General features: G+C 42.5%; 48 protein-coding genes and 1 pseudogene (1 of these 49 running past the window's edge). 18 read left to right on the top strand and 31 right to left on the bottom strand.

Features of this window, described 5'->3' with window-relative positions:
* The 9 genes from JK635_RS15825 to JK635_RS15785 all read right to left on the bottom strand — a co-directional run.
* On the bottom strand, positions 1 to 645 hold the 5' portion of the coding sequence (locus JK635_RS15825; protein ID WP_202654930.1) for a DEAD/DEAH box helicase. It extends 489 nt beyond the left edge of the window; 645 of the gene's 1,134 nt are visible here — the first part of the coding sequence; it begins with the start codon at positions 643 to 645; its stop codon lies off the left edge, out of view.
* Between the two features lie 70 nt (positions 646 to 715).
* The gene (locus tag JK635_RS15820; protein WP_202654929.1) at positions 716 to 1,009 is read right to left on the bottom strand and encodes a DUF5658 family protein; all 294 of its coding nucleotides are present in this window, start codon (positions 1,007 to 1,009) and stop codon (positions 716 to 718) included.
* 134 nt (positions 1,010 to 1,143) lie between these two features.
* Entirely contained in the window at positions 1,144 to 1,605 is a 462-nt protein-coding gene (locus JK635_RS15815) for a flavodoxin (RefSeq protein WP_202654928.1), read from the bottom strand.
* Between the two features lie 198 nt (positions 1,606 to 1,803).
* Positions 1,804 to 3,855, bottom strand: a complete 2,052-nt coding sequence (locus JK635_RS15810; RefSeq protein WP_202654927.1) for a CocE/NonD family hydrolase — start codon at positions 3,853 to 3,855, stop codon at positions 1,804 to 1,806.
* A 308-nt stretch (positions 3,856 to 4,163) separates the two neighbouring features.
* Entirely contained in the window at positions 4,164 to 4,421 is a 258-nt protein-coding gene (locus JK635_RS15805; protein ID WP_202654926.1) for a DUF2249 domain-containing protein, read from the bottom strand.
* A 164-nt stretch (positions 4,422 to 4,585) separates the two neighbouring features.
* Positions 4,586 to 5,212: an arylformamidase gene (gene kynB / locus JK635_RS15800; protein ID WP_202654925.1), complete on the bottom strand. Its 627-nt coding sequence runs from the start codon at positions 5,210 to 5,212 to the stop codon at positions 4,586 to 4,588.
* A 67-nt stretch (positions 5,213 to 5,279) separates the two neighbouring features.
* Positions 5,280 to 5,885, bottom strand: a complete 606-nt coding sequence (locus tag JK635_RS15795) for a TetR/AcrR family transcriptional regulator (RefSeq protein ID WP_202654924.1) — start codon at positions 5,883 to 5,885, stop codon at positions 5,280 to 5,282.
* A gap of 184 nt (positions 5,886 to 6,069) precedes the next feature.
* The gene (locus JK635_RS15790; protein WP_202654923.1) at positions 6,070 to 6,300 is read right to left on the bottom strand and encodes a hypothetical protein; all 231 of its coding nucleotides are present in this window, start codon (positions 6,298 to 6,300) and stop codon (positions 6,070 to 6,072) included.
* Positions 6,281 to 6,592: a hypothetical protein gene (locus JK635_RS15785; protein ID WP_202654922.1), complete on the bottom strand. Its 312-nt coding sequence runs from the start codon at positions 6,590 to 6,592 to the stop codon at positions 6,281 to 6,283. Before JK635_RS15785 ends, JK635_RS15790 begins: the two co-directional genes overlap by 20 nt.
* Positions 6,593 to 7,054: 462 nt before the next feature.
* Here JK635_RS15785 and JK635_RS15780 point away from each other — a divergent pair, with 462 nt between their 5' ends.
* Positions 7,055 to 8,704 (top strand): glutamine--tRNA ligase/YqeY domain fusion protein, encoded by a 1,650-nt coding sequence (locus JK635_RS15780; RefSeq protein ID WP_202654921.1) that lies wholly within the window; start codon positions 7,055 to 7,057, stop codon positions 8,702 to 8,704.
* A 97-nt stretch (positions 8,705 to 8,801) separates the two neighbouring features.
* Here JK635_RS15780 and JK635_RS15775 read toward each other — a convergent pair whose 3' ends face one another.
* From JK635_RS15775 to JK635_RS15750, 6 genes are all read right to left on the bottom strand, one after another.
* Positions 8,802 to 9,989: a hypothetical protein gene (locus JK635_RS15775; RefSeq protein ID WP_202654920.1), complete on the bottom strand. Its 1,188-nt coding sequence runs from the start codon at positions 9,987 to 9,989 to the stop codon at positions 8,802 to 8,804.
* A gap of 167 nt (positions 9,990 to 10,156) precedes the next feature.
* On the bottom strand, positions 10,157 to 11,287 hold the full coding sequence (locus JK635_RS15770) for an HD-GYP domain-containing protein (RefSeq protein WP_202654919.1): 1,131 nt from the start codon (positions 11,285 to 11,287) through the stop codon (positions 10,157 to 10,159).
* 116 nt (positions 11,288 to 11,403) lie between these two features.
* On the bottom strand, positions 11,404 to 12,651 hold the full coding sequence (locus JK635_RS15765) for an ATP-binding protein (RefSeq protein WP_202654918.1): 1,248 nt from the start codon (positions 12,649 to 12,651) through the stop codon (positions 11,404 to 11,406).
* A 627-nt stretch (positions 12,652 to 13,278) separates the two neighbouring features.
* On the bottom strand, positions 13,279 to 14,025 hold the full coding sequence (locus JK635_RS15760; protein ID WP_202654917.1) for a C39 family peptidase: 747 nt from the start codon (positions 14,023 to 14,025) through the stop codon (positions 13,279 to 13,281).
* Positions 14,026 to 14,182: 157 nt separating this feature from the next.
* Positions 14,183 to 14,629: a threonine/serine exporter family protein gene (locus JK635_RS15755; RefSeq protein ID WP_202654916.1), complete on the bottom strand. Its 447-nt coding sequence runs from the start codon at positions 14,627 to 14,629 to the stop codon at positions 14,183 to 14,185.
* A 16-nt stretch (positions 14,630 to 14,645) separates the two neighbouring features.
* A complete protein-coding gene (locus tag JK635_RS15750) occupies positions 14,646 to 15,407 on the bottom strand; it encodes a threonine/serine exporter family protein (protein ID WP_202654915.1) in 762 nt (253 codons plus the stop codon).
* Between the two features lie 192 nt (positions 15,408 to 15,599).
* Here JK635_RS15750 and JK635_RS15745 point away from each other — a divergent pair, with 192 nt between their 5' ends.
* Positions 15,600 to 17,678 carry a carbon starvation CstA family protein gene (locus JK635_RS15745; RefSeq protein WP_202654914.1) on the top strand — a complete coding sequence of 693 codons (2,079 nt, stop codon included), beginning with the start codon at positions 15,600 to 15,602 and terminating at the stop codon, positions 17,676 to 17,678.
* A complete protein-coding gene (locus JK635_RS15740) occupies positions 17,668 to 17,871 on the top strand; it encodes a YbdD/YjiX family protein (protein ID WP_202654913.1) in 204 nt (67 codons plus the stop codon). The genes JK635_RS15745 and JK635_RS15740 overlap by 11 nt, the downstream gene beginning before the upstream one ends.
* Positions 17,872 to 17,965: 94 nt before the next feature.
* Here JK635_RS15740 and JK635_RS15735 read toward each other — a convergent pair whose 3' ends face one another.
* From JK635_RS15735 to JK635_RS15715, 5 genes and pseudogenes are all read right to left on the bottom strand, one after another.
* Positions 17,966 to 19,378, bottom strand: coding sequence for a glycoside hydrolase family 18 protein (locus JK635_RS15735; RefSeq protein WP_202654912.1), 1,413 nt, complete (start codon positions 19,376 to 19,378; stop codon positions 17,966 to 17,968).
* 106 nt (positions 19,379 to 19,484) lie between these two features.
* Positions 19,485 to 21,274 (bottom strand): annotated as a pseudogene (recQ, locus tag JK635_RS15730) (DNA helicase RecQ); the annotation flags it as partial.
* A 209-nt stretch (positions 21,275 to 21,483) separates the two neighbouring features.
* The gene (locus JK635_RS15725; protein ID WP_202654911.1) at positions 21,484 to 23,049 is read right to left on the bottom strand and encodes a fatty acid--CoA ligase; all 1,566 of its coding nucleotides are present in this window, start codon (positions 23,047 to 23,049) and stop codon (positions 21,484 to 21,486) included.
* A 207-nt stretch (positions 23,050 to 23,256) separates the two neighbouring features.
* Positions 23,257 to 24,411 (bottom strand): thiolase family protein, encoded by a 1,155-nt coding sequence (locus JK635_RS15720; RefSeq protein ID WP_202654910.1) that lies wholly within the window; start codon positions 24,409 to 24,411, stop codon positions 23,257 to 23,259.
* Positions 24,412 to 24,430: 19 nt separating this feature from the next.
* Complete coding sequence (locus tag JK635_RS15715; RefSeq protein ID WP_202654909.1) at positions 24,431 to 25,576, bottom strand: acyl-CoA dehydrogenase family protein; 1,146 nt, start codon at positions 25,574 to 25,576, stop codon at positions 24,431 to 24,433.
* A gap of 364 nt (positions 25,577 to 25,940) precedes the next feature.
* Here JK635_RS15715 and JK635_RS15710 point away from each other — a divergent pair, with 364 nt between their 5' ends.
* Positions 25,941 to 26,903, top strand: a complete 963-nt coding sequence (locus JK635_RS15710; RefSeq protein WP_202654908.1) for a D-2-hydroxyacid dehydrogenase — start codon at positions 25,941 to 25,943, stop codon at positions 26,901 to 26,903.
* A gap of 1,128 nt (positions 26,904 to 28,031) precedes the next feature.
* Here JK635_RS15710 and JK635_RS15705 read toward each other — a convergent pair.
* From JK635_RS15705 to JK635_RS15690, 4 genes are all read right to left on the bottom strand, one after another.
* Entirely contained in the window at positions 28,032 to 30,785 is a 2,754-nt protein-coding gene (locus JK635_RS15705) for a dynamin family protein (RefSeq protein ID WP_202654907.1), read from the bottom strand.
* A 227-nt stretch (positions 30,786 to 31,012) separates the two neighbouring features.
* Positions 31,013 to 31,735: an amino acid ABC transporter ATP-binding protein gene (locus JK635_RS15700; RefSeq protein ID WP_202654906.1), complete on the bottom strand. Its 723-nt coding sequence runs from the start codon at positions 31,733 to 31,735 to the stop codon at positions 31,013 to 31,015.
* Positions 31,732 to 32,388, bottom strand: coding sequence for an amino acid ABC transporter permease (locus JK635_RS15695; protein WP_202654905.1), 657 nt, complete (start codon positions 32,386 to 32,388; stop codon positions 31,732 to 31,734). Before JK635_RS15695 ends, JK635_RS15700 begins: the two co-directional genes overlap by 4 nt.
* A 79-nt stretch (positions 32,389 to 32,467) precedes the next feature.
* Complete coding sequence (locus JK635_RS15690; protein ID WP_202654904.1) at positions 32,468 to 33,301, bottom strand: basic amino acid ABC transporter substrate-binding protein; 834 nt, start codon at positions 33,299 to 33,301, stop codon at positions 32,468 to 32,470.
* Between the two features lie 347 nt (positions 33,302 to 33,648).
* On the opposite strand from JK635_RS15690, the gene JK635_RS15685 reads away from it, so the two are divergent.
* The 11 genes from JK635_RS15685 to leuD all read left to right on the top strand — a co-directional run bounded on the left by JK635_RS15685 (position 33,649) and on the right by leuD (position 49,032).
* Positions 33,649 to 35,910 (top strand): nitric-oxide reductase large subunit, encoded by a 2,262-nt coding sequence (locus tag JK635_RS15685; protein WP_202654903.1) that lies wholly within the window; start codon positions 33,649 to 33,651, stop codon positions 35,908 to 35,910.
* A 287-nt stretch (positions 35,911 to 36,197) separates the two neighbouring features.
* A complete protein-coding gene (locus JK635_RS15680; RefSeq protein WP_202654902.1) occupies positions 36,198 to 36,533 on the top strand; it encodes a MerR family transcriptional regulator in 336 nt (111 codons plus the stop codon).
* Positions 36,534 to 36,680: 147 nt separating this feature from the next.
* Positions 36,681 to 37,940 (top strand): ammonium transporter, encoded by a 1,260-nt coding sequence (locus JK635_RS15675; protein WP_202654901.1) that lies wholly within the window; start codon positions 36,681 to 36,683, stop codon positions 37,938 to 37,940.
* 564 nt (positions 37,941 to 38,504) lie between these two features.
* Entirely contained in the window at positions 38,505 to 40,172 is a 1,668-nt protein-coding gene (gene ilvD / locus JK635_RS15670) for a dihydroxy-acid dehydratase (protein ID WP_202654900.1), read from the top strand.
* 559 nt (positions 40,173 to 40,731) lie between these two features.
* Positions 40,732 to 42,459, top strand: a complete 1,728-nt coding sequence (gene ilvB / locus JK635_RS15665) for an acetolactate synthase large subunit (RefSeq protein WP_202654899.1) — start codon at positions 40,732 to 40,734, stop codon at positions 42,457 to 42,459.
* Entirely contained in the window at positions 42,456 to 42,980 is a 525-nt protein-coding gene (gene ilvN, locus JK635_RS15660; protein ID WP_202654898.1) for an acetolactate synthase small subunit, read from the top strand. The genes ilvB and ilvN overlap by 4 nt, the downstream gene beginning before the upstream one ends.
* A 45-nt stretch (positions 42,981 to 43,025) precedes the next feature.
* Positions 43,026 to 44,057 carry a ketol-acid reductoisomerase gene (ilvC, locus tag JK635_RS15655; RefSeq protein ID WP_202654897.1) on the top strand — a complete coding sequence of 344 codons (1,032 nt, stop codon included), beginning with the start codon at positions 43,026 to 43,028 and terminating at the stop codon, positions 44,055 to 44,057.
* The gene (locus tag JK635_RS15650; RefSeq protein ID WP_202654896.1) at positions 44,044 to 45,585 is read left to right on the top strand and encodes a 2-isopropylmalate synthase; all 1,542 of its coding nucleotides are present in this window, start codon (positions 44,044 to 44,046) and stop codon (positions 45,583 to 45,585) included. Before ilvC ends, JK635_RS15650 begins: the two co-directional genes overlap by 14 nt.
* A gap of 146 nt (positions 45,586 to 45,731) precedes the next feature.
* Complete coding sequence (leuB, locus tag JK635_RS15645; protein WP_202654895.1) at positions 45,732 to 46,838, top strand: 3-isopropylmalate dehydrogenase; 1,107 nt, start codon at positions 45,732 to 45,734, stop codon at positions 46,836 to 46,838.
* Positions 46,839 to 47,026: 188 nt separating this feature from the next.
* A complete protein-coding gene (gene leuC, locus JK635_RS15640; RefSeq protein WP_202654894.1) occupies positions 47,027 to 48,445 on the top strand; it encodes a 3-isopropylmalate dehydratase large subunit in 1,419 nt (472 codons plus the stop codon).
* A gap of 2 nt (positions 48,446 to 48,447) precedes the next feature.
* Complete coding sequence (leuD, locus tag JK635_RS15635; RefSeq protein ID WP_202654893.1) at positions 48,448 to 49,032, top strand: 3-isopropylmalate dehydratase small subunit; 585 nt, start codon at positions 48,448 to 48,450, stop codon at positions 49,030 to 49,032.
* Between the two features lie 145 nt (positions 49,033 to 49,177).
* On the opposite strand, the gene JK635_RS15630 is transcribed toward leuD, so the two are convergent.
* From JK635_RS15630 to JK635_RS15620, 3 genes are all read right to left on the bottom strand, one after another.
* Positions 49,178 to 49,492: a DUF3892 domain-containing protein gene (locus JK635_RS15630; RefSeq protein ID WP_202655028.1), complete on the bottom strand. Its 315-nt coding sequence runs from the start codon at positions 49,490 to 49,492 to the stop codon at positions 49,178 to 49,180.
* Between the two features lie 123 nt (positions 49,493 to 49,615).
* Positions 49,616 to 50,719: a DUF4030 domain-containing protein gene (locus JK635_RS15625; RefSeq protein WP_202654892.1), complete on the bottom strand. Its 1,104-nt coding sequence runs from the start codon at positions 50,717 to 50,719 to the stop codon at positions 49,616 to 49,618.
* Positions 50,709 to 51,287 carry an RNA polymerase sigma factor gene (locus JK635_RS15620; protein WP_202654891.1) on the bottom strand — a complete coding sequence of 193 codons (579 nt, stop codon included), beginning with the start codon at positions 51,285 to 51,287 and terminating at the stop codon, positions 50,709 to 50,711. Before JK635_RS15620 ends, JK635_RS15625 begins: the two co-directional genes overlap by 11 nt.
* Positions 51,288 to 51,424: 137 nt before the next feature.
* Between JK635_RS15620 and JK635_RS15615 the strand changes: the two genes are divergently transcribed.
* Positions 51,425 to 52,978: a glycosyl hydrolase family 28-related protein gene (locus JK635_RS15615; protein ID WP_202654890.1), complete on the top strand. Its 1,554-nt coding sequence runs from the start codon at positions 51,425 to 51,427 to the stop codon at positions 52,976 to 52,978.
* Between the two features lie 126 nt (positions 52,979 to 53,104).
* On the opposite strand, the gene JK635_RS15610 is transcribed toward JK635_RS15615, so the two are convergent.
* Complete coding sequence (locus JK635_RS15610; protein WP_202654889.1) at positions 53,105 to 53,677, bottom strand: DUF1836 domain-containing protein; 573 nt, start codon at positions 53,675 to 53,677, stop codon at positions 53,105 to 53,107.
* Between the two features lie 131 nt (positions 53,678 to 53,808).
* Between JK635_RS15610 and trhA the strand changes: the two genes are divergently transcribed.
* Complete coding sequence (gene trhA, locus JK635_RS15605; RefSeq protein ID WP_202654888.1) at positions 53,809 to 54,456, top strand: PAQR family membrane homeostasis protein TrhA; 648 nt, start codon at positions 53,809 to 53,811, stop codon at positions 54,454 to 54,456.
* A 160-nt stretch (positions 54,457 to 54,616) separates the two neighbouring features.
* The gene (locus tag JK635_RS15600) at positions 54,617 to 55,438 is read left to right on the top strand and encodes a YitT family protein (RefSeq protein ID WP_202654887.1); all 822 of its coding nucleotides are present in this window, start codon (positions 54,617 to 54,619) and stop codon (positions 55,436 to 55,438) included.
* Positions 55,439 to 55,537: 99 nt separating this feature from the next.
* Here the strand turns inward: JK635_RS15600 and JK635_RS15595 are convergent, their stop codons facing one another.
* The 3 genes from JK635_RS15595 to JK635_RS15585 all read right to left on the bottom strand — a co-directional run bounded on the left by JK635_RS15595 (position 55,538) and on the right by JK635_RS15585 (position 57,348).
* The gene (locus JK635_RS15595; RefSeq protein WP_306792957.1) at positions 55,538 to 55,915 is read right to left on the bottom strand and encodes a DUF488 domain-containing protein; all 378 of its coding nucleotides are present in this window, start codon (positions 55,913 to 55,915) and stop codon (positions 55,538 to 55,540) included.
* 137 nt (positions 55,916 to 56,052) lie between these two features.
* Positions 56,053 to 56,283, bottom strand: coding sequence for an excisionase family DNA-binding protein (locus tag JK635_RS15590; RefSeq protein ID WP_202654885.1), 231 nt, complete (start codon positions 56,281 to 56,283; stop codon positions 56,053 to 56,055).
* Positions 56,284 to 56,412: 129 nt separating this feature from the next.
* A complete protein-coding gene (locus JK635_RS15585) occupies positions 56,413 to 57,348 on the bottom strand; it encodes a dipeptidase (RefSeq protein WP_202654884.1) in 936 nt (311 codons plus the stop codon).
* Between the last annotated feature and the right edge of the window lie 323 nt (positions 57,349 to 57,671).

Here is a 57,671-nt window from a genome sequence, read left to right as displayed (position 1 = left end):
ATGCTCAACATTTTCGGATTGTACTCCAGAGTCAGCGTTCGTAATTCTAATAATTTTCGGAGTTTTCATCAAATCCTTTGCCAATTGCTCCGCTGCTTGATTCAATGTTGCCGAAAATAGCACCACTTGGCGATCTGCCAAAGCCGCTTTCACGATGTTTTGGACACTTTGAAGGTGTTCTTGCTTTAACAGTTGGTCACCTTCATCGAGCACGATCAATTTGACTTCATGCATTTTCACTTTTTTCTGTTTAATCAGTTCCAGTAATCGTCCGGGCGTGGCAAAAATAACCTGTGGCCGCTTTTTTAATTTTTCCAGCTGCCGTTTCGGGTTAGCTCCGCCAATAATGGATGTCCCTCTGATGCCGCTTCCCTCTGACCATTTTTGAAATTCATGAAAAATCTGCATGACCAGCTCCTGTGAAGAAGCTATTACCACCGCTTGCAATGAGGGTAAGGTGGCATCAATTTTATCTAGCAATGGCAGCAAATAAGCCATGGTTTTTCCTGTCCCTGTTGGTGACTCAGCAATAACATCCCGGCCCTCAAGAATTACAGGAATCGCTGCTTCTTGTATTGCTGTCATTGTTTGGAATTCAGACTTTTCCCACACTTCGTGTAAAAATGGTTTTAAATGAATGTTCATGTTTTGCTCCTTTTGCTCACACATTTTCTTAAACTTGATAGTAACGTAATCGGGTGGTGGTGTCCAGCTTTCATGCGTTAAGATAGAGAACCATCCAGACCAAATGATAAACAAGAACGGAAAAATATATGAAACAGGAGGCGACTAATAAGAGCTTCATTTTCTTTTTTACTGGATGAAAAAGAAAGAGTCCAATCAACAAAAGTGGAAGGGAAATTTTAATCAGATAAAAATAAGACCAGTTTTTCTCAATCACCAATTTCATTAACGGATTCGCTTCCTCCACAATCCCTAAGGTGACCCCAAAATGGGTTAAAACAGCATCCAGTGTTCCGGCAAAAAGTAAAAACAGGCAAAATCTCATCTGCTCCTCCCTTCTAAAAATCAGTCTTTCTTTTTCTTAGTAGACTGATACATTATTTTAATTTTAACATATAAAATACATAATTGTTCTCATTAGAGAACATAATAGATAAAAAAATTGCCCTAATTGGGCATTTAGTCGTTAGATTTTATTAATTTTTCCACAAACGCTCTTCCGTATTGAATACATTGTTCTTTCTCAGCAGGCGTGGGCGCGAGGTCAATTTTTAATCCATCAAGGACGACATCGGCACCGCGTTCTGTTAATTTTTCCATTAAAGTATCAACCGCTTTGCCACGATCCTGATAAAATGAGTCACAGGAGCCAAAGGCAGCAGCGATTTTTCCGGTCAGATCCAAGGAATCCATTTCTTCATAGAAATCAAGAAACTCATCGGGAAGGCTTCCATTATCCCATGTATAAGCTCCTAAAAGAATTCCATTATAATTTTGTAATTCAAATGTATCTGCCTCTAAAATGTCTTTAATTTCCACAGCGACTCCCGAATCTTGAATGCCTACTCCAATATTCCTAGCCATCTCCTCGGTATTGCCCGACATACTTGCATAAACAATTAAGCATTGTTTCGTTTTCATGAAATTCACCTCGTCGTTTTTATTTCAATTTAATGAATTTCATTCTCAATTACCTTGATTAATATCAAGAATTTAAAAAAGACCTGAACAAATATATGACCCCCGAAACAGGCAAAACCCTTTGCAACGCAATTTCAGTCGTCACAAAGGGCATTGTTTCAAAAGGGATTACATTTTAAACGTTAATAAATAATTTTCCTACACTAAATCTCTCGGAATCTCCGTTCTCCATGTCTTTGTAAAAACTTCCTTCTCTCCCTCAAATGCCACCAATTTATTGGTTAGATAAAACTGATATTGATCGGACTCCATCGTGCTGATTGTTTCAAGACGCGTCTGCCAGTCACCGCGCCCCAAGGTTAGTGACCACTCACAACGTACCTCCGCCGACAACGGGTCACCTTCCCTGATCCGATATAAATTTCGATTTATACTGCCATATTCGATCCCATTGTAAAATAATCGATAGGCTCCTTCATCAGAAACATCTTCGAGATCCCATACTCCTTTGATAAGATCATAATGCACTTTCCTTATTCGGCTCTCGGGTCTTATAACCTCCCGTTCCATGCATTCTGCTGTTTCTGGAGATGCGAATTCCGGAAGATCTTCATCCAGCAGTTGAGCAGGACGAACCGGCAGTCTTAAATATGTTTTTTCACCCAAAAAAACCTGCAATGTAACGGGTTCAGGTGATGGCCATGCATGCGGCCAGTAAGTTGGCGACAATGCCAAACGCCAACGATGACCTGCAGGCAGGACATATCCAGCCGCATTAAGCCGGAATGAAATCGAATAATGTTGTCCCGAAACAAGTGGTTCCGGAAATTCATAACTGTTGCGATGAGTTAAATTCAGCATTCCCCAGCTGACAAGCGTTGAAGCTCCATCTGGTGCAACATCACATAAACGGGCAACAATGAAAGCATTCGGACGATCAGCAGCAAGTTCCACTGATACTTCTGGAAAACCAAGAATCTCCATTGGTTCAGTTAAAGGGTTGGAAGTAAAGCAAACCGACACTCCATCCTCTAGCCGCTGATCGGAAGCAAAATCTCCCTCTTGACCAAACGGGCACCAAACACCTGAGTATAATCCATGCTGTTGAACACTTGAAATGGAAACCACACTAGTGGCAGACTGCTTTCCTTCCGTCAACCTGTTGTCGTCCAGCCAATACTCAACCGGAGTACTATCGGGTGATGGCCACGAGGATTCAGCGACCCAGCGGCCCAGTCGTTCCTCGTAATTCACTTGAGGAGGAACCGACTCCTGCATCCAAACCCTCAGCATCGGTTCCTCCATAATACCCGTATCGATGCCTTTTAACCAATGATCCCACCAGCGCAAGGCTTCCTGTAGAAATCCAATCGCCGGTCCTGGCACCGCAACCTCCGGAAATTCATGTGCCCACGGTCCAATTAGCCCCTTCCGCGGTACCTGTAGTCCTTCAAGCAGACGGAAAATGGCATTTGTATAGCCATCAGCCCAGCCGCCAACAGCGAAGACTGGTATATTAATATCTTGGTAATTTTCACAAACCGAACCATGTTTCCAATAAGCATCCCGACGTTGATGCTTCACCCATTCCTCAACAAATGGCGGTGTTTTTTCAAGCCGCTCAAGCCATGAGGAACGCCACTCTTCCCCAACAATCTGAGGGTCTGCGGGACGGCCATTATAAACCAGCATTGTCGAGGCCCACCAAAGCATGTCCGATGCAAGTAGACAGCCGCCCATGTAATGAACATCATCGGCATAACGATCGTCAGTGGAACAGAGAGTAATGATTGCTTTAAGTGCGGGATGGCGTCTCGCTGCCACCTGAAGCCCATTGAATCCTCCCCATGATTTTCCAATCATACCCACATCCCCCGTTGACCATGGCTGTTCCGCAATCCAAGTTAATACCTCCAAGGCATCGTCCTGCTCTTGCGGTAAATATTCATCATAAAGAATTCCATCTGAATCTCCAGATCCGCGCATATCGACACGGATACTGGCATAACCATGTCCAGCAAAATATGGATGACGGACGGAATCCCGCAAAGCTGTAAAGTCATTTTTTCGATATGGTAGGTATTCTAGTATGGCAGGGACCGGATTTTGCTCTGCATCCTCGGGAAGCCAAATCCTCGCCGAAAGCCGTGTACCATCAGACATCGGAATCCACACATGTTCAATCTGACGTACTTTTCGCGGAAACTCTGTTTTAATTGATAAAGCTGAGTCACGAATATCAAAAGCCATTCTAATCCCCTCCAAAAAAGTTTAAATATGTACCGATTTTCCCCTACAAACATAGAAAGAGTTAATTTAAGGAAACGAACTTGTTCTTCTATTAAATTATACAGCAATAATTAAAATTTTGGCACTTTTTCGAAAGGGGTTCAGAATTTGCTATAGCATGAAAACAAAAAATCCTCCAACGAGGTGGAGGATAAATGAGTAATCAATGGATGATGAGTTAGATAGTCTTCATAACATTCTGAATCTGAAATTAGAATTTTTTTTAAAATATAAGCCGGATTGGATTAACTCCATCCAGCAATTGAATTTTAAAATGAATCAAGTTTCGCCGCCATAAGACGGAAATGCATTGGTTCTAGTTCATTGACAACGACGTTCAATCCTAACGACTGCAGTGTGGCGATCAGTGGTTCAGCCCGGTGTGGCAAATGGATTTCAAAAATCGTCCCGAGTGGGGCCGCTTTAACTGCATTTAATATTTCACGGCGTGGGTGTTCGCCTCTGGCAATCCGTTCACGCACGTCAATAATCATTCTATTTCCATCCATTTGAAAAGTTGCACTCATGGTTATCGTCTCCTTTAGCAAAGATATGCTTCAGTATAGCATCGCTCTCACTTCAATAAATTGATTTACATCACTTTCCGATTTATTTCGAGGATGACCAGCAAATAGAAGACAAAAAAGAGCACCCTTTCTTCTTGCACCTGTTTCCCGCTGAACAAGGTAACCTACCGTTCATGACACCTGAGTATGGCTCGAACCGGACTGCCGTCTCCTTCGACAAGCGGCAGCGGCAAAGCGATTAACTCATAATCACCAGGTTCTACTTCGTCGAGGATTACAGATTCCAGGATATGGATTCCATTTTCATTTAAACTCTTATGTGCTGGAAGGTCCTCACTGTCAAGCGGATCAACTGAGGGGACATCTAGACCAATCAGCCTGACGCCCTTAGTGGCCAAGAACGGGGCCAAGTTCGGCTCAAGATAGGGGATTTCCCCTGGAAATTGTGCAGGATTTTTCCAAGCGAGGGTTTTCAACAAGATTCTTTGCACTCCATCAAAATTGATGTTTTCCAGTTCTTTTACACCAATCCGGGCCTTGTTCGTCATATCTACCACCCTTGCTGGACCGACATAAAGTCCCGGGTCTAAATCAATTATTTTTTTTCCATTAGGGTCGAAGTGAAATGGGGCATCGACATGTGTTCCGGCATGGGCACTTAATATCAGACTGCCGACATTTACTGTCGTATCTCCCGTTGTCGTACTTGAAACATCATATTGAAAGGGGGTATCACCGAGCCATACCGGCATGCCCGTTTGCAGCTTTCTGGATATGTCAAAAATCCGCATTTTTGCTCACTCCATCCTGTAATTTCACACATTTTAGTTTCCACTTTTCACTACATCCAAAAAACAATTATTCATTTGCTAAATGAACAAATGCTCCGATTACGATTCGATTTAAAAGGCGGGCCAGTTCATCAATGTTTAATGGATTTTCGCGTACTTTATAATAATTTTGCACTACTACCTCATTAATGGCTCCAATCATCGCTTGCGATACAATCCGCAGCTCTGTTTCTGAGACAGTCTTCGGCAAGAGACCTTGAACCGTTTGCAACATCAGCTGAGCAAAGCTACGATGTGCTTCACTTCTAACCTGTTCCACTTCCTTGGAGACACCCACCGATTCAATCAGCATTAAGTTGGCAACCTTCATATCGGTAAAACAAATTTCGATATAGCGGCGGATTCCGACATAAGCCTTGTATGCCGTCCGCTTCTCCTTGTTGATCTCCAGCCTAACCTCTTCAACCATTTCCGCAAATAACTCGGCAAAAAGTTGTTCCATTAAATTTTCTTTACTGGAGAAGTGCTGATAAAAGGTTGTTTTTGAAATCCTTGCCTGCTCCACAATATCAAGTACAGAAGTATGCTTGAATCCTTTGCTTGTGAAGAGAATCAAGGCGGTATAGAAAATTTTCTTCTTCGCTTCTTTTGGCATTTCTGTCACAAATAACATGGTCATCCGTCCAATCTTTTCAGTACCAGTACGAACCAGTATTATTTTAAAAGATATTCTTTTGTTTCACAAGAAACTCTCTCTTATTCAAGGTTGAAAGTGATATACAAAAAGCCAACAAATAAGTTGGCTTTTTGTAATCTGAAATTATTAACATATTAAGGATTAAGCAATTAGAAAGTCCTTACTTTTTATTAGGTAACTCATGTTTTAATTCTTTATAATTTTTAGGTATTTTAATTTTTAATTTCCCATTATCTGAAGTAGTAAATATTGAATTTATTTTGATGTCATTTACTTTAATAGTATTTACCATTTCTCCTGAAGCATTATAAATCTCAAAATCCAACATAATGCCTGTATCTTTGTGAACCAAAACTTTAAATGTGTCACCATCAAAACTTGTTAAGGACATCTTTTGTATAACTTGCGGGTTTACCATTTAGTTTAACCTTAAAGAACGTAGTATCATCTATGTTACTCTTTTTTACGTAATAACGAAAAGAACCTTTTGCATTTTTAAAATAATCAAGACTATTAATCATTTTATCTTGAATAGCTTGCTTTTCCAATTCATCAGAACTGATAGAACTAGCTTGTGCTTTATCAACCACATTATCCTTATTTGATAGAGTGCTATATATACCTATTGAAGATATTGATACAGCAAGTAATGGTATAGCAATCATTTTAAATTTTTTAGACATGCTAGCACTCCTTATTTTTAGTGAAGTCAGCCATTATTTTGTAAAAAATAATAAATCTCCCAAATATATCATATTATAGTTTCTATTATTTGTAAATATCTTATTCTGGTCAAAGATAAACAGAGTGTGTTATCTTATCTAGTAATTAATGGGTTATACAAATAGAGTCCTCTTTTACTGTTAAGGCTTTAAAATTGGAAATTTTTTGTAAATGGACCAAAAAGAAAAGGAAGGGGTGAAGTGATTCAATTGGAATTAGTATCATAATCAATAATGCCAGTGGGACTAGTCAATCCACTGGTATTTTTTATTTTCCACTAAAAAATCATTTTGGTATTGCCTCCAATATAGGAGAAAAAATCCTGTTTCTTTCCGTTTTTCCGCTGATTTGTTGGGAAGAATGGAAAAATATCAATATTTGTGGTATTTATAGAATAGACAAGATGAAAGAGGTTGAAAAGAGTGGAAAATCAGAACTCTAATTTTATAAGGGATATCATGATCAAGGATTTAGAATCAGGCAAACGCGATACAATTGTAACCCGGTTCCCGCCTGAGCCTAACGGTTACCTGCATATCGGGCATGCCAAATCGATCATCCTCAACTTTGGCTTGGCAGATGAATTTAACGGAAAAACAAACCTCCGCTTTGATGATACAAATCCGGCCAAGGAAGATGTCGAATTTGTTAATTCCATTAAGGAGGATGTCAAATGGCTCGGCTTTGAATGGGACAACTTATTTTTCGCCTCCGATTATTTCGATGAAATGTATAACCGAGCTGTTCTGTTAATTAAAAAAGGGCTGGCCTATGTTGATGACTTAAGTGCCGATGAAATCCGCGAGTATCGCGGCACCCTTACTGAGCCTGGTAAAAACAGTCCATATCGGGATCGGACGATTGAGGAGAACCTTGAATTGTTTGAACGAATGCGGGCCGGCGAATTTGCCGATGGTGAAAAAGTTTTACGGGCCAAAATCGATATGGCTTCACCCAATATCAATTTACGCGACCCGGTTATTTACCGCATTGCTCATGTAACACATCATAACACGGGTGACAAGTGGTGCATCTATCCGATGTACGCCTTTGCTCACCCGCTCGAGGATGCAATTGAAGGCATTACTCACTCCATTTGCACAATAGAATTCGAGGATCAGCGGCCATTTTATAATTGGGTTGTCGAACAATGTGAAATGAAACATCAACCGCAGCAAATCGAGTTTGGCCGCTTAAATTTGACGAATACTGTAATGAGTAAACGCAAGTTAAAGCAGCTGGTTGAAGAAGGTTATGTCGATGGCTGGGATGACCCGCGGATGCCGACGATTTCCGGAATGCGCCGCAGAGGATTCACCCCGGAATCCATTCGTAATTTTGTTCGCGAAACCGCTGTTTCGAAAAATAATGCGACCGTTGATTTCGAAATGCTGGAGCATTTTGTCCGAGAGGATTTAAAATTAAAAGCACCGCGGACGATGGGAATCATAAATCCGTTAAAAGTCGTCATCACCAATTATCCGGAAGGACAAATCGAATTGCTGGATGCTGAGATTAATCCTGAAAATCCTGAAATGGGTGTACGGAAAATTCCATTCTCACGTGAAATCTATATCGAACAAGAAGATTTCATGGAGAATCCGCCGAAAAAATATTTCCGCCTTTTCCCAGGCAATGAAGTTCGGTTAAAACATGCCTATTTCATTAAATGTGAGGAAATCGTAAAAGATGCTAATGGAAATGTGGTCGAGCTGCGCTGCACTTACGACCCGCAAACAAAGAGCGGTAGCGGTTTTACCGGCAGAAAGGTAAAGGGAACCATTCATTGGGTGGAAGCCACGCACGCTGTTCCCGCAGAATTCCGCCTGTATGAACCATTAATTTTGAATGAATCAGAGGAAGATGATGAAGGGACATTCCTTGATCATGTAAATCCAAATTCACTGCAGATATTCCATGGCTATGTCGAACCGAACATGAAAGAAAGCCGGCCGCATGATAAATTCCAGTTCTTTAGGCATGGCTATTTCAATGTTGATCCAAAAGATACCACCGTCGATAAATTAGTATTCAACCGGATTGTTTCCTTAAAGAGCTCCTTCAAACTATAAAGAAAACTCGCCGATTGCGAGTCCGTTAGTAAGTTGAATTTAGGCGCATAGGAAAAAGGTGTCAGGAACCGCAAATGGTGACTGACACCTTTTTACATTAGGCCCGACGGCGAAGGTATTTTTTTTGCCAAGAAAAAAGTAATAGCAGCAGGACAATGAAAATTTGTAAGCTAAACATCGCGGCATCCCAAAATGGCAGTGTGTCCACCCCTTGTGAAAAGCCGGGGAACACCTTTTTCCAGGCAAACAATAATTGTGGAATATAATAAAAGGCAAATAAGAGGAGGGTTAAACCGACTCCGAGCAAATAAAAGACGGAATAGATAAGGACAGTCCTTCTCTCCTCAGGATAAATTACTGTTTCCTTGTCAGCTTGGTTCAGAAACGGCACCAATTTTCTTAAAACCTGCTGGGCACTTTCCATTAAGTTATAACAGCCCGACACATTCTCAAACACGTAGTATAGATCTGTCTTCATATAGATACAGCACTGGTATACTATGCGGATAAATGTATCTAACACAATGACATCAAGGACCCTTGGAAACATGCCAGACTGACCGGAAAGCAGCAGCTGACAAATTAACGCCAGAAAAAGAATCACCGTATCAAAGCAAAGCCCTGCTAAATATAAAACATTCCGATTTCTGGACGGCAGCTTCCAGACCGGGCCCATGTCCGTTTCAAACACCACCAGAAACAGACGGTGACCAATCTCTAATTTTGTTGGCAGATTAAAGGCCCTCATCGCCAGTATATGACCCAATTCATGGATCAAAACAAATATAAAAGATAATAACATCCATGCGAGGATATTTAAAAACATATAATCAAAGATAAACAAATCTTTATATGTTGGGAATAATGACGGATTAGCAGCAAAAAGAACGACATTGCCGATAAACAACGCGCCATATACAAAATAGGCAGCCTTATTAAAAAAGAAGTTTCCAAGCTGTGGAGAGACCCTCAAAAATCCTTGAGGAAGCTTTTCTTTTTCTTTGGCCTCAACCTTTACACCGTCAATTTCCGTAACAAGCTGCAGTTCTAATAGCTGCTGGGCAAAATCGAGTAAATCCACTTCTTCAGTTGGATATTTTTCTTTCAGCTCTCGCTCGATCTCCCCTAATGAATTCCCCTCGTTAAGAAGACGAATCGCTTCAATACAAACCTCCGGCATTTCATAAAATTCACCTGACGTTGGATCTTCGACAATAAAATGTTTTTTATCCTGAATTATATTTAATGGTATTAATTTAAGGTGCGAATCATGGGTGAAGTTCATTTCAACACCTACCCTATAATAACTTTATTCAAACACAAGAGGTGCCGGTTTTTACCAGCACCCCCCCTTTTACCATGGCTTTAATCCGAAGAATCCACACCACCAGCAAGTAGTTTTTACCTTTTTTAACTTACGGATTTTCATAGCTTTCCCTCCTTTAATCTTTTTTAATTCCATGGGTATTTTTGATGAAAGTCGACCCATGCTGGATATACATTTTTAAATGATTCTACCAACACAGGATCAAACTGTGACCCCTTGCCCTCAATTATTCGCTGATAAGCCACATCGGCTGGTAACGCTGATCGATAAGATCGTGACGACGTCATTGCATCAAAGGCATCGGCAATTGCAGCGACTCTAGCTAATAAGGGAATCTCTTCTCCTCTTAACCCATCTGGGTAGCCTTTCCCATCCCAGCGTTCATGATGGGAGCGAATAACACTAATACAATCCTTAATTCCTTCGACATTCTTGACTGCTTCAGCTCCAACAACAGGGTGTATTTTAATAATGTCTAATTCTTCTTCTGTTAGTTTTCCAGGCTTCATCAAAATAGAATCGGGAATATGGACTTTTCCGATATCGTGAAGCAAACAGGCATGGTAAAATGATTTTTGTTCCTTTTTTGAAAACTTTCTTATATTTTGCAATAGCATTAGTGCATAACTGGCTACCCTCTCACTATGACCTCTTGTATAGGGGTCTTTTAGCTCCAAGGTAGCTATTACTCCCTTAACAATTCCATCCAGTTGTTCATCGTATGAATTGCTTACTGCACGAACATAACCCCGAAAACGGATTAATAGAAAGAAAGACATTATCGCTAATACTGTAAGTAATGATATTGGCATTACAACATAGGAAGTATTCAAAACAATCCCAATTAGTATGTATTTGATCGCTATTCCTAAGCTTACTACCCAAAAGTAACTTATATTCAAAAATAGTGGTAATGTTAGAATTAAAAACACTTCTACCATATTCCCACTTGTATAGGAATCCCCTCTACCAAAAAATGTCACAATATCAACAAGAGCAGCAGACACTACATAGCAAATGAAAAAGATATATTTGATTAAAGATTGGTTATTAGTTTTAAAAAGATAAATAATAACAGGAATCAATATAATAAGCAGTGCATAGTTTAAATACCAAATATTACTAGGGAGACCACTCCTGACATGAAAAATGTAATCAGGTAAAATAAAATAATAAACAGCATCCGAACCAATAAAAATAATATAGAAAAATAACAGAAACCATTTTATGGCTCGTTTCTCTTCATGTGGTATCATAAAAACCTCCACGTGTATCAAACACATCACTAATCTAAGATGTCATGAAAATATTTTTCAATTACATTATAGACTATTCATAAACCCCTTGTAACCTTTTATTTTATCAATTTTATTTACGAATGATGATTGCTTTCTCGCGGTAAAGTTACCGTTACCTTCGTCCCTTTTCCTACGTTGCTTTCTATATTCACATCGCCGTGATGCTCCTTAATTATTTTGTTCGTGATCACTAAACCAAGGCCTGTACCACCTTTTTTTGTAGTAAAAAAAGGAACTTTTAGATTAGGAATATCTTCACTTTTTATGCCACAGCCTTCATCCTCGACAGATATAGCAATTTTTGAATCACCCAACGACTGCGCCGTTATTCTAATTGTACCTCCCTCTGGCATTGCTTCTATCGCATTCTTCAACAGATTGATAAACACTTGTTTCAATTGTTTCTCGTCACAGTCTAACAACGGGAGAGGTTCTTCCATTTCTGTTTCAATCTTAACATTTTGGGCAAACGCCTGTTGTTCCATAATTGAGATGGTATAACTAATGATGTCTTTTATATTTGCCTTTTCAATTTGAAGTGCTTTCGATTTACTGATATACATTAAATCATTGACAATTAAATCAAGCCGATCTATTTCCTGAATCATAATGGAATAATAATCACTAGTTTCAGGATATCGCTCGTGCTGAAGCTGGGCAAACCCTTTAAGTGATGCCAACGGATTGCGTATCTCGTGGCCGATGGTTGCTGCCATTTGCCCAATGACTGCCAGCTTTTCTTTTTGATGAAGCTCTTCATTGACCGCCGTTAGTGAATGAATATATGAAAAAAAGCGATTAAGCAAAATATAAGAGATAACGACCAATGTAAGAATTATGACAATTGGTACAATCGTATCCATATCATGAAGGATAACTCCCAAAAAACAATATTTACCAATCAAACCAAAAGAAACAGTCCAAAAAAACCGTTTATTCACAAATATTGGAGCAATAACTACAAATAGCAGTTCCACTATATTTCCTGAAGCCAATGGTTGTGATGAACCAAAATACCTTAACAGGTTATCAATTACATCTATGAAAATATAACTGATAAAAACGAAGTATTTAACAAAATATGGACCCTTTTTCTTATAAATGTAAACTGATACCGGAAGAAAACCGATAACACAAATATAAAGCCAAATACCAAGCCCCTCTTTTAAATATTGATGATTCGAGCGTATAGAAAATTTAGGTAAAATTGAGTACCAAAAGACATTGTAAGTTATAAAAAATAGATAGAATAACGTTAAAAATAACTTTACCGCTTTTTTCTCTTCAAAAATCAGCTTAGGACTTTGACTCGTGTCACCCATATTAATAACTCCTTAATACCATAACATTCAAAAGATTGCAAAAATGTCCATAAATTATTCTTGGTTCTATTGTACCATGTTTTTTATGAAATACGATTTTTTTCGACATTTTTTGAATTTGGGAAAAAAATAAGGAAGTCTCTTAAACGATAACTTCCTTAGATTCTTTATGTAAACAGGGAAAATTCCTGCCGGAAAAGTATTTTTTAGGAATTATTTATAATTTTTCTTGACTATTAAAGCATTTAGACGTATAATACTAAATTGTGCTTTACTTTTTATGTAACTTGGATTAGACAAATGTAGGAATATTTTCTGGCTCCACTATTGTTTTAACGGAAAGACTTATTCACACTGGAACGGCCTCGGAGCCGTAAGGATGTAAGAGAGGTAGGGCTTACGTCGTTTAGGTTATTAAACCTACAGTGGAAAATGTACCGCGGCAATTTATCGTTGAATTTTTACATGCTGAAAACTAGCAAATGAACATGCACCTTTCAGGTTACAAAAATATAGCTATATAAAGCAAAATCGAAGGCAGAGGATGTTTATTCCCCTGCCTTCGTCAATGATATCGATTTATGCCGCCTAAACGAATGGAAAAACCACCGTTATAGAGGTTTCCCATTATTTTTCGATGACAATGGCTTGTCTGCCCATTTGCTCCCAGGCTTTAATAAAATACGTCCGGTTGCATTTGCGATTCTTCACTCCATAAGGATCGTTCACATATACATACTTGTCATCATAACCAGTTATGGCGACGCTGTGCTCGCTAAAGGTAATGTTTATTTTTCCCTGAGGTGTGTTCCATGTTTTAAAATTCGAAACAGGAGTAAAATTGACCGTGGTAACAATCCAAACGGGGTTCCCTTGGCTGATCTTTTTTAATAGATCTGTAAATGGGCTGTTTGTTAAATTTACCGCTCTATCGCCAGCATATTTCTTAGCAAGAGCAAACATGGGTCCATTGTAGACCCCAAGACCAGGTCCATGTTCCATATTGCCGACAAACCCGACATTCGGATTTCCTTTTAATCCATTCGGGTATGTAAAAGGGACTCTTTTAATATTTTTCGCCAGCTCGTTTTTCGAAACCTTTACTCCGCTATAGTTAAGGACCATTGCCATGCTGGCAACCTCACATCCATTATAAAGCCTCGGATTGTCCATTTGATTAATTAACGGTACATCCAAGATCTTGCTTTTGGGTAAAATGGGTTTGTATGATTGCAGGGCAAGCTGGCGTGTCTTCAATGGAGCAGCTTGTTTCACTAACACTGGCACCGCTTGCTTAGCCTTAACGTCTAAAATTGATTTTACCCCAAAAAAGGAAAATGCCAAAATCACAACGATTATGATCCATTTTTTCATATAATCTTTTCATTCCTTATAAAACATTTTAGGGAAAAAGTTATTCAACCTACCATACCATATATTACGATAGTTTTAAAGACGAATTCGCTTATATCCAATAAGTGGCATTGTTATGATAAAAATCTATGGGCTGTGCAAGTTGTTCCTAAACCATTTAGCCTTTTACCCTGTAGGCAGTTACTTTTTTGATGATTTGGTTGATAACCTCGGAAAAGACAAGTCCGAATGCAATCGTTCCGGCCAGCATTAGAACCTTTGCTGCCGAAGCAATGGCCAGATTATAATCGTTTTCGACAATATTCCGCATCGAATCATAGGCGAGACCACCGGGTACAAGCGGAATAATTCCGGCAACAGTAAAAATAATCACTGGCGTTTTATAAACCTTCGCCATTTGCTGGCCTAAGACAGCGATAAAAACAGTCGCCAACAATGTGGCCAAAACCGCATTGCCAAAATAACCATTTAAAATATAATAAATCAGCCAGCCGCCCATACCGATCAGCCCGCATCTAATCAATGATTCCTTTGGTATGTTAAAAATGACGCCAAAGGCGGCGGTGGCTAAAAAGCTGGTTATTAATTGGGCAAGGATATCCATCTTACTTTACCTCGTTTCACAAAAATGATACAACTGCGGCAATTCCTGCCCCAATCGCGAAAGCTGTCAGAAACGCTTCTGCTCCCTTTGACAGCCCGGCTACCAAATGACCCGCCATTAAATCCCGAATGGCATTTGTCACTAACAGTCCCGGAACCAAGGTCATCACAGAACCAATGATGATTTTATCTAATTGATGCCCAAACCCCATTTTTACGAAAAAAAAGGACATCAGACCAATGATAAACGACGCCAAAAATTCTGAGAAAAATTTAACCGGAACAAAACGGTGAAAATAAACGTAGCTTAGAAAGCCAGCGCCTCCGGTTAGCATTGCCGGAAGAAAATCATTCCAAGTCCCATTGAACATAATCATGAAACAGCCGCTTGCCAGTGACGCTGCAACAACTTGGATCCTAAAGGGGAATGTTAAGTCCATCGAATGGATTTCATTCAATCGTTCAGAGGCTTCTTGTAAATCAATCTCACCGTTGGAAATTCCTCTTGAAATGCTGTTGACCAGATCGACCTTTTTCAAATCTGTTGAGCGTTCGGATATCCTGATTAATTTCGTCCTGGTAGGGCCGGTGCCCTCAGCCGAAAAAATAATTCCCGTGGGAGTAACATAACTATGCGTCTGCTTAAGCCCAAATGAAGCGGCGATCCGCGTCATCGTATCTTCCACGCGGTATGTTTCACCGCCGGATTGCAGCATAATTTTTCCGGCCAGCAAACAAACCTCCATGATCTCTTTTGTTTGTATTGCTTGTTCTTCCATCTTCTCACCACATAACTTCTTCATTATTTATCTAGTTTAAGGCAAAATAAGCTTTTTTAGCAATGGTCATTGCAACATTATGCGTTAAGACGAAAATGGTGGATAATTTCCACAAAAATGGATAAGAAGTGTTTTAATTTTCCGAATAATGAAATATAATATAGCCATACTTTGAGAAAGGTGGGTATATATTTGAAAGCGTTAAAGTCTATTTTAATATGGGGGGTTATTGCTGCGTTGGGTGCAGTGGGATTTGCTGTAATGGCCTTAAAGCGCGGGGAAAGCATAAACGCCATTTGGCTGCTAACTGCTGCCGTCTGTGTGTATGCGATTGGCTACCGTTTTTACAGCAAATTTATTGCTGAAAAGATTTTTCAACTCAATGACCGCCGAAAAACTCCTGCAGAAATTCATAATGATGGGAAGGATTATGTCCCGACAAATAAATGGGTCCTTTTTGGCCACCACTTTGCGGCGATTGCCGGAGCAGGGCCGCTAGTTGGCCCAATCTTGGCCGCGCAAATGGGTTACCTTCCGGGTACTCTCTGGATTGTCGTCGGAGTTGTCTTAGCCGGTGCCGTTCAAGACTTTATTATTCTCTTTGGTTCGATGCGCCGTAATGGTAAATCCCTCGGTGAAATGATCAAGGATGAAATGGGTAAGTTTACTGGTATCATTTCGATGGTCGGTATTTTAGGGATCATGGTCATTTTATTAGCTGTGTTGGCACTGGTAGTTGTGAAAGCGCTCGTAGGCAGCCCTTGGGGTATGTTCACGATTGCTGCAACGATTCCAATTGCGATTTTCATGGGGATTTATATGCGTTTTATTCGGCCCGGCCGCGTTGGCGAAGCTTCCTTATTTGGAATTATTTTATTACTAATTTCCTTATTTTTAGGACAATCGGTTGCCGAAAATCCAACTTTAGCTGCTATGTTTACCTTTAAAGGGGAAACGATTGCCATTATGATGATTATTTATGGTTTCATCGCTTCCGTCTTACCAGTATGGCTGCTGTTGGCACCACGGGACTACTTGAGTACGTTCTTAAAGGTTGGGACTATTTTTGCCTTGGCATTAGGAATTATCGTTGTTGCCCCAAATCTTGAAATGCCTGGTGTAACGAAGTTTATCGATGGAACAGGTCCTGTTTTCGCCGGCAACCTCTTCCCGTTCCTATTTATTACGATTGCCTGCGGGTCTGTTTCCGGATTCCATGCCCTCGTCTCTTCCGGTACAACACCCAAAATGATTGAAGTCGAGTCGCATGCCCGCCCAATCGGCTATGGGGCAATGCTGACTGAATCATTTGTTGCTGTTATGGCGATGATTGCTGCCTGTGTACTCCATCCAGGGGTATATTTTGCGATTAACAGCCCGGCAGCATTAATTGGAACAGATGTCGTTCAAGCCGCAAAAGTCATTACAAACATGGGCTTCACCGTTACACCGGAAGATTTAAGTACAATTGCAAAACATGTTGGAGAATCAACAATTCTATCGAGAACCGGAGGGGCGCCTACGCTGGCGATTGGAATGGCGGTTATTTTCTCAAAAGTCATCGGCGGCGAAGCCTTGATGGCATTTTGGTATCACTTTGCAATTCTCTTTGAAGCCTTATTTATTTTAACAACGATTGATGCTGGGACCCGTGTCGGCCGATTTATGATCCAGGATTTGATTGGTACCGTTTATAAACCATTTGCCAAAACAGAAGCATTAATTCCAAATATTATTGCAACTGCTTTATGTGTAACCTTCTGGGGTTACTTCCTCTATCAAGGGGTAGTCGATCCGCTTGGCGGTATCAATACACTATGGCCGTTATTTGGAATTGCCAACCAAATGCTTGCTGGGATAGCTTTACTGCTTGGTACAACCATCCTGTTTAAAATGGGGAAAAAAGCCTACACATGGGTTACATTGATCCCAACCACCTGGCTGTTAATTGTCACTTTAACGGCTGGCTGGCAAAAGCTTTTCCACGAAAATCCAAAAGTCGGCTTTCTGTCCCATGCGAAAATCTTCCAAGATGCATATAATGAGGGAAAAGTGCTTGCTCCGGCGGCAAATGCTGCTCAAATGAAGCAAGTATTAATGAACGACTATGTGGATGCTGCGCTTTGTGCTATTTTCATGATTGTTGTTCTGGTCGTGTTAATTTCTGCACTGCGGATTTGGTTTAAGGTCATTGTAGGTCATAAACTGCCCTTACATGAGGCGCCATATGTGCCTCGTGATGGAGGAGATGTCACGAATTATGCTGGATAAATTACGGAAATTCAATACCTACCGGAAGCAGTTTCTCAGCCTTCTGGTTGGAGTTCCAAGCTATGAAACTTACGTTGAGCATATGAAATCGCACCATCCTGGTGAGCCGGTAAAAACCCGGAAAGAGTTCTTCTGTGAGGCTCAAGAAGCACGATACAATGCAAAAGACGGAAAGGTTTCACGCTGCTGCTGATGAATGATATGTTTAAAAACAGACCCCATCGAATTAAACGATAGGGTCTGTTTTTTTAATCATGGATTATGTCAGCCTGTCATTTGTTTTTTGTTTAAACTTTCTTTACCGTAAAGTTTGCCGCTTGCACCGGCCAGTTCTGCGGGAAGGGGTTTCCTAACACCCAATAGCTGATCCCGCGGAGATTGTATGCTTTGACAGTATCATATTTCGCCTGCATACTGCGGGCATCCTCAAACCATACTTCATGCCGCTGTCCGGTTTCATCGACGTAACGGAAATATGGAGATTGATAGGTTTCATCAAAGCTGATGGCAACCCCATATTTTGCAGCGATGTTGACGGCTTCCTTCGGACTGATAATTCTCGCCAGCGTTCCCTGCACCCAAGGAATCTTCCAATCATAGCCATATAACGGAACACCCATAACTATTTTATTGCGCGGGATTTCTGTTACGGCATAATTCAATACTTTTCGCACTTCACTGATTGGGGCAACAGCCCAAGGTCTGCCGCCAATCCAGCCCCACTCATACGTCATGATCACGACAAAATCGACGATCTCCCCATGTGCAGCGTAATCATGCGCCTCATATAATTGTCCTTTCTGCCCGGCTGTGATTTTGGGAGCCAGGGCAGTTGAAACGGAATATCCTTGCGGTCGCAGCCTGGCCACCACTTTTCGTAAAAAGTTATTATAATTTTCCCTGTCTCCGGGATTGACATATTCAAAGTCAATATTGACTCCAGAATAACCTTTTTGTTTTAACATCGTTAAAATATTGTCAATCAGTTTATCCTGAAGCTCCGGCGTTCTCAGAATTAACGCAGCCCGTTCGGCGCTAAACTTATTGCCGACAAAGTTCGTAATGACCAGAAGCGGGGCTGTATTTCTTTCCCGGGCAGTTCTAATGATGGCTTCATCATTTAACGCTGCAATGCTTCCATCTTCACCAACACTGTGACTAAATGGGCTGACATAGGTAAAGTAAGACGTCAGTGGGGCGACAATGTTTGCCCCGGTTGTACCCATATCAGTTACATAGGCATTTACCTCAATCACCGGTTTAGGTGCTTCCGGAATTCTTAGCCTTTGCCCGACATAAATCATCGCTGGGTTCTGAATTTGATTGGCTTGAACAATGGCACTAACAGTTGTGCCATAACGACTGGCAATCGCCGATAGAGTTTCTCCTGATTGAACAGTATGGTATAAAATAGGAATTGTCAGTACCTGGCCAACGTAAATTTTTGTCGGGTCAGTCAGTTGGTTTACGTTTATGATTCCCTGCATTGTTACGCCTAAGCGCTGGGCAATCGCCCAAAGAGTATCGCCACGTTGGACAATGTACTGCTGATAGGGCGCCGGAATAACCAAGGCTTCCCCGAGCACCAGCTGATTTAGATTATCTAAGCCGTTAGCGGCAGCGATTTGATTGATCGAAATCCCGTACATTTGCGAGATACGCCAGAGCGTGTCGCCGCTTTTTACCACATGAATTCTCACAAGGACCACCCCCTAAAAAGTGTATTCCATTGGATTTGACACCTTCTTTACCATATTCAGAGGATGGGATACGTGTTAATGCCTATTGCTTTTTGTTAGGAGGTGCCTCCAGTTCATTGGAGTAATTAGGATGTTCTTCCAGGAAAGTACGAATAGCTTGAATGAAATCATCGCCATATTTCTGCAGCTTATATTCGCCAACACCACCTACCCGCAAGAATTCCTCGTTCGTTTTTGGCAGCTTAGCACACATATCCTTAAGCGCTGCATCGGAGAATATCACAAATGGCGGTACATTTTCTTGAGTGGCAATTTGTCTTCTAATCTCACGTAATGTTTCAAATAACGGATCATTAATGGAAACCTGTTTTACCTGCACAGTCTCCCGGCGAAAAACTTGCGCATTCCCTAGTAAAATATCTTTTCCCTTAGGTGAAACGTAAAGGGTCGGAAACGTTCCCTGTTCAATTCCGATTAATTCCTGGGAAATTAAAAATTCAATAAAATCACTGACGTCCTTTGCTCCTTTATCTTTCATGATTCCATAGGTTGATAGTCTGTCAAAGCCAAGCTCGATAACCTTCTTATTTTTAGAGCCGGTAAGCACCTGGGCGGTTAAGGTCTTGCCGAAACGCTGGCCCATGCGAATTACACAGGACATGACCATTTGTGCCTCTTTCGTCACATCCATTTGCATTCGGGAATCAGTGCAGTTGCCGCATCTGCCGCAAGGTTCTGTTTCAGTCTCGCCAAAATAATGCAAAATAAATTCTTGAAGACAGCTCTCCGTGTGACAATAATCAACCATTTGCTGCAGTTTTTCTAGCTCCTGGGTGATCCTACTTCTGTCGCTGGATTGTTCAATTAAGAATCGCTGAATCTGAACATCCTGCGGCGAATAAAGGACAATACACTCACTTTTCAATCCATCTCTTCCTGCACGCCCGGCTTCCTGATAATAGCTTTCCATGTTTTTCGGAAGCTGCCAGTGGATGCAGTAGCGAATATTGGATTTGTCGATCCCCATCCCAAAGGCTGAGGTCGCCACCATTACCGTCGCTTTGTCGGTAAGAAACCGGTCCTGCTCTTGACTGCGTTCTCCTTCCCCCATTCCGGCATGATAGCGCGCAACATTAATATTTTCCCGCCTTAATCTTTCATAAAGCTGGTCAACATTTTTTCTTGTTGCTGCATAGATAATGCCTGATCTTTGGCATTCTTTTTCAAATAGCCTAAGAGAAACTTTAACCGGTCTTGCCCTTTTATGACGGAAAAAGAAAGGTTCTCCCGTTCAAAACCGGTAATGATCATGTTTCTTTCATCAATTTTAAGCAGGCTGCAGATGTCTTCACGGACTCTCGGGGTTGCTGTCGCCGTCAAGGCAAGGACCTTCGGCGTTTGCGGCAGACCTTGGATTAAGCGCTGAATTTGCCGGTAGCTTGGGCGGAAATCATGTCCCCATTGGGAAATACAGTGGGCCTCGTCAACCGCCACTAATGGAATGTCCATTTGTCTTAAGTCCTCCAGAAATTCTCGGGATTCCAACCGTTCCGGTGCTATGTACAGCAGTTTGTAGGCACCCTGCCTCGCCGCTTGCATTCGATCAAAGGCCTCTTGGAAGCTGAGCGAACTGTTAATGAAAGTGGCCGGTATCCCGGCCTGAACAAGGGTATCGACTTGGTCCTTCATAAGTGAAATCAGCGGGGATATGACAATCGAGGTGCCCGGCAAAATAAGAGCAGGAATTTGATAGCAAATCGACTTCCCGCCGCCCGTCGGCATTACACAAATCGTATTATTGCCGGTTAATACCGAGCGGATCGCCTGTTCTTGGCCTTTTCTAAAGGAGTTGTAACCAAAATAGGATTGTAATAGGGGTTGCGCTTTTTCAAACAAAATTGCTTCTCCTCTCGCTATAGGTATAAAATTTACTGACTCTATTATAGCGCTTATCTTTTAGGTTTGAAAAAACAGATTCTCCCTTTTGGTTTTTAACTGTTCTACACCCACAAAAAAGGGGCGCACGGCCCCTTTTACTACTGTCTATTTCGTACAGGTAATTGCTAAATTCGATGACTTTTAGTCTTTACCATTAAAAACCTTTCTTATGAACCTTGAGTAAAAAGCTCCTCAAGCTGTTTGCGGAGTACAAATTTCTGGATTTTACCGCTGGCATTACGCGGAAGTGCTTCACAAAAAACATATTTGCGGGGGCGCTTATAATTGGCAAGACTGTTGCTATTTTTACAGAATTCATCTAAATCCTGCTCAGTCACATTTGGATCCTTTTTCACCACAAAAGCGCTAACGGTTTCACCCCAACGATCATCGGGCTGACCGACCACAGCAACATCCAGTACACCGGGGTGGCTGTGCAATAAATCCTCAACCTCCCGCGGATAAATATTTTCTCCGCCACTGATGATCATGTCATCGACACGGTCATTGACAAACAGGTAGCCTTCTTCATCAAGATAACCGATATCGCCTGAATGGTACCAACCCTTATACATTGCCTTTTCCGTCGCTTCTTTACGATTGTAATACCCCAGCATCATACAAGGTCCTTTGACCACTATTTCGCCCGTTTCCCCAGTAGGGACGACATCATCGGGATCGGATGGACCGTCTTCCCGCGTACGGACAACGCGGATATCATGATTTAACGCAGCCTGCCCCGCGGACCCGGCTTTTCTAAGCTGGTCCTTTTCTGAAAGGAAGGTAATCGCTGGTCCCATCTCCGTCATCCCATATGCTTGAATCAAGGAAATCCCCAAGCGATCATGAAGTGCATGCACCAACGACGGCGCCATTGGAGCTGCTCCGTATAAACCAATCTTCAGGCTGGATAAATCGTATTGGCTTAAGTCTTCCTGCAAGAGCATATTCCACATCGTTGGCGCGGCAAAAAACTTTGTAATCTTTTCCTGTTCAATTAATGAGAGGATGGCTTTTGGATTAAACTGGTGCAATATGACGTTTTTGGCACCGGCATTGATCCTTGGCAGAAAGGCACAATGCAGCTCGGCACAATGAAACATCGGCGCTGTCACAAGACCTACATCCTCCTTCTCAAGCTTTTGAGCAGCAATACAAAGTAAGGCTTGATCCACCATGTTGCGATGACTGTGCATCACACCCTTTGGTCTTCCTGTTGTCCCACTTGTGTAAATGAAGGCATAGACATCGTTTTCGTCAACTTCAGCCTGAATATCATCCGTTGAAGCTGCTGCCACCTTCTCCTTGTAGCTAGCAGCATAGGCAGGCGGCTCTTCATCAATAAACCAAAAGGAGATCTGAGGAAAACGGCCAGCAATCGATGACACGACAGGCTCTAACGCTTTTTCAAACAGCACTGCCTTTGGGGTGGCATCGCTCAATATAAACGCCACTTCCTCAGGGGTGAGGCGGAAATTTATCGGATTGAATATTGCTCCAATCTTAGCACAGGCGAAAAAGGCGGTTCCCAATTCTTCCGTATTAAAGGTGAATGTCGAAACCCGGTCCCCTTTTTTGACCCCTTCTTTTAAAAGGGCATTGGCAAGGCGGTTTACCTGTTCGCTCCATTCTTTAAACGTATAGCGGAGATTTTTTCGAACATCATACAGCGCTTCCTTGTTTGGATACTTTTTTACCGTTAAATCAAAAATTTTTCCAATAGTTGTTGTCATAGTGATCGCCTCCGTTTTTTGGTATTCAGCGGGCAAACGAGATGAAAAGGAATGATTGCCCTAATGTAAAAAACTGATTAGTTTTTTTTTACCTGGTTTTTAGTCCATAGCCTCCTATAATGGTTTCGGTGACAGTTGGGTTATTAGCGATTTTTTGAGTTATATTAGCGATTCCAGCACTTATATTAGCGATTCGGAATCTACCTCTTAATCAATCCGTTCGAGGATCGTCGCGTTTGCCATACCATGACCTTCACACATCGTTTGCAGTCCATAACGACCGCTACGGCGCTCTAACTCATGCATCATTGTTACCATTAAGCGAGCGCCACTTGCTCCCAGCGGATGTCCGAGAGCAATGGCTCCACCGTTTGGATTCAGCTTTGCAGGATCAGCACCGGTTTCTTTTAACCAGGCGAGTGTTACAGGGGCAAACGCTTCATTCACCTCAAAGACATCGATGTCCTCGATTGATAAACCTGATTTTTCTAACGCTTTCCGTGTTGCCGGAATAGGTCCTGTCAGCATTAAAGTTGGGTCAGAGCCAACAACGACGCGGGTATGAACGCGGAATCGCGGCTTTAAACCCAGTTCTTCCGCTTTTTCCCGCGACATGAGCAATAGCGCTGCGGCCCCGTCACTGATCTGGCTTGAATTTCCGGCATGAATCACCCCGTCTTTCTTAAATGACGGTTTGAGTCCAGCTAATTTTTCCAATGATGTATCTTTTCTTGGCCCGGAATCTGCGTTAACTATCATTTTGCTGCCATCAGAAAGATGTACTTCAACCGGGAAGATTTCACGTTCAAAATAGCCTGAGGCTTGAGCCTTCACCGCTCTTTGATGGCTTTCCAAGGAAAATTGATCAAGCTGTTCGCGGGTAAAGCCATATTTTTCGGCAATCCTTTCGGCAGACAAGCCCTGATGGATCATTTCATACCTGCTTGTTAAATTTGCGCTAAACGGTTCAGCTCCTTGATAATTAGAGCCTATTGGCACACGGGACATGTTTTCCACACCACCGGCGACGACTATATCCATATCACCCGCCAAGATTGCCTGAGCGGCAAAGTGAACGGCCTGCTGGCTCGAGCCGCACTGACGGTCAATCGTGGTGCCAGGCACTTCAATCGGAAATCCGGCAATGAGTGCAGCTACTCTGGCAATATCACCTGCCTGTTCACCTGTTTGGGAAACACAGCCTAAAATGACATCATCGATCAGCGCCGGATCGATGCCAGCACGGTTGACCAATTCCCTTAATGTGAGTGCTGCCAAATCATCAGGCCGGATTTCCTTCAGTACGCCATTTCTTCTTCCAACAGGGGTACGGATCCCTTCTACGATAACTACTTCCCGCATTTTGCTTTTTCCTCGCTTTCTATAACCCTAAATTTTTTGCAATGATCGTCTTCATAATTTCATTTGTGCCGGCATAAATGCCAGCAACGGGGATGTCGCGGAATCGTCTGGCAATCTCGTATTCTTCCATATAGCCGTATCCTCCGTGAAGCTGCATGCATTCCACAGCAATTTTTCTGGCATTCTCTGTCAGCTTCCATTTTGCCATCGATACTTTTGTTACTACATCATGCCCTTCAATATGTTCAGCAATTAACTGGTCAAGGAAGGTACGACTCATTTGAATTTCTGTCGCCATTTCAACAATCTTAAACTGGGTATTTTGGAATGAGCTGATTGGCTTTCCAAACGCTTCCCGACTTTTGACATAATCAATCGTCATTTGCAGCATCACTTCTGAGGCCGTTTGCGCCCCAATGGCTACAAGCAGCCGTTCCTGCTGTAATTTTTCCATTAAATACAGGAATCCCTTCCCTTCTTCACCCAGAAGGTTCTCTTTCGGTACACGACAGTCCTCAAAGATCAATTCCGCTGTGTCTTGAGAGTGAAGACCGACCTTATTCAGCTTTCGCCCTCTCGAAAATCCAGTTGTTCCGCGCTCAATGACGAGCAGGCTGACTCCTTTATGCTTTGGCACCGCGGTCGGGTCTGTTTTGACCGCGACAACAACCAAGTCAGATTGTATCCCGTTCGTTATGAATGTTTTTTGTCCGTTGACAATATAATGGTCTCCATCAAGCTTAGCCGTTGTTTTAATATTGGCTAGATCCGAGCCTGTGCCCGGCTCGGTCATCGCAATTGCCGTGATGATATCTCCGGTGGCACACTTTGGCAGCCAGCGTTGCTTTTGCTCTTCAGTACCATAAGAGTTGATGTACGGAACAACAATATCATTATGGAGTCCAATTCCGATAAGGCCTGTTCCAACCTTTTCTAATTCTTCGTTAATAACAACTGAAAAACCCCAGTCAGCCCCGCTGCCACCGTATTTCTCCTCAATATTCGGACAGAGAAAACCCTGCTCGCCCATTTTTGTCCAAAAGGAGCGCGGTATTATCCGATCCTCTTCCCATTGTTCATAAAAGGGGTATGCTTCTTTTTCCAAAAACTTTCGTAGCGATTTGCGGAAAATTTCATGGTCTTCATTTAAGTAGGGATGGTTCATCGCTATAATCCTCTCTTTCTAATGGAAACGCTTTCCCTTCTATTGTAACAGAAGTTTTTGAATATTTTTACTATTAAAATTAAAAAGAAAAGCAAAATTGTGTCCCCCGCCCCTCTAACTGGTAAAAAAGAACTGCCATTCCACCGTTTGAGAGGATATTCCTGATGACGGCTCCACCAGTCTGGAGGCCTCGCCTGTGACAAATACGCAGCGTTCTTTTTTGTTTTTCAAATAATAGAATAAATTCATGGGGTGAAAAATCCGGAAATTTGCAGAATCAACTCGGATAATTTAATATCCTCTCTCTGCAAAAATCCGTTATGATTAAAATAAACAAACTCAAGCCATCTGGAGGTGTTATTGGATGAATAACCGAAAATTAGTCATTACCCATAACCTGTCACAAAACTTACTTGATCAAGTTAAAGAGCTGATTCCCGGATGGGAACTGATTGCTTCAAAGGAGCAAACCGTTTGGCAAGAGCATGTAAAGGATGCGGAAGTCATTGCCGGCTGGAAAAGACGGCTTGATGAATACTGCTTAGGCCAAGACTCAAAGCTGAAGTGGCTGCAAACCTGGAGTGCCGGAGTCGATTCATTACCGCTGAAAAAATTAGCAGCGGCAAATATTTTTTTAACAAGCGCCAATGGCGTTCATGCATATCCAATCTCGGAAACCATTTTTGCCATGATACTCGGGTTAACCCGGAAAATTCATACATATGTCAAAAATCAGCAGGAAAAAGTATGGCATCATGCTCAGATGAAACAAGAAATCCATGAAAAGACAATTGGCATTATTGGCGTGGGGGCAATCGGAAGCGAAACGGCTAAAATTGCCAAAGCCTTCGGAATGAAAGTACTAGGAGTGAGAAACTCGGATAGACCAGCTGAGTTTGTCGATAAAATGTATACCGCCAGCCAGCTACATCTTGTGCTGCCACAGTGTGATTATGTTGTTGTCACTTTGCCGCATACAAAGGAAACGCATCATTTATTTGGTGCAGAACAATTTAAGCAGATGAAACCTAGCACCTATTTTATTAATATTGGCCGTGGTCAGATTGTGATCGAAGATGCATTGGTACAGGCTCTACAGGAAGGAACCATTGCTGGTGCCGGGTTGGATGTGTTCGAAACGGAACCACTGAATGCCGACAGTCCGCTCTGGGAGATGGACAACGTCATCATCACGCCGCATACAGCCGGTTCCACCGAACATTACGACCAGCGGGTGGTGGAAAATATATTAATCCCCAATTTGAAAAACTACCTTTCCGGGCAAAAGCCTTCTGTCAATCTTGTTGATTATTCAAAAGGGTACTAGAAAACAAGAACCGCTCCTTTTCTAGGGCGGCTCTTGTTTTTATGGACCTTTTCAGGATTTAATATATTTACTGGGTTATCACAACATAGCCTAGCCAGGCGATTAGCATGAAATTGGGAAGGGATAATAAAACCGCGAGCCAGTGTAGATTCTTTTTTAATATGATTGCCGCCCCGATATAAAACAGCGGGAATATTAGCCCCCATATATGGAATCGTGGTGTAGCTGCCAAGTATAGTGACATGGGCAGGATCAGGATGGCGGAAACGAAGAATAAGTTAGCTTTTGTTAGACTTAAAGCTGTTATGGCCAGGATCAAAGAAATTAGCATACACGGCCAAAAAAGCAATTGCATACAAGGAATCCCCCTTTTTTTAAAATTTCCTATGTGCACGATACTCATTGATGCTCTCTATGACGCGAACTGAGCATGATTTCTTTGTCTCCTGTTCATTGAAGTCCCCTATGTGCACTTTCGGAACATACTTTCCTTGGTTTCTGTTCATTGAGACCCCCTATGTGCACTTTCGGAACATACTTTCCTTGGTTTCTGTTCATTGAGACCCCCCATGTGCACTTTCGGAACATACTTTCCTTGGTTTCTGTTCATTGAAGTCCCCCATGTGCACTTTCTGAACATACTTTCCTTGGTTTCTGTTCATTGAAGCCTTCCATGTGCACTTTCTGAACATACTTTCCTCGGCTTCTGTTCATTGAAGTCCCCCATGTGCACTTTCTGAACATACTTTCCTTGGTTTCTGTTCATTGAAGCCTTCCATGTGCACTTTCTGAACATACTTTCCTCGGCTTCTGTTCATTGAAGCACCCCATGTGCACTTTCTGAACATACTTTCCTTGGTTTCTGTTCATTGAAGTCCCCCATGTGCACTTTCTGAACATACTTTCCTTGGTTTCTGTTCATTGAAGCCTTCCATGTGCACTTTCTGAACATACTTTCCTCGGCTTCTGTTCATTGAAGTCCCCCATGTGCACTTTCTGAACATACTTTCCTTGGTTTCTGTTCATTGAAGCCTTCCATGTGCACTTTCTGAACATACTTTCCTCGGCTTCTGTTCATTGAAGCCTTCCATGTGCACTAGTAGACTCTGTTTTTCCTTAAAATGTTCATTAAACTTTCATTAACCCTTTCCCCGCTACGGTCATCCATTCAAACTGGCGCAGGCGTACTTCGAACAGTGTCAGCGGGTCGCGGAACATCTCCGGATTCGTATTCATTTGGTCAAGCAGTTCCCGGTTCGTCTGAATTTCCGAATGGACCTCTTCGACAGTATCATTCAAAATCGCCAACGGACCTTTAAAAAACATGCTGACATCGCGCTCAAGTGATTTTTCAAACAGCTCAAACGGTTGGAAAAACTGTTGTCCCACTGTCGCGGCAACATCCAAATACTCTTCATTTTCGACAAAAGCTTTAAATTTATTGTAAAGCATCGCTTTATTTTGCGCCAACGCTCCAAATAGCTTGCCCGCACTCTTTAGTAAAAGCTGTGACGGTGTCCGACGCAGAAGAATATTAACTTTTTCAAGCCGGAAGCCGCTTGTCATCCGCTCGGTATCACGACGCCAATCATCCAGTACTTTAAAATCACACGAAAGCGTTAACCGTTCTTCTCCAAACATATTATTAAAGCCCTCCGCAAGCTCATTGAGGAACTTCTGACTTTGTGCAAACTCGATCTTACTGGTCTCAATCCAATCCTGAAGCAAACGGAAATATTTAGGCATCATTTGCTCTCCTAAAAACTGCTGCAGTTTATGGTTCATCTCGTCATTCAAATCCAAATGAATTCTCGTAAAATCACTATTCTCCTTGATCAATCCGGAACACTCCCGCAACATTTTCGGAACGGTATCAGCAATTTCCTTCTCAATCGTGTTCTTAATCTCACGATAGGACTTTGCCAGCGTTTCCGTTTTATTGGCGACCAGATCAACCAATTGATTGACCGCACCATTGAGTTTCGAATGCATGTCTTCATTCCAGCGCACGGCCTCAACTAATTGGTTCTCAACATCAATCCGCTTCTGCAAAAATCCGGAAAGCAACATCCGGATATAGAATAAAAGTTTTGCCAGACGTTTATCCTTCATATTTCTTGTATTTTTAATAGACTTGATAAAAGCTTGCAAGTCCTCCTGTTCCTGCTTACGGTCATAGCGAATTGACGAGACAAATACCTTGGCATCAGGCAGGAATGAATGAATCGCAGCCTCTGTTTCTCGATAGATGCGCAGCGCATCATTTTCATCCGCAATTGTATCCAATTTACTCAATAGAAAGTGAATTGGAATGTCTGGCACCAACTCCTGGATTTGCAGCAATGCTGCTTGTTCTTTATCTGCAAATGCGGTATTGGCATCAAGGACATACAAAATCGTATCGGCAACATGGAAATTTTTCAAAATCTCATCACGGTCCTGATGACCACCGCCTTTTAATCCCGCGGTATCCATAATCGCAATGCTATTTTGGCGCAAAAATCCGTTGGGCTGGCAAAACTCAATGATTGATTCCGAGGCATTCCGGAGCCGATCCATTCGTTCTTGGAAATCGGTAAATCCAGCAAGCGGTGTAATCGAGGCATCGGTTACTTCACTTATTTCCAGTTCATCAGCATATTTAAACATGATCGCCATAGAAGTCGGACTGTCCTGCAAATCCTCACCCAACAGCGTGTTGATAAAAGTTGATTTTCCACTGCCGGAAAGACCTGTCACCAGCATGTGATAGGTTTGAAAATCAAGCAATTGCTGGACGATCCATTTTACCCGGTTATTCTCTCCCATATCATAGGTGTCCGCCCATTTTATGATAGATTGAAATAGTGTAAGGCACTCTTCCAATTCATCCGATTCAAATTCAAGCTTACTGATTAGTTCCTCTGACTCTTTCACAATGGACACACTAAGGCTGCCCGGAAACATTTCATTCCATGATAATACAGCTGCCGCCGCGATAACGATATGCTCATGATCCGCCAACCGAAGCCAATTTGTTAACAGGTCGGGAAGAAGTCCGTTAATTTCCTTGATAAAATACCTGCCGCTAATCAAGCGTAAATAGGCATCTTTATAAAGCGCTGACAGCACCTTCCAATGATCCTCACGCTTCAAGTCGAGATTTAATAACAGATGATTGACTTCATTTAGCCAAGAAAAATAAGTATCCTCCTGTCGGCAGCTATCCAAAAACGCCGTCACCAGTTGTTCAAACTTATCCTTGTCGCGGTAAAAGAGCAGTGCCAGGGCATGGGAAAAATAACTTGGAGCAATAACTTGGGTTTTCCCATTTTTCACATAACCACAGAGAATATCAAACCATTCCAGCGACTCCGTTCGTTTCGCTTCATTAACCGCGAGTTCTACAGCATTTTCCCAATCCTGCTGCTCTTCAAAAAAAGCACGGGCCCTAGATGTGACATTGGGATAATCCGGATTCGCTAAAATCGCCTTTTTGATCGTCGAAACGGCGGCATCCAGCTTGCCGCGGTCGATGTACAGTGCAAATAATTTCAGTGCCACTTCAGTATTAAGTGTCGGATTATCGGATTGAATGGATGTATAAATATCTTCTGCGGTCGGCGCCATCCCTAACTCAAAATAGGCATCGGCAATGTTTTTTTTCGCCCATGGTTCCAGCTCGTTGATAATGTTCTCCCATTTAAAAATCGCCGTCTCGTAATCTTTATAATGAAAATATACCTCTCCCTGGGCAAAGCGGATATTCGACAAGTCCGGAACATCCTTTTTCGCCTCTTCCTGAAAAACCTCTCCCAGGACGCGGGCCGGATCGATATTTTCATGTTCATTGATGAACATTTTATAGTAAGTTTTCTGGATTAATTGCTGCTCTAACGTCATTTCTTTCCCTCCAATTGCTTGCAATCTATATCATTCATATGGAAAAGTGACATATTTATTCTAAATACTATTCGAACAAGACAAACGTTTTATGTCCTCTTTTTCATTTTATCAAAGAATTCGTGTTAAAGGTGCCGATATTGCCTCATTAATTTAAAACGATAGCGCCAAAGAGTTGTCCATATTGTTTTAAAAAAATAAGAGACTGCCATGATAGCAGTCTCCGATTACAATACTTTACTTAAAAATGATTTGGTTCGTTCTTCCTTCGGATTTTCGAATAGCTCCTTCGGCTCCCCTTCTTCGACAATGATGCCCCCATCCATGAACAGCACCCGATCGCCTACCTCGCGGGCAAAGCCCATTTCATGGGTCACGACGACCATGGTCATCCCTTCTTTAGCCAGCTGTTTCATGACCTCAAGAACCTCGCCGACCATTTCCGGGTCAAGCGCCGAAGTCGGCTCATCAAACAGCATGATTTTCGGCTCCATCGCCAAAGCTCTGGCGATAGCCACCCGCTGTTTCTGACCGCCTGATAAAGAATCGGGGTATACTTCCGCCTTGCTCTCCAAACCTACTTTGCGCAACAGTTCCAAGCCTTTGGCCCGTGCCTTCTCAGCCGGCACTTTTCGAACTTTGACTGGCGCCAGCATAATATTTTCAATCACTGTTTTATGGGGGAATAAATTAAATTGCTGAAACACCATTCCCACTTCGGTCCGAACCTTATTGATATCGGTTTTTTTGTCAGTAATATCAATTCCTTCAATCAAAACATGACCGGCCGTAATCGTTTCTAACATGTTAATACAGCGGAGAAAAGTAGATTTCCCGGAACCAGAAGGTCCAATTACCACTACTACCTCCTGGGGTTTGACGGTCACATTGATTTCTTTGAGAACCTCGTTTGTTCCGAATATTTTTTTCAACTGTTTGACTTCGATCATTCCGTTGCCAGCCTCCTTTCAAGACGCGATAAAAGAAAACTTAAAGAAAGCGTCAACACTAGGTAAATGGCGGCGGAAGTCAAGTACGGCTCCCATGCCCGCATATATTGCCCCTGCATTGCCCGTCCCCAATACATCAACTCTGGTGCGGCTATCAGGGCGGCAAGTGAAGAGTCCTTAATTAAGACAACAAACTCATTGCCAAGCGGCGGGATCATCCGCTTAAATGCCTGTGGCAAAATGACATATCTCATCGCTTGAACATGCGTCATACCTAGAGAACGGGCGGCTTCTACCTGGCCTTTGTCAATCGATTGAATCCCCGCTCGAAAAATTTCCGCAATATAGGCAGCCGAATTAAGAGAAAGAGCTAGAATGGCGGCTACTATGGCATTGGTTGTCCCGAGAAATAGCGGGACAAGGCCAAAATGGACTAACAGTATTTGCACCATTAATGGCGTGCCGCGAAAAAAATTAATATACCATTTGAAAGGCAGAGCCAAAAGCTTCCTTTTCATCATCTTTCCCAGGCCGATTAACAGGCCGAGGACAGTTCCGATTAAAATACTTACGATTGAAAGTCCAATTGTTAATAATGTTCCCTTTAGAAAAAAAGGGGCATATTCTGCTATAAGGTCCCATCTGAAATCCATCTATCAACCCCCCTGACGGTTGTCACCTGTTATGTAAAAATTGCGTAACTGTCTGATGAGAAGTTACGCAATTTTTTAACTATTGCTGGTCTTTTAAAATTTGAATATCCGCTTCTTTATTAAACCATTTCTTATATATTTCGGCGTATGTGCCATTTTCAAACACTTTATTAATCGCTTTATCCAAATCCGCTTTCAACTCGCTGCCTTTTGGCAAGAGCAGCCCGTAGAATTCTTTTTCGAATGCTCCATCATCCTCGATCACAACGAAATTATCTTTAGGATTATTTTTCACATACGTATCAACGACGCCATTATCAGCTACAACTGCATCAGCACCGCCATTTTTCATCTCTAAGATTGCGAGATTGTTATTTTCAAATTTTTTAAGATCCTTGCTGTTTTTACCTAATATTTTTTCCGTTACCTCTTGACCTGTCGTTCCATTTTGTACGGCAACTACTTTCCCTTTCAAGTCTTGTGCACTTTTGATCGAGCTGCCTTTTGGCACTAGGATTTCATTTTTGGATAAGAAATATGGAACGGTAAAATCATACGTTTGCTTTCTCTCTTTGTTAATCGTAATCGCTGAAACAGCAAAGTCAGCCGTTTTCCCTTTAATTTCAACAAAGATTGGATCCCAGCCTACGTGTTCAATCTTTACATCGTAACCAGCTTCCTTTGCCACCGCTTTGACAAAATCAATATCAAATCCGACCACTTCCCCTTTATCCTGATATTCGAATGGTGCGTAAGCTGCATCTGTTACAACACGCAGCGTTTTCTTTTCGCCGCCTCCCTCATTTGTTTTACCGGTTTTACTTGTCCCGCCAGTCTCACTTGTTCCACAGGCAGAAAGCATTAGGACGAAAGCCACAACTACCAGTGTGATAACTAATCTCGTTTTCTTCATTTTTATCCTCCTGTTACTTTTTAAATAAAACAATTTATTAAAATGTTGATAATATTTAGAATATACAAGATTATACCTTTATTTAAGAAATTATTCAATCATTTTCTTCATTACCAAGTTAAAACATTAAATCCAGGTATTCTTGTAAATTTGCAGAAAAAGGTTTTTTACCATAATTCAATTGTTCTAAAATATACCTTTTCTCCCAAAGATCTTGCCTCAAATTATTATTCAGTTGGTAATTACCAAAATAATGAATTTTTTCATTTGGGGCGGGAAATATATTGGTTAGGATTTCCTGACACACGCCACAGGAATCCAATAAGATGGTAACTGGAGGTGTATTCATGCGATATACACGGCTATGGCTTAGCCTTGCAATTGTCTTTATAGCTTCTTTCGCTGTTCTAGGTTATTATGGCGGGCGGCTTCATAACACCATGCCGCCAATTCCCGACAGAGTGGTCGTATCGGACGGAACAATTCTGTACACAAAAAAAGATATTCAGGTTGGACAGAATGTCTGGCAGTCGATCGGCGGTCAGGAATTGGGCAGTATTTGGGGACACGGCGCCTATGTTGCCCCGGATTGGAATGCTGATTTTCTCCATCGAGAGGCGATGTGGCTGTTAAATCACTGGGCACAGGCTGACTTTGGAAAAAAATATTCTGATCTTGATGAAGAGAAACAGGCCGCACTTAAGGCGCGGCTAAAAAAGGCGATCCGTCCAAACACTTTTAATGAGCAAACTAGGGAGATTACCTTATCCCCGATTCGGGCGGAAGCGATTAGAAATGTCAGCAAGCACTATGCCGCGCTTTTCTCTGATGATCCCAGATTAGATAAGCTGCGTGAAGCATATGCGATGCCGAAAAATGTCATTAAGGACGACAATCGCCTGGCTGCTTTTATCAGCTATATATGGTGGACAACCTGGGCTACTGAAACCAACAGGCCGGGCGATACCGTAACCTACACAAACAACTGGCCAAATGAAGCATTAATTGATAACAAGCCGACAGGTGAAATGGTTGTTTGGTCAGTCGTCAGTTTTGTTTTACTGCTGGCCGGTATCGGTGGGTTAGCATGGTACTATGCAGCCCAGAAACATCATGAAATTGATGAGACTTATCCAGAAAAGGATCCGCTGCTCGCCTTATCACCGACCCCTTCGATGAAAGCAACGCAAAAATACTTTTGGGTGGTTGCGCTGCTTTGGCTTGTCCAAGTATTGCTGGGAGCCATCACCGGACATTATCAAGTCGAAGGCAGCGGATTTTACGGAATCCCGTTGGATAGGTGGCTTCCATATTCATTAGCCAGATCGTGGCACACTCAAATAGGAATTCTGTGGATTGCCACCGCCTGGCTGGCAACGGGGTTGTTTATGGCACCGGCTGTTTCCGGCTATGAACCAAAATTTCAGCGTTTTGGCGTTAACTTCCTATTTGTCTGCCTGCTGATAATTGTCGCCGGTTCGATGATCGGTCAATGGTTTGCCGTTCAGCAGAAACTAGGTCATACCACAAACTTCTGGTTCGGACATCAGGGGTACGAGTATACGGACACAGGGAGATTTTGGCAGTTATTCTTAACCGTCGGACTATTCCTCTGGTTATTCTTGATGGTTCGGGCGATGTGGCCGGCATTTAAAAATCTAAAGGAAAGCAAACACCTGCTGGCTTTGTTTTTAATTGCTTCTACAGCCATTCCGGTTTTCTATATTCCGGCGTTATTATGGGGACAGCATTCTAACCTGGCGATTGCTGAATATTGGCGCTGGTGGGTAGTACACCTTTGGGTGGAGGGTTTCTTTGAAGTATTTGCCACTGTCGTCATGGCCTTTCTTTTTACCAGAATGGGGCTGCTCGGGCTTCGAACAGCAACAACTTCGGTCCTGTTCTCAACGATCATTTTTTTATTTGGCGGAATCATCGGGACCTTCCACCATTTGTACTTTAGCGGAACCCCGGTTGGAGTCCTGGCATTTGGAGCCTCGTTCAGTGCACTTGAAGTTGTGCCGCTCGTATTAATTGGCTTTGAAGCTTATGAAAATGTAACTCGGAGCCGGGCCAAGCCATGGGTAACACAATATAAATGGCCGATTTCCTTTTTTATTTCCGTTGCCGTCTGGAATTTAGTCGGAGCAGGGTTGTTTGGCTTTTTTATCAACCCGCCGATTGCGCTTTATTACATGCAAGGGCTCAATACAACGCCCGTTCACGGACATACCGCTCTTTTCGGTGTATATGGGATGCTGGGAATCGGGTTAATGCTCTTCTGCTTACGTGGTTTAACCGTCAGAAAAGAGTGGAAGACAGGTCTGCTGAAATTCGCCTTCTGGGCAATTAACATCGGCTTGATCCTGATGGTCCTGTTAAGTCTTTTGCCAATTGGCTTAATGCAGACTTGGGCTAGTGTTCAGCATGGCATGTGGTACGCCCGTTCAGCTACCTTTATGTCGCGGGATATCGTTGCGACGTTTGTCTGGCTGCGAATCATTGGCGACAGCATTTTTGCGCTTGGCGGGCTGGCCTTGGCCTGGTTTATCATTGGTCTGAAGACCGGCTGGTCGCTTACCAGGGATCGAATTGACTACAAAGGATAACTCAGAAATATAAGATCAAATTAAAACACACGAGAATCGGGAATGCATACCGGTTCTCTTTTTTTTGTAAGATTTTCTCCCTTTTGCGAAAACCATCACAATTTCTCCTTGGCAGATTATCTGACAAAAGTCAAGACAAAGCTGTAATTTTTAGTTAACCTTCTATAAAAAGAGAACTATGATAAAAAGGACTTTTCTTTATAATCAGATAATTTAGTTCGATATTATTATATAATGTAAGAAAATATAACAAAAGTTAATGAAACATGCGAGGTGACAGTGACCAAATGGCAGACGAAACAACTTATAAGGATAAAAAGGTAATTACCATTGGAATTGTTAGTGAACTAACCGGACTATCCGAACGGCAGATTCGTTATTACGAGGAACGCAAGCTGATTTTTCCTGAGCGTACACCTGGAGGAAGCCGAAAATATTCTTTTGCAGATGTTGAGTTACTCATGGAAATTGCCAATAAAATAGAAGACGGCGTGCAAACACATGAGATTAGAAAAGAAATGATCCGCGCTCAAAATAACCTTAATAAAGAAGTAAAAAGAAAAATGATTCAAGGACAATTAAATGCCCAGTTTGGTATACGGAATGGCCCGTTTTCAAAATGAAAAACGGCTTTTTTTATTTTTCTTAACCCACAAACAGCTTTCTCTCTAAAAATTTGCGTTAGATTATCTAACATATTTATGGAATATATACTTACATAAGTGTAAAAATAAGATCATAATTGACATCTACACAAGGAGGAGAAATTAATGAATACATTGTTTTTAATCAACAGCATGTGGGTAATGCTGGGGGCAGTCCTTGTCATTCTAATGATTGGAGGCTTTATTCTGTTAGAAACAGGGTCAACCAGGATGAAAAACGCCGGTCATATTGCAGGCAAAACAATACTTACTTTTTCCATTGGATCTGTTATCTTTTGGGCTGCAGGATATGGTTTAATCTTCGGCAGAGGAAATTCGTTACTTGGTTTTTCTAACTTTTTTTACTCAGGGTATGATATAGACGGCATGTCGCTGTCAGGAGCTGTTTTCTTTTTATTCCAACTGGCCTTTGCTGGAATTTCGTTAACTATCGCATTTGGCGGATTTGCTGAAAGAGCCAAATTAAGTGTTTATCTCATTTTTTCCGTACTATTTTCCTTAATTGTCTATCCTCCAATTGCCCACTGGATCTGGGGAGGCGGCTGGTTAGCCGAGCATGGAAAACAGGATTTCGCCGGTTCAACTGTGGTACATCTTACTGGAGCAATGGCAGCCTTGGCCGCCACCATTATCCTAAAACCGCGAATTGGAAAGTTCAATAAAGATGGTTCAGCCAATAATCTTGCTGGTCATAATCAAGTGTTTACAGCTTTAAGTGTCTTATTATTATGGGTCGGCTGGTTTGGGTTTAACGCCGGCAGCACATTATCGGTGGATAAAGGATTCTTTGGCTTTGTTGCCGTCAACACGAACTTGGCAGCAGCTGCCGGTACAATCGCAGCTATGCTCATCTCTTGGATTGTACTAGGAAAAGCCGATGTCCCGATGATGCTGAACGGGGCACTCGCCGGCTTAGTAGCAATCACTGCTTCCTGCGCTTTTGTCGAAACTTGGGCAGCCGCCGTAATAGGCTTTATTGCCGGGATTCTCGTATTTTACAGTATCCGATTCTTCGAAAAAATAAAAGTTGATGATCCGATTTCCGCCCTTTCCGTTCACGGAACTGCTGGAATTTGGGGCACCTTATCCACCGGCTTCTTTGCCACAAAAGAATTAGCCACGGTCGGTCAGCCAGGATTATTTTATGGCGGCGGTTTGCACCAGCTTGGCGTTCAAGCAATGGGTGTTCTGGTATGCGGTACATTTGCTTTCATCATTTCCTTTATTCTGCTTTCAATTATGAAAGCAGTCATGAACGGGCTGCGAGTGACAGAGGAAGAAGAAATGATCGGTCTTGACTTAAGCGAACACGGCAGCTACGGATATGCAGAACTTGTTAAAACAGAACAGAAACTCAATGCCTAATCCAACCTAGAGCTTACTCTAGTTTTTGGGGAAAGGGATCAAGTAAGGGGGAACAGTATCGACGAAAGCAGCTACTGAGAAAGTAAAAGCTTTGGCTTCAGAAAATGCCCTCTTACTATTATCCCCTCTATAATGATCCCCCCTCTTTCAAGCCTCCCCCTATTTTCCCTCTATAAAAAATTTTCATAATTTTTATAACTATAAACTTTTCCTATTACATCAAGTTTGTAAACGCTATCAATGATTTTTACTAATTTGAATTGTCTGATTTTTGTATTGACCGGGTCAACATTTGGATGTATGATTATCGAAAATAAAGACTTCACAGTAACAGCGCCTATTTATATCCACATGACCAACCGGATAGAGTCAGGCGTTTCTTTTAAAATGAGTCTTTAATCGTTTAAAGCGTTTATCCTTTGAAAAAAACTTTAAGAACTTCTCTTAATCCATATTTTCAGAAAAATCAATATAATAAGGATTCGCAATCGTAACCACGAAAACGGACGGCTTGTTCAGCTCAATTAAAACCGTTCCGCAGTATGTAAGAGGAGGCGCTTATAGATGCGCAGCGATATGATTAAAAAAGGGGTTGACCGGGCTCCCCACCGCAGTCTTTTATACGCTACCGGAGTCAAAACGAGTGATTTGGATAAACCGTTTATCGGTGTCTGCAACTCGTTTATTGAAATTATCCCCGGGCATAAACATCTTAATCATTTCGGTGAAATTGTTAAGGAAGCCATCCGCGAGGCCGGCGGTATCCCATTCGAATTTAATACGATCGGTGTTGATGATGGGATCGCCATGGGGCATATTGGCATGAGATACTCACTGCCGAGCCGCGAGTTGATTGCCGACAGTGCTGAAACTGTTATTAATGCTCACTGGTTTGATGGTGTTTTTTACATTCCAAACTGTGACAAAATCACTCCAGGAATGTTAATGGCAGCCGCGAGAACTAATGTCCCATCCGTTTTTGTTTCCGGCGGACCAATGGAAGCAGGGGTGAGTTCATCAGGCCGACAGCTTTCGCTTACCTCCGTATTTGAAGGGGTAGGAGCCTACCACAATGGAACAATGACACAGCAGGAATTATTTGAAATTGAAACAAGTGCCTGTCCTACCTGTGGCTCATGTTCAGGAATGTTTACGGCAAACTCGATGAACTGCTTAATGGAAGTTTTAGGAATGACTGTTCCCGGTAACGGAACAATTGTTGCAACCTCTGAACAAAGATATGACCTGATTAAACAGGCCGCAAAATACTTAATTGAATTAATTAAAAAGGATGTTCGTCCGCGTGACATCATGACGAGAGAAGCCTTTGACAATGCTTTTGCTCTCGATATGGCAATGGGCGGTTCAACCAATACCGTGCTTCATACATTGGCGATTGCTCATGAAGCCGGAATCGAATACGATTTACGCGAGATTAATCGCATCGCCGAAAAGGTTCCTTATTTGGCAAAAATCATGCCAGCTTCCGATTATTCGATGGATGATGTCCATCGTGCCGGCGGCGTGAGTGCAATTTTAAATGAACTCTGCAAAGTCGAAGGTGCCTTAAATAAGAATTGTATCACCATTACAGGAAAAACTTTGGCAGAGAATGTAAAGGATGCAAAAATCCTGAACGAAAATGTCATTCGTCCGAAGGATCATCCATACAGCCCTGTTGGCGGCCTTTCGATTCTATTTGGAAACATCGCACCGGACGGCGCCGTCATCAAGGTGGGGGCAGTTGATCCTTCGATTAAAACATTCTTGGGTGAAGCCATCGTCTTTGATTCACAGGATGAAGCTCAGGAAAATATCAATAATGGTACTGTCAAACCGGGTCATGTAGTCGTTATCCGCTACGAAGGACCAAAGGGCGGACCGGGAATGCCGGAAATGCTTGCTCCAACTTCAGCCATTGCCGGCCGTGGCCTCGATAAAGAGGTTGCTTTGATTACTGATGGACGGTTTTCCGGCGCAAGCCGCGGAATTTCCATCGGCCACATTTCACCGGAAGCTGCAGAAGGCGGTCCAATCGCCTTAGTGCAAAATGGCGACAAAATTTTAATCGACCTAACGGCTCGTTCGATTGAACTACTTGTCGATGATGAGGAACTTGTCGAAAGACGCCGCAATTGGGTAAAACCAGAGCCCAAAATTAAAACAGGCTGGCTGGCAAAATACTCCAAGCTTGTAACTTCTGCCAATACCGGCGGAGTCATGAGGATATAATTAACCATTCTTAGGGAATTTTTAGTACCCTTCCCCTTCAACAGAAGTTAAGGTGCTAAATACGGATGAAAATTTCATAAGCAAAAATCGATGACGGGAACAGTGGAATAAGAAATTGTATTTCCAGAGAGCTGGGGTTGCTGGAAGCCCAGTAATACAACTTATTCCCGACTCATCCCCGAGTGTTAAACTGAACGGTTTTTTTACTCAGTAGGTTTAATCAGGTGTGAACGTCAAACACCTGTTACCAAAACGAAGCGTTTGACCATGTTTAACGCTTCATAAGGCAGTATTCGCAAGGATGCTGTAAACCCGGGTGGTACCGAGAAAATGTTTAGGCCTTTTTCTCCCCGATTAATCTGCTATTTTATTTAATCGCAGTTTATTTGGAGAGATTAAGGCCTTTTTCCTTTGTAAAAATGACGGTGTGTAAAAAAACACTTGTCTGCTACAGCTTTAAAAGCTCAGGAGCTGCTACATCTGGAGCGGCTTAAATAAGCATAATGGTTTAAATAAAATTTTTAAAATATTCAATTACCCACAAGGAGGGAATTACGACGTGAAAGTAGAAGCAAAGCTGGAATTCCAGACCAGTGCCGCACCGAAAACTGGTGCAGACCTTCTGATTGATCTATTGATTAAAGAAGGGGTTGAAACGATTTTTGGCTATCCGGGAGGTGCCGTTCTACCAATCTATGATGCGATCTATAAAGCGCAGGATCGGATTGGTCATATTCTTTTCCGCCATGAACAAGGTATGATTCATGCTGCAGAAGGTTATGCCCGAATTACCGGGCAGCCGGGAGTCGTCCTCGCGACTTCAGGACCCGGAGCTACCAATTTGGTCACTGGAATTACAGACGCCATGATGGATTCCTTGCCGCTCGTGGTATTCACAGGGCAGGTTGCACGTTCTGTCATTGGTACAGATGCCTTCCAGGAGGCAGATGTTATGGCGATTACGACACCCATTACAAAGCATAACTACCAGGTGCAATCGATTTCTGATCTACCAAGAATTGTAAAGGAAGCTTTTCATATTGCTTCTACCGGAAGACCAGGACCAGTCTTAGTCGATCTTCCAAAGGATGTAACCTCCGGCATCTTGTCCGAACCACTTGAGGAATCGGAGCTTGATTTACCGGGCTATCAGCCAACATACAAGCCTAACTCATTACAAATTAAAAAAATGGCAGAATCACTGGCCACAGCCCATAAGCCTGTCATTTTAGCAGGTGCGGGGGTACTTCATGCAAAGGCCACCCAGGAGTTAACAACCTTTGCGGAAAAACATAACATTCCGGTTGCCACTACGTTACTTGGCCTTGGAGCCTTCCCTGCCGACAGCCCTTTATCCTTGGGGATGGCAGGCATGCATGGAACTTATGCTGCAAACATGGCTTTATATGAAACTGATTTATTAATTAATTTTGGTGCCCGTTTCGATGACCGGCTGACTGGCAGCCTTAAACACTTTGCACCATTTGCGAAAGTAGCGCACGTTGATATTGATCCTGCTGAAATCGGCAAAAACGTACCAACGCAAATTCCAATTGTCGCAGATGCCAAGGCAGCATTAACAGAACTGCTGGAGCAAACGGAAATCTCTCCAACAACAGAGTCATGGCTGGAAAAACTCAAGCAATACAAACAAGATTTCCCGCTCTGGTATAAACATGATCCTAAAGGAATGTGTCCGCAATGGCTGATCGAAGCAGTACACAAGGTAACGAATGGTGATGCCATTGTTGCAACTGATGTTGGGCAGCATCAAATGTGGGCGGCCCAATATTACACCTTTAACAAGCCACATCGCTGGATCACATCAGGAGGACTTGGAACAATGGGTTTTGGCTTCCCGGCTGCAATCGGAGCACAAATTGCTGCACCTGAAAGTACAGTGGTGGCGATCGTTGGCGATGCAGGCTTCCAGATGACTCTGCAGGAACTTTCCGTCATATACGAACGGAACCTGCCGGTCAAAATTATCATCGTCAATAATGGAGCACTTGGAATGGTTCGCCAATGGCAAGAACTTTTATATGAGAATCGCATTTCCCATTCCCTGCTTCATTCACATCCTGATTTTGTGAAATTAGCTGAAAGCTATGGCATTCGCGGCGTCAGGATTGATAATCAGGAAGACTTGGTCGCTTCTTTGCCGGAATTGTTCGCTTTTGAGGGACCGGTTTTAGTTGATTGCCGTGTCCTGCAGCAGGAAAAAGTTTTTCCAATGATTGCTCCTGGTAAAGGGCTTCATGAAATGATTGGGGTGAAACCAGTATGAAACGCATTATAACCTTAACTGTCCAAGACCGAAGCGGTGTGCTCAACCGTGTCACCGGTCTGCTGCAAAGACGACAATTTAATATTTCCAGCATTTCCGTCGGCCCTACTGAAACCGAAGGCGTTTCAAAAATGACCCTTGTCGTTGATGTCGAAGATGGGCAGCGGCTGGAACAAGTGACGAAACAATTAAACAAGCAAATTGAAGTACTCAAGGTATCCGATATTACTGATAAGGCCATTGTCGCTCGCGAGCTGGCACTGATCAAAGTATCATCAGGTTCCCAACTGCGCAGCGAAATTAACGGGCTGATTGATCCATTCCGGGCGATTATTGTAGACGTGTGTAAGGAAAGTATTACCGTTCAAGTCACAGGTAAACCGGAAAAAGTTGATGCCCTGATTGATCTGCTTCGCCCCTTTGGAATTAAAGAAATTGCCAGAACCGGCTTGACCGCCAGCTTACGCGGCCATCAGCCTCAAAGTAACGAACAAACACCATACTCATTAACAGCCCGTTAATACGGGTTTATATAATCTACTATTTTTTGAAAGGATGAAATAATCATGGCAAAAGTACTTTATAACGGAGATATTCAAGAAGAAGTTTTACAAGAAAAAAAAATCGCCATCATTGGCTATGGCTCACAAGGTCATGCTCATGCCCTCAACCTAAAGGAAAGTGGATTTGATGTAGTGGTTGGCTTACGTCAAGGTAAGTCTTGGGACAAAGCCGTTGAAGATGGCCTAGATGTGATGAATGTAGCTGAGGCAACGAAAGCCGCAGATGTAATCATGATCCTTCTGCCAGACGAAATGCAGCCAAAAGTATATCAGGAAAGCATCAAAGATAATCTTGAAGCCGGCAATGCTTTAGTGTTTGCACATGGATTTAACATTCACTTTAACCAAATCGTTCCGCCAGCAGATGTGGACGTATTCATGGTTGCTCCTAAAGGACCAGGACATTTGGTACGCCGTACTTATACAGAAGGCGCCGGGGTTCCTGCCCTATATGCAGTATATCAAGATTATTCAGGCGCTGCCCGTGACCTTGCCCTTGCTTATGCAAAAGGAATTGGTGCTGCCCGCGCAGGCGTATTGGGAACTACCTTCCAAGAAGAAACGGAAACGGACCTATTTGGTGAGCAAGCCGTACTTTGCGGTGGTGCTACTGCCCTGATCAAGGCAGGCTTTGAAACACTTGTGGAAGCCGGCTACCAGCCTGAAGTAGCCTACTTCGAGTGCTTACATGAAATGAAATTAATCGTTGACCTTTTATACGAAGGCGGCTTGGAAAACATGCGCTATTCTATCTCTGATACCGCTCAGTGGGGCGATTTCGTATCAGGACCACGCGTAGTGAATGAAGATACAAAAGCCCGTATGAAAGAAGTATTAAAAGACATCCAGACAGGTGTATTTGCCAAAGGCTGGATTTTAGAAAACCAAGCTGGCCGGCCGCAGTTTAATGCAATCAACCGGGCCGAGAATAATCATTTAATCGAAAAAGTCGGCCGTGAGCTTCGCTCTTTAATGCCATTTATTAAAAAACCTGTAAATGAGAAGAAGGAAGTGGTGGTCAATGGTTCACGTTAACATCTTCGACACAACTTTACGTGATGGTGAGCAGTCCCCTGGTGTGAATTTAAACCAGCTGGAAAAATTGGAAATTGCCAGACAGCTTGAACGGTTTGGAGTTGACATTATGGAGGCCGGTTTTCCGGCTTCCTCTCAAGGAGATTTTGAAGCGGTAAGAGCGATTGCGCGAACAATCAAAAATTCCTCCGTTACCGGACTGGCACGGGCGATTAAATCGGATATTGACATTGCGTGGGATGCGTTAAAAGATGCAGCGGAACCAAGATTGCATGTGTTCATTGCCACCTCCCCTATCCATATGCAATACAAACTGATGAAAACACCAGAACAAGTCGTACAAACGGCGGTTGACATGGTTTCATATGCAAAGCAAAAGTTTACTCATGTGGAATGGTCAGCTGAAGATGCCTCGCGTTCTGACCTTGATTTTCTTGTTCAAATTATTACCAAGGTGATCGATGCCGGTGCCACCGTCATCAATCTTCCTGATACCGTCGGCTATACAACACCGGAAGAATATGGCCGGATGTTCCGTTACATTCGCGAAAATGTACCCAACATTCATAAAGCAGCCCTTTCCTGTCACTGTCATGACGACCTTGGAATGGCCGTAGCCAATTCCCTGGCAGCGATTGAAAATGGGGTCACACAGGTGGAAGGTACGATAAATGGCATTGGTGAACGTGCCGGTAATGCCTCTTTAGAGGAAATCGCCGTTGCCTTAAATATTCGTAAGGATCGTTATCCATATACAACGAATCTAGTTTTAAAAGAAATTAAACGCACCAGTGACTTAGTCAGCCGCTTTACCGGCATGAAGGTTCCCGGTAATAAGGCAGTTGTCGGTAAAAATGCCTTTGCCCATGAGTCCGGGATTCATCAGGATGGCGTATTAAAAAATGCCCTTACCTATGAAATTATTACTCCTGAAATGGTCGGCGTTCAGTCCAATGATCTCGTTCTCGGAAAACACTCCGGGCGCCACGCTTTTAAGGATAAAATCGAACAAATGGGCTTCGAGCTATCTGCTGAGAAGCTTAACGAAGCATTCACAACATTTAAACAGCTAACCGACCGGAAGAAAGAAGTAACCGATGAAGATTTATTTACCATCTTGATCGATATTCAAACGGCAGCTGTCGATGTCAAAAAATATGAACTGGTTGCTTTCCAGGTTCAATACGGTTCTGCAAACCTGCCAACTGCTACAGTTGCCTTAACTACTCCCGACGGGGAAAGAGTCGAAACGGCACGCACTGGCAGCGGCAGCGTTGAAGCCCTGTACAACACGTTAGAGGCCCTGATAAAGGAAAGAATTCATTTAACCGACTTTACCTTAAGCTCAGTCGGCAGCGGCCGCGACGCCTTGGCAGAAGTCCATGTAAAAATGTCCGTCAACGACACAAACGTCAGCGGACGCGGCTCTTCCCAAGACGTCCTGGAAGCATCCGCCAAAGCCTTCATCAACGCTGTCAACCGCGTATTCTTTAACCAAACCATTGCAGTAAAAGAACCAGTACTCTAATATACATTTACTTTTTGTAATTTAATGGTATTCGGTGTCAGGCACCACTCGTGGACAAATGTCTTCCAGTGGTGGACACATTATTTTCCATATTTATTTTAGTATGAGGTACCGTCATTTTTCAAATTTATAAGGAGGTTGCTCTAATGAAAAAACGTATTGTTTTACTTCCCGGTGATGGGATCGGTAAGGAAGTCATGAATTCCGCAAAGGAAGTATTGTCCGCGATTGCGGAAGAATTTAATCACACATTTAACTTTGAGACCCATGAAATCGGAGGAGCAGCCATTGATAGTTACGGCACACCTCTTCCGGAAACAACTGTAGATGCCTGTAAACAGGCAGATGCAGTTTTACTTGGTGCTGTCGGCGGACCTAAATGGGACCAAAATCCGTCTCATCTTCGCCCGGAACGGGGTTTGTTGGGAATCCGAAAAGCTCTTGATCTATATGCCAATTTGAGACCAGTCAAAGGATTCAAAAAACTGCTGCATGCCTCCCCATTAAAGGAAGAGGTTATTTCAGGAAGCGACCTCCTTATTGTACGTGAATTAACTGGCGGGCTTTACTTCGGTACACCAAGCGAACGACGCAATAACGGTCAGGATGTAGTTGATACTCTTGCTTACAGCCGCAAAGAGATTGAAAGGATCGTAGATAAAGCCTTCCAAGCTGCCCAAGGACGGCGCGGCCGCCTTACCTCAGTCGACAAAGCAAACGTTCTTGAATCCAGCAAGCTCTGGCGTGAAATTGTCGAAGAGAAAAAGACTCAGTATCCTGATGTTGTAGTGGAGCATGTTTTAGTTGATGCAGCTGCCATGAAGCTGATTACAAATCCTACTCAATTCGACGTTATTGTCACTGAAAACATGTTTGGCGACATTTTAAGCGATGAAGCATCCGTTTTAACCGGCTCCTTGGGGATGCTCCCATCTGCTAGTTTAAATGAGTCCGGGGTAGGTCTTTACGAACCGGCGCACGGCTCGGCACCTGATATCGCCGGCAAAGGAATCGCCAACCCGCTGGCGATGATTTTATCAGCAGCGATGATGCTCCGTTATTCTTTCAATTTAAATGACGAAGCAAAATTGATTGAAGATGCGGTTGAAGCTATCCTTGATTCCGGTTTCCATACTGCTGACCTGAAGGTTCAAAATGGCCGGCAGGTAGGCACGGTAGAAATGACTCATCTAGTCGTTGACTACATTAAGACTCAATCTGCTTCTAAATGTATCGCCAGCTGTTATTATTAATTGTTTAACTGATTAACTGGCGTTGCGGGAAAACCGCGTTTGTTTTTGTGGTTTTCCCGAACTTTTTATTGGTAAGCTATTCTATTTATAACAGTTACCGGCAAGTTTTGGCCCATTACCGGCAAGTCGGGAATATTTCTTGCATTTACTAGACTTACCAAAATCTATTAACGTGAGGAAGGAACACAATGCAAACTCCAAAAAACATTATTCAAAAAATTTGGGAACAGCATGTTGTCCATCAAGAGGAGGGAAAACCAGATTTACTTTATATCGATCTGCATCTCGTCCACGAGGTAACCTCTCCGCAAGCGTTTGAAGGTCTTCGCATGAACGGCCGCAAAGTCCGCCGTCCAGATCTTACTTATGCGACAATGGACCATAATGTTCCAACCCGTGAACGTCATATGATCAAGGACCCCATCTCGAAAAAACAAATAGATACCTTAAAACAAAACTGTCAGGAATTTGGCGTTACCCTTGCCGACATCAACCATCCGGATAACGGAATTGTCCACGTCATCGGCCCTGAACTCGGCCTCACCCAGCCGGGAAAAACGATTGTCTGTGGTGACAGCCATACCTCGACACACGGTGCCTTCGGCGCGCTTGCCTTCGGAATTGGGACAAGCGAAGTGGAACACGTCCTGGCAACCCAAACACTTTGGCAGGCACGTCCTAAAACTTTGAATGTCAAAGTAAACGGTAAACTGGGTACCGGCGTTACCGCTAAAGACTTGATCTTAGCGATTATCGGAAAATTTGGTGTGAAGTTTGGAACCGGCTATGTCATTGAATATACAGGTGAAGCGATTCGTGCAATGTCGATGGAAGAACGCATGACCGTTTGTAACATGTCAATTGAAGGCGGTGCCAGAGCGGGATTAATTTCCCCAGATGATACGACAATTGAATATTTACGGGGCCGGAAATATGTTCCCCAAGGGGAAGCTTTTGAAGCAGCGGCAGCTCGTTGGAAGGCGCTTGCTACTGATGAAGGGGCCGTTTATGATGCGGTTGTCGAAATCGATGCCGCGGAAGTCGAGCCACAGGTAACCTGGGGAACAAATCCTGGCATGTGTATTCCGGTCACAGCAAACGTCCCTAGCCCCGAAGACACTGAAAAAGCCAGCGAAAAGGATGAAATCAAGCGTGCCCTCAAGTATATGGGACTTGAAGCCGGTCAGCCTATTTCCAGCGTCAAAATTGACCATGTCTTCATCGGTTCCTGCACAAACTCCCGACTAAGCGACCTGCGTAAAGCGGCAGAAGTTATCCGCGGTAAAAGAGTGGCCCCTTCTGTCAAAGCCATTGTTGTACCTGGCTCCTTCAGCGTGAAATTAGCTGCAGAAAAAGAAGGCTTAGATCAGGTATTTACAGAAGCAGGCTTTGAATGGCGCGATTCCGGCTGCAGTATGTGCTTAGGAATGAACGATGACATCATTCCATCCGGGGAACGCTGTGCGTCTACATCGAACCGAAACTTCGAAGGCCGTCAAGGCAAGGGTGCCCGCACCCATCTTGTCAGCCCGGAAATGGCAGCAGCGGCCGCGATTGCCGGTCATTTCGTAGATGTTCGCAAGTTCACTGCCCAGGAGGTTATGTAACCATGGAACCATTACGTATACACGAAGGACTTGTTTGTCCGTTAAATCGGACAAATATCGATACAGACCAGATTATTCCAAAACAATTTTTAAAGCGGATTGAACGCAGCGGCTTCGGGCAATTTCTGTTTTACAATTGGCGTTTTGATGACGATGGCAATCCACGCCCTGATTTCCCATTGAATGCATCACAATATAAAGGCGCCTCGATTTTAGTGGCGGGTGAAAACTTTGGCTGCGGTTCCTCTCGTGAGCATGCCCCATGGGCGATTCAAGATTTCGGCTTTAAAGTCATTATCGCTCCAAGCTATGCTGATATTTTTAAAAACAACTGTGTGAAAAACGGCATTCTTGCCATTCAAGCAACTGAAGAGGAAGTTCAGACAATCATCAAAAAGGCGGAAACTAAAGGGTACACCTTAACGGTAAATCTTGAGAAGCAAGTCGTTACCGACAAAGAGGGATTCGAGATTCATTTCGATATTGCTCCTTACCCGAAAGAAATGCTGCTGAACGGCTGGGACGAAATCGGGGTTACCTTAAATTATGAGGATAAAATTAAGCAATATGAACTAGCCCATTCTTAAATGAGCCCATTTCCCGGGCTCATTTTTTTCGGCATTTCATCACGAAATTTTTTTGCAATAGTTTCTCTAATCCTTTTTTGCGGACTTACTACAAAAAGTCATAAGAAAAGCTTCACTCATAATTTTGAGCAAAGCTTTTTTAGGGCTAGAATTCTGGTAACTGATCCAAATTATTTTCTTTAATTCCATCCGGTTCACTGCGAATAATCTCTCGACCGTATTTATGAAACACATCTACATGGGCAATGTTGCCTGCCTTTGCCTCATCCAGAGCCGTCAGATAATCAAGTTCGCGGCCGGTATTGGTTTTAAAAGCAATAAGATCACCCTCATCATTTTTCTTAACAGCAACAAACTCTTCCTTTCCATCAGAGTTCCTTTCCCGTGCTTCGTCCTGTACCTGCAGTTTGCTTTGCTGCTTATATTGTTCATAGATTTTTTCAAAATCATTCTGTCCCATCATTTCCACCTCCCAGCATTATAAGTATCTTTCTTTTTAATAAAAAATATCCAGAAAACCCCAAACTGTCCACCCCACGTGGACAAATCGCTACATTTGTCCACGTGAGGTGCCTGACACCAATTATTTAATTGTCTTTTTGTCCTTGCTGGTGATGATGATTTCGTATGGGTCGCCTTTTATCTTTTTCCAAATTTCTTCTGAGTGGATGAAGTCTTCTGTCATTGCTTTTAGATCAGATGCTAATTCGGTTGCTTTCGGGTCTGTGCTTTTGAGCTTGATTCGGATGTGGATTTGCATTTTTTCTCCATTTAAGCTTTTGTAGCCTACACCGGAGACTTGATATTTTTTGTAGGTCATGAATTCACTGCCGATTCCGCTAACGGCATCGCTCCAGCGTCTATATTGCTGTTCTTTTGCCTGATTAAATATCCTGTATTTTACTTGAACCGAGTCTTTTCCTGCTGATTGTAAAGCCTCTTCTACGGCCTTTTTAATTTCGGCTATTTTATCTTTTGTTTCTGTATTAGGAAACTCCAGTTCAATCGTTTTTGGACCGCCACCCCAGACTTGTTCGTACCCATGAGCATCAAGGATTGGTTTTACAATATCAAAGACCTCCCTTGTCTCCTTGTCAATTTGAGCCTGTTTCTTTTTCCACTCCTCCGGCTCATCTACAAATTTTCGGACTCGCACATAATAATCCTCATACCTTGTACCCTTATATTTTTCACCATGAATGATTTGGAAAGAAATTTTCTCAACCTCAGGTTTCATCTTTTCTACCTTTTCTTCTGATGTATCGAGAAAAACATATACTCCTTCCTTATTTCCGCCGACATGCTCCTGTACCCGTCTAACCGGGTACCCCTCCTTTTTAAGTTCCTTCGAAATTAAATCGGAGAGGTTTTCGTTAAATCGATCATAGATCGCACTTAGTGGCGGAATTTTACCAAGAAATTTAGCCATTGTCGGTGAAACAAAACCTGACCCAGCAAACAAGAGAATACTGGCTACTGCGGCGCAAGTAAAAGTACTAACTTTCTTTCCGAAAGTCCATTGCTTCTTCACCTTTTTTTGGAACTGATTCCATTCCTGACTAACCTGCTCCATTCGTTCCTCAGTAAACTCGCCTTCTTTATATCTTTTAGGAAGTTGTTTGGTAAACCTTTCAAGAGAAACGGGAACCTGGATTTCATCCAGTTCGACCTCTTTTTTAGATTCCATTTGTTTTTACCTCCAACAAATATTTGTTGTCCTTTTTCATTAGTTCGGCCAATTTTTTCCGTCCCCGGACCAGCCTTGTTTTTATCGTATTGTTTTTTTCATTTAAGATCAGGCTAATCTCTTTAATTGATAGATCTTCATAATAGTGTAGAAGAATTGGCACACTCTGCTCTTTTGGCAGGCTCATGATAAGGGATTGCAATTCCTGCTTATTTTCATTTTGCACCGCCTGGGATTGCACCGATTCCGAGATCATTTTTTCCAAGGCTTCAGGATTTTCCTCAATATCAGAATAATGATTCCTTGCATTCTTTCGGTAGACATCAATCGAGCGGGAATACACAAGCCGGTAAAACCAGGCCTTAAATTGCCGGATATCCTTGTTTCTCATAATACTTATATAGCAATCTTCCAATGCGATTTGCACAGCATCCTCAGCTAACTCCTTTGAATGGAGAATCAGATAAGCAGTTTTAAATGCTGCGGGTAGTAATTCTTCCACTAGCAAACTAAATGCCTCTTCATCCCCCAATCGGATCCGATTTAGTAAATATTTTACTTTATCCAAATGGTAGGGCCCCTTTCCATTTCATTGTGTCTACTTATTATGTCGTTTTTGAGGATGGATTTGGTTTCATTTTCTGGATAATTTTTTCGAAAAAACTTATATAATACAATTATTAAGTATTTCTGGAGTGAGACATCATGCTCAATTTAGCAAAAAATCATGACCCGCGGAAAAATACGGAACTGCTGGCGCAATTTACTGGCAAGCAATTAGATATACGTGCAGTTCTCGAAGAAACGAAACAACTTTTCCTGGAATGCTCCTTAAAGGAAATCCCTTTTCCTTCAGGAAAGGACTGTAAACACTCGCTTCCTTTTTCACAAAGAATCGGGTTGGTTCTGTTTTGGCCCTTTTCAAGGCCCGTTGAAAAAACGGTGCCCGTCCAAATTAAGGTTGACGATCATGGAAATGTGTATCCGGATTGGATGCAAAAACTCGACGATGAATACAGGCAATTAATCGAGAACGTAACGAAAGAGGTGAATCTAACGGATTTCGGTGCGGTTGGAGACGGAAAAACGGACTGTACTGCCGCCTTCCAAAAGGCAATTGGGAAAGGCAAAGTAAAACTGATCATTCCGGAGGGAACTTTCATTACAAAAGGTATTCGCCTGCCCTCCTATACATGGCTTGTCGGTGCTGGAAAAGGTGCCACCACAATCAAATTACATAACAAAGCCAAAAAAGGAACGAGACTGTTAACCAATGCTAACCATTGGCAGGGAAACCACCACATTATGGTTCAGGGACTCAGCCTTGATTGGAATGTCGAACGGCTTGGGAGCATTCCGAAAACAAGCACCTGGGGAAATCACTCCAGCTGTTTAACCTACGCGAATGTAATCTATGGCTGGGTAAAAGATGTCGAGGCCATCAATCCGGGGCTGCACGGTTTTGATATTTCCTCGACACTGTACAATTATGCTGGCGACGGCAGGCGCGCCCGGGGTGGCAGCAAGTATGTTTGGATTGACAACGTTAATAGCTGCGGCTTTGGTGATGACGGCATCACCACCCACCATAGTGATTATATTTTGATTTCTAATTCCCACATGTGTGACCCAAGTGGACGAGCCCATCGGAAAGGTTGTTCCAATTCGAATGGAATCGAAATCGATGATGGCTCACAAAACGTCGTGCTGGTAAACAATTCGACTGCCCGTTGTTTCGGCGGGGTGGAAATCAAAGCACACCAAAATTCTTCAGCAGCCGCGAATGTCCAGATTATCGGACATCTTTCGGTGAACGACAACCGTTCCTATAATTTCCGCCACATTGGGCATCACAAAATGGAAGATCCGGAGTCGAAAACGGCGTTCAATATTTTGGCAACGAACCTCGTCTCAATTGAGCCTGTGTCTACGGATTTATATAAAAATTCCACACCACGCAGTTTAGTCGTTTCCGGATATAAAAATGTCGTCCTTAATCATTTCACAGCCATTGGCAACCCGAATTATGATTATTATGGCGGCCCGGTCGCAGCGATTCAGTACCGGGCAAGAAATGTGATCCTGAGTAATTTCTCTTTCAAAAACTTTACAACCGCAGGTACAGGCATTAAGGTGTTCGGCGGAAAAAACCGGGCGGACTCTGTCCGTATTCGCCATGTTGAAATCTGTAATTCAACCATGGAAGCTGTTTCTATTGGCCAGGGCATTCGGGATTTAACAGTAGAAAATGTTAAATGACTGGCAAGTCTGTTAGAGCGAAGGCAGAGGCGTAGTTGAATTATGCGACACAGGAAAGGAAATATCAAACATAATCTTAACAAAAATTAAAGCGCCAAAAGCTTATTTTTGGCGCTTACGCTTTTCTTATTTTTCAATTGTCATTTCGTCAACAAGCTTTTCGGCAACCCTACGATATAAACTGCTCATATGGACGAGGGAAGCAATCATCAGCACATGTTCTAGATAATGCGACTTATCAACTTGTCCGTCGCCAATTTCTTCCTTCACTTCTACCACTCGTTTGTCAATATCCTCGTTAAAATCTGCAACATTCTTTTTAGCTAAGTTTAAATAGCTGTTATAAAAGGAATCCAAATCAATTTCATTGTTGAGAATCTTCTTGTTGATTCCATCCAGGGTCGTCTTAATATCATTGATCGAAAGTGCAGCCTTCAACTGGTATATGAGACTAATTAAAATAAGATGCTCCTTGGAATACTTTTTGTTTCTAATCGGAAAAATCAGCTTTCCCTTTGCATAATTATTAATCATCGTCTTCGTTAAGACCTTTTCCGAATCATTCCGTTTCGATTCAGCAAATGTTTTCTCAAACAACTGAATCACTTGATCCATGTATAAATCGATCTGTGGTATTTCTTCTAAAGTTAAATTGGCCTCCAAGTCAAGCTTTTCAATAATTTGATTGATCGTTTCCATAATTTTATCCTCGTTTGTCATGTGATATTTTTCATTATACATGAGAAAATTGGCATTGACTAGATTATAATATAATTGTATTATAATATGTAGTTATTAAAACTATATGATGTCTTGAGGAGGCAAATTGCATGAATAGTTACATACGGGAACCTATTAATGGACTAACACATTTAGCCGGCGCTATTTTATCATTTATTGGACTTCTGGCAATGGTGATTAAAGCATCGATCACGACGCCTACGCCGCTTGCGATAACGGCTGTGATCATTTTCGGGATTAGTATGATATTGCTTTATTCCGCTTCGGCTACCTATCACATGGTTATTGCCAAGGACAAAGTGATTGCCTTTTTAAGACGCCTTGACCATTCTATGATCTTTATTCTGATAGCCGGGACCTATACACCGTTCTGCTTCATCAGTTTAAGCGGAAAAACCGGGGCCATTCTGTTTTCGGTAATTGCCGCAGTTGCCATCAGTGGTGTTGTTTTTAAAATGATCTGGTTTCGTTGCCCCCGCTGGATTTCAACCGCTTTGTATATCGCCATGGGATGGATGATCATCTTTGTATTCTCGCCTCTTGCTGGCAGCATAAACCCAATCGGGTTGTTTTTATTAGTGCTCGGGGGAATTTTTTATACTGTTGGCGGCGTCATTTACGGATCAAAACCAAGGTTTTTGCAATTCAAGCATTGGGGCTTCCATGAAATTTTTCACGTATTTATCTTGCTCGGCAGCCTGGCTCATTTCCTCAGTGTATTTCTCTATGTAATTTAAAAATATCAACTTATAAGAAAACGCCGTTTATGAAAAAGCGGCGTTTTTTATTTTTCTAAAAAAGTTACGAATTTCCCCTCTCTTTAACAGGCAAGATAGCTTAAAATAAGAATGTTGTTTTTTCGCAAACAAGAATTACTATTTCATCGAGGTGTTTATTTTGTTTCGACTAGTTTTTCAAGTCATCGTCATTGGACTTTGTTCTATCCTTTATGGATTCGCTTTAAATACGTTTCTTATACCACATAAATTGACTTCAGGTGGTGTAACTGGAATAGCCTTTTTCATCCATCACTTTTCAAATATTAATACAGGCACGATCGTCTTTATTCTTAACATTCCATTATTTATTTTGGGCCTCATTTATTTAGGAAGAAAGTTTGTCTTTCTGACAATATATTCGGTTACCGTTCTGTCATTAAGTATGAAAATTATTCCAACGAATGCGATTAGCCCTGATATTATGTTGTCCTCGATCATCGGCGGGGCGATTTATGGAATAGCTGTTGGTATTTTAATCAGAATGGGAGGTTCAACCGGAGGGACCGATATCGTCAGCCTCGTACTTGCGAAAAGGAAGAATTGGCAGGTCGGCTTTTTGAATACATGTATGAATCTGATGGTTGTCGGTATTTCTGGTCTCATTTTCGGCTGGAATATCACGCTTTATACGATTATTGCGATTTATGTTGCCGGCCGCGCCATTGATATGGTTTACACGACGCAAAATAAATTAACATTAACGATTGTCACAGAAAAATATAACGAGTTAAGTGATGCGTTAATTCATTTGCATGCCCGGGGAGTGACCATGACGGATGCCGAAGGAGCGTACACCCATAAGCCTAAAAAAGTGTTAACCACCGTTATTACCAAATTCGAGTTAAATGAAACAAAACATACGATTCGAACGGTTGACCCGAAAGCGTTTGTGAACATCACGCAAACGTTGGAAGTTATGGGACGGTTCCGCAAAGATTAATCTTAAAGATCGTATCGAAAAGGCAACATCAGGATCGACAGCAAAATTCGGTACTAAATGTTAATTATGAAAAATCGGCCGCAATGTGCGTGCCGATTTTTATTTCTTATTAGTTTGGGTAAGCCGCTGTAGTTCCTCTAACAAGACGACTGCATGATTATAAACCGGATCTTTCGCGCCATACAGGAGCGTAACTCTGTCTTTTTCAGCAAGCTCAAATATTTGCTTAACCGCTTGGATTTGCGGTTCGCTGGTATGAAGCTCTTCAAGATATCGCTCACGAAACTCTGCAAACAACTTGGGCTTATGGCAAAACCATTTCCTAAGTTCAGGACTGGGGGCAACATCTTTGAGCCAAACAGTCAGCCGCGCATTCTCCTTCGAAATCCCCCGCGGCCACAACCGATCGACTAAAATTCGGCTCCCATCCGCCTCATCATACGGATCATACACCCGCTTCAGAAAAATATTTGACATCATTTCACCTCCCATTTAGCAGCAACGAACCTAAATCCTTACTCCAGCTACGTACATTTACCTACTTTTCCAATTAATGTGTCCACCCTACGCGGACAAATGTCCACGGACGGTGTCAGGCACCAATTTTACAGTAGTTAATCTTCATCTTTTACATCCGGGTCTTCAGGGATGGGGTCGTTTAGGATTTCTTCGATGAGCTGTTTGTATTTTTCCATTTGTTTTAAGTGGGTATTGAATTGTTCTTTGTTGATTAAGTATTGGCTGCCGTCATAGAGGGCACGAATTTTCCGGTGCTGGATTAATTTTTCAACACTTGCTTGTGGAATTGATAGATATTCTGCTGTTTCCTTCACAGTTAAATACATGTAAACGTTACTCCTTTTTCAAAAATTCTAGTTGCTCGACCACCTATCAGGCTCTTCCTTTAGTCATCGGCTTGTAACAAGGAATTTAAAACTGCCTCCTCTCTGATCTTAAACCTATTTCTCTTGTTTTCATTTCCCAATCCCCGGCCGATGGTCAAGGAAATTTTGTCCGGCAAATCCCCTGACCTCATCTTCAGAGTAATGTTTTAATAGCTCATTAATCAGATTTTGCTGTTTCGAGGCATCCTCCAAATCTACCACAAGGGAGGTGATACCATCAAAATCGGACCCTAAGCCAATTTGTTTTACACCGCCCAATGAACAGAAGTGGTCGATATGCTTCACCAGATCGGTAATGGTTGCCTCTCCCGTTTCTTTAATAAAAGGAGGATTATAGACAACGTGGATCAACCCGCCTTTTTTAAACATTGCCGTTGCCTGCTCGTCAGTTAAATTCCTCGGGTGGTTACAAAGTGTTCTGGCATTCGAATGACTGGCAATCGGGTACTGGGCTAATTCAATGACATCCCAGATACCCTTATCACTCAAATGAGAAACATCAGTAAATATTTGATGCTGATTATTAAGCGAAACAATTTCTTTTCCCAACAGCGTCAACCCGCCACCGCGCGGTTCACCTGCCCCATCCGCTGCCAAGTTGGCGTTGTTCCAGGTCAAACCGACTGAGCGGACACCTAGCTGATAAAGGATGTGGAGCTTTGCTAAATCATTGCCAATCGCATCGACACCTTCCAGCGTTAACATCGCGCCAATCTGGCCGATTTTTAGCCGATCAAAATCAGACCAATCTTTAATATGAACCATGTCCGGATTTTTCCCAAGCACCTCTTGGTAAAAATAATCTATTTGTTCAAGTGCAACCTGAAATTTTTGATCAGACGGCAACTCCGGCTCAATGAAGATTGCAAAACACTGAACCTTTACCTGGCCCTGATGCAGCCGCGCTTTATTAGCCTGGAGCTCAGGGGCATCAGCAAAACGAAGCATTCCCTTCGTTTCCCACAGCCTCCACAAAACATCGCAATGTAAATCGATGATATTCACCACCACCAACTCCTTTTCTCAAAAGTGTAGCACAAATCTTCCGATGGTAAAGAAAAAGAGCCGGGAATCTCTCTAGATCTATACACAAAAATTAGGAAATTAGGTTACACGGCGGGGCTATATGAACACTTTTGACAGAGTGTTATCCAGGAAAGTGCTCATGGCGGGGCTCCATGAACACTTTTGACAGAGTTATCAGTCAAGTCCTTGTTTATGTGTAAATTCACTGGCAAGTGCTTTCAACCTAGCCCTCTTATTTTTTTAGCGAAACTTCCATGGATTTTTTACTTCATATCCGGTAAGGGATGTCAAATGGTTTTCAA

It is taken from the genome of Neobacillus paridis (genome assembly GCF_016765675.1).
GTDB classification, from domain to species: Bacteria; Bacillota; Bacilli; order Bacillales; family Cytobacillaceae; genus Neobacillus; species Neobacillus paridis.
The sequence above is the reverse complement of the archived record's forward strand: the minus strand, read 5'-3'. Positions and strand labels throughout refer to the sequence as shown.

Coding starts and splice junctions, on each gene's coding strand:
- ilvN (WP_202654898.1), top strand. CDS start 42,456: ATGAAACGCATTATAACCTTAACTGTCCAAGACCGAAGCGGTGTGCTC.
- JK635_RS15775 (WP_202654920.1), bottom strand. CDS start 9,989: ATGAACTTCACCCATGATTCGCACCTTAAATTAATACCATTAAATATA.
- JK635_RS15590 (WP_202654885.1), bottom strand. CDS start 56,283: ATGTATTTAACTGTGAAGGAAACAGCAGAATATCTATCAATTCCACAA.
- JK635_RS15685 (WP_202654903.1), top strand. CDS start 33,649: ATGCGATATACACGGCTATGGCTTAGCCTTGCAATTGTCTTTATAGCT.
- JK635_RS15765 (WP_202654918.1), bottom strand. CDS start 12,651: ATGGGTGACACGAGTCAAAGTCCTAAGCTGATTTTTGAAGAGAAAAAA.
- kynB (WP_202654925.1), bottom strand. CDS start 5,212: ATGCGGATTTTTGACATATCCAGAAAGCTGCAAACGGGCATGCCGGTA.
- ilvD (WP_202654900.1), top strand. CDS start 38,505: ATGCGCAGCGATATGATTAAAAAAGGGGTTGACCGGGCTCCCCACCGC.
- JK635_RS15755 (WP_202654916.1), bottom strand. CDS start 14,629: ATGGATATCCTTGCCCAATTAATAACCAGCTTTTTAGCCACCGCCGCC.
- JK635_RS15725 (WP_202654911.1), bottom strand. CDS start 23,049: ATGACAACAACTATTGGAAAAATTTTTGATTTAACGGTAAAAAAGTAT.
- JK635_RS15610 (WP_202654889.1), bottom strand. CDS start 53,677: ATGGAAACGATCAATCAAATTATTGAAAAGCTTGACTTGGAGGCCAAT.
- JK635_RS15710 (WP_202654908.1), top strand. CDS start 25,941: ATGAATAACCGAAAATTAGTCATTACCCATAACCTGTCACAAAACTTA.
- JK635_RS15790 (WP_202654923.1), bottom strand. CDS start 6,300: ATGTCCTTAACAAGTTTTGATGGTGACACATTTAAAGTTTTGGTTCAC.
- JK635_RS15625 (WP_202654892.1), bottom strand. CDS start 50,719: ATGGAATCTAAAAAAGAGGTCGAACTGGATGAAATCCAGGTTCCCGTT.
- JK635_RS15720 (WP_202654910.1), bottom strand. CDS start 24,411: ATGCGGGAAGTAGTTATCGTAGAAGGGATCCGTACCCCTGTTGGAAGA.
- leuD (WP_202654893.1), top strand. CDS start 48,448: ATGGAACCATTACGTATACACGAAGGACTTGTTTGTCCGTTAAATCGG.
- JK635_RS15750 (WP_202654915.1), bottom strand. CDS start 15,407: ATGGAAGAACAAGCAATACAAACAAAAGAGATCATGGAGGTTTGTTTG.
- JK635_RS15695 (WP_202654905.1), bottom strand. CDS start 32,388: ATGGATTTCAGATGGGACCTTATAGCAGAATATGCCCCTTTTTTTCTA.
- JK635_RS15785 (WP_202654922.1), bottom strand. CDS start 6,592: ATGTCTAAAAAATTTAAAATGATTGCTATACCATTACTTGCTGTATCA.
- JK635_RS15595 (WP_306792957.1), bottom strand. CDS start 55,915: ATGTCAAATATTTTTCTGAAGCGGGTGTATGATCCGTATGATGAGGCG.
- JK635_RS15815 (WP_202654928.1), bottom strand. CDS start 1,605: ATGAAAACGAAACAATGCTTAATTGTTTATGCAAGTATGTCGGGCAAT.
- JK635_RS15675 (WP_202654901.1), top strand. CDS start 36,681: ATGAATACATTGTTTTTAATCAACAGCATGTGGGTAATGCTGGGGGCA.
- JK635_RS15650 (WP_202654896.1), top strand. CDS start 44,044: ATGGTTCACGTTAACATCTTCGACACAACTTTACGTGATGGTGAGCAG.
- JK635_RS15715 (WP_202654909.1), bottom strand. CDS start 25,576: ATGAACCATCCCTACTTAAATGAAGACCATGAAATTTTCCGCAAATCG.
- JK635_RS15630 (WP_202655028.1), bottom strand. CDS start 49,492: ATGGGACAGAATGATTTTGAAAAAATCTATGAACAATATAAGCAGCAA.
- JK635_RS15820 (WP_202654929.1), bottom strand. CDS start 1,009: ATGAGATTTTGCCTGTTTTTACTTTTTGCCGGAACACTGGATGCTGTT.
- leuB (WP_202654895.1), top strand. CDS start 45,732: ATGAAAAAACGTATTGTTTTACTTCCCGGTGATGGGATCGGTAAGGAA.
- trhA (WP_202654888.1), top strand. CDS start 53,809: ATGAATAGTTACATACGGGAACCTATTAATGGACTAACACATTTAGCC.
- JK635_RS15680 (WP_202654902.1), top strand. CDS start 36,198: ATGGCAGACGAAACAACTTATAAGGATAAAAAGGTAATTACCATTGGA.
- JK635_RS15760 (WP_202654917.1), bottom strand. CDS start 14,025: ATGAAAAAATGGATCATAATCGTTGTGATTTTGGCATTTTCCTTTTTT.
- JK635_RS15690 (WP_202654904.1), bottom strand. CDS start 33,301: ATGAAGAAAACGAGATTAGTTATCACACTGGTAGTTGTGGCTTTCGTC.
- ilvC (WP_202654897.1), top strand. CDS start 43,026: ATGGCAAAAGTACTTTATAACGGAGATATTCAAGAAGAAGTTTTACAA.
- JK635_RS15805 (WP_202654926.1), bottom strand. CDS start 4,421: ATGAGTGCAACTTTTCAAATGGATGGAAATAGAATGATTATTGACGTG.
- JK635_RS15615 (WP_202654890.1), top strand. CDS start 51,425: ATGCTCAATTTAGCAAAAAATCATGACCCGCGGAAAAATACGGAACTG.
- JK635_RS15740 (WP_202654913.1), top strand. CDS start 17,668: ATGCTGGATAAATTACGGAAATTCAATACCTACCGGAAGCAGTTTCTC.
- JK635_RS15700 (WP_202654906.1), bottom strand. CDS start 31,735: ATGATCGAAGTCAAACAGTTGAAAAAAATATTCGGAACAAACGAGGTT.
- JK635_RS15770 (WP_202654919.1), bottom strand. CDS start 11,287: ATGATACCACATGAAGAGAAACGAGCCATAAAATGGTTTCTGTTATTT.
- leuC (WP_202654894.1), top strand. CDS start 47,027: ATGCAAACTCCAAAAAACATTATTCAAAAAATTTGGGAACAGCATGTT.
- JK635_RS15705 (WP_202654907.1), bottom strand. CDS start 30,785: ATGACGTTAGAGCAGCAATTAATCCAGAAAACTTACTATAAAATGTTC.
- JK635_RS15795 (WP_202654924.1), bottom strand. CDS start 5,885: ATGTTATTTGTGACAGAAATGCCAAAAGAAGCGAAGAAGAAAATTTTC.
- JK635_RS15810 (WP_202654927.1), bottom strand. CDS start 3,855: ATGGCTTTTGATATTCGTGACTCAGCTTTATCAATTAAAACAGAGTTT.